This is a genomic window from Rhizobium sp. O111, assembly GCF_055616315.1.
In genome coordinates this window covers 3,017,873-3,073,189 of the sequence record NZ_JBSHXL010000001.1, presented here as the reverse complement: position 1 = coordinate 3,073,189, position 55,317 = coordinate 3,017,873, and the positions used below count along the sequence as shown (strand labels likewise).

Here is a 55,317-nt window from a genome sequence, read left to right as displayed (position 1 = left end):
CATCTTCAGCATGGCCGATGCCGTCAAGGCGCGGCATTTCCCGATGCCGCTGCCGGTTCTGGTGACATCAGCCGAAGAGCGCGAGACATTGCATGCCCAGCAGCTGGTGCGCTCGACGCTCGACATGAGCGCGCAGGCCGACGTGACCTTCGTTGGTATCGGCGAACTCGGCATCGACGGACCGCTCTGCGTCGACGGCTTCCTTGAGAAGGGCGAGATGATGGAGCTGATGGACAATGGCGCCGTCGGCGAGATCTGTGGCTGGATTTTCGACAGCGAAGGCAGGCTGCTCGACAACCCGATCAACGAGCGCGTCGCGTCCGCTCCGATTCCCTCGCGCGAGACCTCGGTGGTCATCGGAATCGGCAAGGGCAAGCGCAAGATGAAGGCGATCAAGGCGGCCGTTACCGGTCATCAGATCAACGGTTTGATCACCGATGAAGAGGTCGCCGAGTATTTGCTCACATAATGGGCAAAAATTTATTTCCTTTTAAATCAGCAGGATAGCTCATCGTTTCGCGGCTGCAGCAACGATTGGAGCTTGACATTTGTCGTCTGTCATTGAGTAATTGCCCATGAGCAAAGCGAATGCTCGCCAACATCTTCTGGGAGGAAGATCATGACATTTAAAACTTTTCTGCTCGGCGCCTGCTCCGTCCTGGCGTTCGCGGGCATGGCTTCGGCTGAAACGCTGACGATCGCGACCGTCAACAACGGCGACATGGTCCGCATGCAGAAGCTCACGGATGACTTCAAGGCAAAGAACCCCGGCATCGATCTCGAGTGGGTAACGCTCGAAGAAAACGTGCTGCGCCAGAAGGTCACGACCGATATCGCGACCAAGGGCGGCCAGTACGACGTTCTGACGATCGGCAACTACGAAGTGCCGATCTGGGCCAAGCAGGGCTGGCTTCTGCCGCTCGACAACCTCGGCGAAAAGTATGACGCCAAGGATCTGCTGCCCGCGATCAGCGCCGCGCTGACCGTCGACAACAAGCTCTACGCCGTGCCGTTCTACGGCGAAAGCGCGATGATCATGTACCGCACCGACCTCTTCGAAACGGCCGGTCTGAAGATGCCCGACGCGCCGACCTGGGACTTCATCGCCGATGCGGCGAAGAAGATCACCGACAAGAGCGGCGAAGTCTACGGCATGTGCCTTCGCGGCAAGGCCGGCTGGGGTGAGAACATGGCGTTCATCACCGCGCTCGACAACTCCTTCGGCGGCCGCTGGTTCGACGAAAACTGGAAGCCCCAGTTCGACAGCCCCGAGTGGAAGGAAGCACTTGGCTTCTACGTCAACCTGATGAAGGAAGCCGGCCCTCCCGGTGCATCCTCGAACGGCTTCAACGAAAACCTGGCGCTCTTCCAGACCGGCAAGTGCGGCATGTGGATCGACGCGACGGTCGCCGCTTCGTTCGTCTCCAACCCGAAGGAATCGAAGGTTGCCGACAAGGTCGGTTACGCTCTGTTCCCGACCAAGGGCGAGATGAAGAACCACGGCAACTGGCTGTGGTCTTGGAACCTCGCAATCCCTGCGACGTCAACCAAGGCTGAAGCCGCGCAGAAGTTCGTCGCCTGGGCGACCGACAAGGCTTACGGCGATCTGGTTGCGAGCAAGGAAGGCTGGGCAAACGTTCCTCCGGGCACGCGCACCTCGCTCTACGAAAACGCCGACTACCAGAAGGCCGCTCCGTTCGCCGCCAAGACGCTTGATGCGATGAAGGCAGCCGACACGCAGAAGCCGACCGTCAAGCCGGTGCCTTACACCGGTGGCCAGTTCGTCGCGATCCCTGAGTTCCAGGGCATCGGTACGGCCGTTGGCCAGCAGTTCTCGGCAGCTGTCGCCGGTCAGATCTCCGTCGATCAGGCCCTGCAGAGCGCTCAGCAGCTGACGACCCGCGAAATGACGAAGGCGGGTTACCCCAAGTAAGCCTCCCGAGATATGCGGCGTGCGCCTGCACGCCGCACCCCTAGGCCGCCGAATTGCCCGAACTGCATCGGCGGCCCTTTTTGTCCCTAAGGCCTTGCAGCCATCCGCTTTCAGAAAAGACGGTGAACCATGGCAACGTTACACACCCGCTCCGCGGCGCGCATGATGATGGCACCTTCGGTGCTCCTGCTCTTCGCGTGGATGATCGTCCCGCTCGTGATGACGATCTACTTCTCGTTCATCGACTACAATCTCTTGATGCCGAGCGACAATCGCTTCCTCGGCTTCCTCAATTACGAATTCTTCCTGACGGACCCGGCCTTCTTCGATGCGTTGATCAATACGCTCGTGCTGGTCTTGAGCGTCCTCGTCATCACCATCGTCGGCGGCATCGCGCTGGCGCTTCTGCTCGACCAGCCGATGTTCGGACAGGGGATCGTGCGCATTCTCGTGATCGCGCCGTTCTTCATCATGCCGACCGTTGCAGCGCTGGTGTGGAAGAACATGTTCATGAACCCGGTCAACGGGTTGTTCGCCTATATCTGGCGCCTGTTCGGCGCGCAGCCGGTCGATTGGCTCGCCAACATGCCGCTGTTTTCGATCATCCTGATCGTCGCCTGGCAGTGGCTACCCTTTGCCACGCTGATCTTGCTCACCGCGCTGCAGTCGCTGTCGGAAGAGCAGAAGGAAGCGGCCGAGATGGATGGCGCGGGCTTCTTCTCGCAGTTCGTCTACATCATCCTGCCGCACATGGCGCGCGCGATCACAGTCGTCATCCTGATCGAGACGATCTTCCTGCTCTCGGTCTTCGCCGAAATCCTCGTCACCACCAATGGCGGCCCCGGCACGAGCAGCACGAACCTGACCTATCTCGTCTACAATAGGGCCTTGCTGCAGTTCGACATCGGCGGCGCTTCGGCGGGCGGTATCATCGCGGTCATCCTCGCCAATATCGTTGCTATCTTCCTCGTCCGCATCGTCGGCAAGAACCTGGAGACTTGAGATGGCCAGACGCATCACAACCCAGCGCAAGGTGATCGTCACGGCGGTCGCCTGGACCATCGGCATCGTGCTCTTCTTCCCGATCCTGTGGACCTTTCTGACAAGCTTCAAGTCTGAAGCCGACGCCATCGCATCGCCGCCGCAGTTCCTGTTCTTCCACTGGACGACGGAGAACTATCTGGAGGTGCAGAGCCGGTCGAACTACTTCAGCCACTTCCTGAACTCGGTGATCATCTCCTTCGGCTCGACGCTGCTCGGCCTGATCATCGCGGTCCCGTCCGCCTGGGCGATGGCGTTCTCGCCGACCAAGCGCACCAAGGACGTCTTGATGTGGATGCTGTCGACGAAGATGATGCCGGCCGTCGGCGCGCTGATCCCGATCTATCTGTTGTTCCGCAACACGGGTCTGCTCGACAGCCGCATCGGCCTCGTCGTGGTGCTGATGCTGATCAACCTGCCGATCATCATCTGGATGCTCTACACCTACTTCAAGGAAATCCCCGGCGAGATCCTTGAAGCCGCGCGCATGGATGGCGCCTCGCTCAGCAAGGAAATCATCTACGTGCTGACGCCGATGGCGGTGCCGGGTATCGCCTCGACGCTTCTTCTCAACATCATCCTGTCCTGGAACGAAGCCTTCTGGACGCTCAACCTCACGGCCTCGAAGGCTGCGCCGCTGACGACGTTCATCGCTTCCTATTCCAGCCCGGAAGGACTTTTCTACGCCAAGCTTTCGGCAGCATCGACCATGGCAATCGCCCCGATCCTGATCCTCGGCTGGTTCAGCCAGAAACAACTCGTCCGCGGCCTGACGTTCGGCGCGGTGAAATAAGAAACAAGGGAGAGAAACATGGGCAGCATTACCCTTCAGAAAGTTTCGAAGGTCTTCGGCGAAGCCAAGGTCATCCCTTCGATCGATCTCGAAATCAAGGACGGCGAGTTCGTCGTCTTCGTCGGCCCGTCGGGCTGCGGCAAGTCCACGCTGTTGCGTCTGATCGCAGGCCTTGAGGATGTCAGCGGCGGCAAGATCGTCATCGACGGCAAGGACGCCACGGAGAGCGCGCCATCCGAACGCCGGCTCGCCATGGTGTTCCAGTCCTACGCGCTCTATCCGCATATGAGCGTGCGCAGCAACATCGCCTTCCCGCTGAAGATGGCGGGCATGGCAAAGCCCGAGATCGACAAGAAGGTGGCGGACGCGGCTCGCGTCCTCAACCTCACCGACTATCTCGACCGCAAGCCGCGCGCGCTTTCGGGCGGTCAGCGCCAGCGTGTCGCGATCGGCCGCGCCATCGTGCGCCAGCCCTCGGCCTTCCTGTTCGACGAGCCGCTGTCGAACCTCGATGCCGCGCTGCGCGTCAACATGCGCCTTGAGATCAGCGAACTGCACCAGCAGCTGAAGACGACGATGATCTACGTGACCCACGACCAGGTCGAGGCCATGACCATGGCCGACAAGATCGTGGTGCTGAACCGCGGCAACATCGAGCAGGTCGGCTCGCCGATGGAGCTCTATTCCAAGCCGCGCAATCTGTTCGTCGCCGGTTTCATCGGCTCGCCGAAGATGAACTTCGTGCCGCAGGGCTCGCAGACGCTGGGCGTGCGCCCCGAACATATCCAGCTTTCGATGGAGAGCGGCGAGTGGAAGGGCAAGGTCGTGGTCGCCGAACATCTCGGCTCCGACACCTTCCTGCATGTCAACGTCGAGGGCATCGGACAGATGACGGCGCGCGGCGACGGCAGCTTCCCGGCCAAGGCCGGCGACACCGTTTACCTGACCGCAGACAAGGCTCGCATTCACAGGTTCAACGAGCAGGGCCTCGCTATTTAAGCAAGGCATCCGGGGTGGGGAAGAGAGCGCGTGCCGGACGAGGTGCCCGGCGCGCCAGTACCGGGGTCACGCGACCCTGAAGACCTTCAAGAGGACTGAGACATGACGTGCAAACTATCGCTGGCAACGCTTTCCGACGCGGCTAAGACAGCCGCCGTACCGGCCTATGAGCGGGCGTCGCTGAAGGCGGGCATCGTGCACTTCGGCGTCGGCAACTTCCACCGCGCCCACCAGGCAATCTATCTCGACGACCTGTTCAACAAGGGCGAGGCTCACGACTGGGCAATCATCGGCGCCGGCATCCTGCCGTCCGATGCCGCCATGCGCGACAAGCTCGCCGCCCAGGACTTCCTGACAACGGTCGTCGAACAGGACAACAACAAGACCTCGGCGCGCGTCACCGCGCCGATGATCGACATCCTGCCGGTCGGCGATGCCAAGACCATCATCGCCAAGCTCGCCGACCCCGAAATCCGCATCGTCTCGATGACGATCACCGAGGGCGGCTACTTCATCGACGCGTCGGGCAAGTTCAATCCTGATCATTCGGCAATCGCAGCCGACGGCAAGAACCCTGCCGATCCGAAGACCGTGTTCGGCCTGATCGTCGCGGGTCTCAAGGCGCGCAAGGACAAGGGCCTGGTGCCGTTCACCGTCATGTCGTGCGATAACATTCCGCACAACGGTGTCGTCACCCGCAACGCCGTGGTCGGCACCGCGGCCCTTTCCGATCCCGCCTTCGCCGAGTGGATCAAGGCCAATGTGGCCTTCCCGAACGCCATGGTCGACCGCATCACGCCGGCGACCGGCCAGCGCGAGATCGATCTTCTGAAGGATGTCTTCGACATCGAGGACAACTGGCCTGTTTATTGCGAAGAGTTCAAGCAGTGGGTGCTGGAAGACAAGTTCACCGCCGGCCGCCCGGCGCTGGAGAATGTCGGCGTCACCTTCGTGCCCGATGTCACGCCCTACGAGCACATGAAGATCCGCATCCTCAACGGCGGCCATGCGGCGATCGCCTATCCGGCGGCGCTGATGGACATCCATTTCGTGCACGATTCGATGGAAGACCCGCTGATCCGCGCCTTCCTCGCCAAGCTCGAGAAGGACGAGATCATTCCGATCGTGCCGCCGGTGCCGAACACTTCGCTGACGGACTATTTCGCGCTGATCGAGCACCGCCTGCTCAACCCGAAGATCGCCGACACCATCCCGCGCCTGGCGCAGGACGGCTCCAACCGCCAGCCTAAGTTCATCCTGCCGTCCACGCTCGACAACCTGAATCAGGGCCGCGACGTGATCGGCCTGTCGCTGGTTTCGGCTCTCTGGTGCCGCTACTTCGCCGGCAAGACCGATACCGGCCAGGACATCGTCTTCAACGATGCCAGCGCCGACCGGCTGCATGCTGCCGCCATCAAGGCCAAGGACGACCCGATGGCGTTCCTTGCCTTCGACGACATCTTCGGCGAGGTCGCCAAGTCGGAGCTCTTCCGCAAGCGCTTTGCGCATGCGCTGAAGACGCTGTGGGAAAAGGGCACGCGCGAGACGCTGCAGCTTTACCTCGATAACAAGCTCGCGGCATAAGCATCAGGCGGCGGGCGCTCCCCGCCGCTATCCACCCAACTCTGCCTGCAATGTCTTGAACCCTGATTGGATGTGTCATGGCTGATGCTGAAACACGGCTTGTGATCTTCGACTGCGACGGCGTCCTCGTCGACAGCGAGCCGATCTCCGTCACCGTTCTCGTCAAGGCCATGAACGATCTCAACGTGCCGATCACCGAGGACGAGGTCTATGGCCGCTTTCTCGGGCGCAGCCTCGCGACCGTGATCGAGACGATGAAGACGGAATATAACGTCCATCCCGGCGAAGCCTTTCTGGAGCAGATCCGCACCGATCTCTATGCGCGCTTCCGCACCGAGCTGAAGCCGATCGCGGGGATCGCCGATACGATCGACGCGCTCGACATTCCCTGCTGCGTCGCGTCGTCCAGCCAGGTGGAGCGTATCCGTCTGTCGCTGACAGTCACCGGGCTGATCGACCGGCTGCCCAATATCTTCAGTGCCTCGATGGTGAAGAACGGCAAGCCGGCGCCGGACCTCTTTCTGCATGCGGCAAGCCAGATGCAGGTCGATCCCGCCAATTGCGTGGTGATCGAGGACAGCCCCGCCGGCATCGAGGCTGCCAAGGCCGCCGGTATGACCGTCTTCGCCTTTACCGGCGGCTCGCATGCCAATTTCGCCGGCTATCGCGACGAGCTTGACCGCCTTTCCCCCGACGCTACGTTTGACGTCATGCCGGATTTGATCCACCTTATCAAAAAACATCAGCGGGACGGGAACGACCTTTAATGCCTCAGCATGTGGTTGCTGTTGATATCGGCACGGGCAGCGCACGCGCCGGCGTCTTCGATGCGCGCGGCCAGCTGCTGGGCAAGGCCGATCATCCGATCATCATGAACCGGCCCCGCGAAAACCACGCCGAGCACGATTCCGAGGATATATGGTCGGCGGTGTGCATTGCCGTGCGCCGCGCGATGGAGCAATCGGGTGCCGCACCCGAGAGCATCGGCGCGATCGGTTTCGACGGCACCTGTTCGCTTGTGGTCCGGGATATCGATGGCGGGCAGATCAGCGTATCGACGGGCGGCGAGCGTCGGTTTGACACCATCGTCTGGCTCGATCACCGGGCGCTGAAGGAAGCGGATTTCTGCACGGCGACCGGCCACGAGGTGCTGGAGCATTCCGGGCATTTCATGTCGCCCGAGATGGAAATGCCGAAGCTGATGTGGCTGAAGAAGAAGCTGCCGGGGACATGGGCGAATACCGGCTATCTCTTCGACCTCGCCGATTTCATGACCTGGAAGTCCACCGGCTCGCTTGCGCGATCGCGCTGCACGCTGACGTCCAAGTGGAACTATCTGGCCCACCTCAAGGATGGCTGGCGCAAGGACTTTCTCGAGCAGATCGGCCTCGATGACCTGCAGGCGCGCGGGCGGCTGCCTGACGACACGGTCGCGGTCGGCGGCAGCGTCGGCACGCTGACGAAGGAGGCGGCATCGGCGCTCGGGCTCACCACGGCGTGTCACGTCTCTTCCGGCATGATCGACGCCTATGCCGGCGCGCTCGGAACGCTTGGCGGCGACGCGCATGACCCGGAACGGCTGGAACGGCAGCTGGCGCTGATCGCCGGCACGTCGAGCTGCATCGTTTCGTTCTCGCGCAAGCGACGCCCGAGCCACGGCATGTGGGGACCCTATTACGAGGCCGTGTTTCCCGGCACCTGGCTTGTCGAAGCCGGGCAGTCGGCGACGGGGGCTCTGCTCGACCATGTCGTCAGGATGCATGCGGCAGGCGGCGAGCCGACGGCGGCACTGCACCAGAAGATCGTGTCGCGTATTTCGCAGCTGCGCGCGGAAGAGGGCGATGCCTTCGGCGCCAGGATTTTTGTGCTGCCCGATTTTCACGGCAACCGATCGCCGCTTGCCGACCCGCACGCGGTCGGCACTGTCAGCGGGCTGACGCTCGACACCTCGTTTGACGGGCTCTGCGCGCTCTATTGGCGCACCGCCGTGGCGATCGCGCTCGGCATCCGCCATATCCTCGAGCGGATGAAAGAATATGGCTACGCGCCCGACACGCTGCATGTGGCGGGCGGGCATGTGAAGAACCCTGTGCTGATGGAGCTCTATTCGGATGCGACCGGCTGCAAGGTCGTCGTGCCGAAGATGAATGAGGCGGTGCTTCTGGGCACCGCGATGGCGGCCTCCGTCGCCTGCGGTCTGCATGCTGACCTCGCCACGGCGGGTGCGGCCATGTATCCCGGCGGCGACGTGCATGTTCCCGATGAGAGCAAGCGCGCGCTTTACGATCGGGATTACCGGCGGCTGCTCGCCATGTATCGCCATCGCGCCGAGCTTGAGGCGATGGAATAGATTTCGGATCGCTAGCGGTTGGGCTCTTCGCCCAGCATGACGCTGAATTCGGTCATGCGGCTGGCGCGGGCAATGGCCTCGTCACCGACGGCGCTGACAACCGCCGATGACAGACAGTCGAGCAACGCGATCACCGGCGGCAGGTTGTCCTGTTCTCCCGGCCGGGTCGGGGGGAGCGGCAGGATGAGATTGGCCTGGTCGAGCACCCAGTTGGCGCTCTTGGCGCTGATGAGCACGACCTTGTATCCGTAGCGCCGGGCGATGCGCGCCAGCAGACGGGCTTTTTTGAACCGCTGGCTGTCGATGATCACAAGCAGCGCGCCTTCGCCACTGACGCGCGCGAAGAGCTCGGCGAAGCGATTTCCGCTGCCGTCGAGCGCATGCACGCCATCGCGTGCTTGCGTCAGGCGCTGGCTGAAATGCGTGGCGAAGCTTGCCTGCGAGACATGGGTGGCGATGAACACCTCGCTTGCCGCGCGGATCATCGCCACCGCGTCGGTCCAGTGCTGCTGTCCGGTGAGATGGTAGATGTGATGTAGCGCCTGGATCTGCTCGGCGACAAGCACGGCGAGCGGCTTTCCGTCTGCGGCATCGACCTGCAGTTCCGACATCGAGGCCTGCATCTGCGTGGCCGAGACACCGGCGACGTCGCGGATCTGCACCTTGACACTGTCGAGCCCCTGATAGCCCAGCGCCCGCAGGAAGCGGCCGACGGTCATCGGGCTCAGGTCCAGCCGGTCGGCCACCGAGGCTGCCGTTTCGAACGGAAGATCACTCAAGTGTTCGGTGAAATATTTTGCGATGCGACGTTCGGCGGGCGTGCCGGATTTCGCGTATTGGCGGAGCTTCTGAACAAAGTCTTCCACGGCAGCTGTCCCGATTTTGGGTGATGTTTCCTGTCTGCTTGAAACAAATCCTTGCGTCCGCAAATATTCGGAGCGCCCTGCAAGTAATCTTAGATGCTGATTTAAATATATATTATGAAAGGCTTTTGAACAACAATTCCCTCAATCCGGCGAAATAATTTCAGCCTTGCCGTTCAAAGATCAGATTCCTACATCATCGCCACAACCGGAGACGTCACCATGATCCTCGAAGCGGCGCGCCTTTCCATCACCAATCTTTTCGCCCCGGAAACGCGGTCGGTGTTCTGGAAAGTGCTCGGGCTCACCGTGCTCGCGCTGATCGGCCTGTGGCTGGCGCTGCGCAGCGCCTTCATGGCTTTCGTCTTTCCCTGGGTCGCCAGCTTCTTTCCCGCGATGCCCGATTGGGCGGGCTGGCTGGGCTTCGTCTTTGCCATCATGGCGGGCATCGGACTGGCGTTGGGGCTGGCACTTCTGCTGTCGCCGGTCACCGCGCTGATCGCCGGATTGTTTCTCGACGACGTGGCCGACGTCGTGGAAAAGCGCGATTATCCCGACGACGTGCCCGGCACCGCCATGCCGCTCGGCCCGGCCATTCTGAGCTCGATCAAGTTCCTCGGCGTCGTCATCGTCGGCAACATCGTGGCGCTGTTCCTGCTGTTCATCCCCGGCGTCAATCTCGTCGCCTTCTTCCTGGTGAACGGCTATCTGCTCGGCCGGGAATTCTTCGAGTTCGCCGCCATGCGCTTCCGCCCGCCGGCCGAGGCGCGGCTCTTCCGCCAGAAACATGCGCCGACGGTGTTCCTCGCCGGTCTGGTGATCACCGCTTTCCTGGCCATCCCGATCGTCAACCTGCTGACGCCGCTGTTTGCCGCGGGCATGATGGTGCATCTGCACAAGCTGCTGTCGCGTAGGGAACTCGGCGTTCGGGTCTGATCCTATTACTCGACGGCCTCGCCGATCACCTGCGGCGGCAGCTCGACCAGCGGCGCCGGGATGTCGCAGCTCTTTTCGGGCGAGCGACAGAGGTCGGCGATGACGCAGTGCTCGCATTCGGCGCGGCGGGCCTTGCAGGTGTAGCGGCCGTGCAGGATCAGCCAGTGATGGGCGTGGTAGAGGTAATGCTTCGGCACCACCTTCATCAGCCGCTCCTCCACCTCGTCGGGCGTCTTGCCCGGCGCCAGCTTGATGCGGTTGGCGATGCGGAAGATATGCGTGTCGACCGCCATGGTCGCCTGGCCGAAGGCCATGGAGAGCACGACATTGGCGGTCTTGCGGCCGACACCGGGCAGCATGACCAGCTCGTCGCGCGTCTGAGGCACCACGCCGCCGAAGACATCCACCAGCATGCGCGATAGCGCGATCACGTTCTTCGCCTTGTTGCGATAGAGGCCGATCGTCTTGATGTAATCGCGCACCTTCTCCTCGCCGAGATCCAGCATCTTCTGGGGCGTATCGGCCACCTTGAAGAGCGCGCGCGTCGCCTTGTTGACGCCGGCATCGGTCGCCTGCGCCGACAGCGCCACGGCAACGACGAGCGTGAACGGGTTGGAGTGCTCCAGCTCGCCCTTCGGCTCCGGCCGCTGCACGGAGAAGCGGCGGAACATCTCCTCGCGCTCGGCCTCGCTATAGACGGAGCGGACGCTCGCCTTCTTCTTGCGGCGAACGACGGGTTTTTCGGGCTGCGACGATGTGGCGGAGGATTTGAGTTTCGGACTGGACATGGACAATCTATACTCGGCAGCCATGATGGAAAGCAACGCCGACAGCGCTGGTCAGCAGGCGGTTTTGGACCAGCCCGTGTTTTCAGCCGAGCTCTTTCCCCACCGGTCTCTCGGCCGCAAGGGGTTCAGGGTGCTCCTGCTGCTGTCGGGCGGCGTTTGCCTGCTCTACGGCCTGTTCTTCATCGCCACCGGCGCCTGGCCGATCGGCTTCTTCTTCGGCCTCGATTTCCTGCTTCTCTACGGCGCCTTCCGGCTGAACTATCGCTCGGCCAGGGCACGCGAGATGGTCACCGTGTCGCGCACCGATATAGCGGTGCGCAAGATCGCGCCTTCGGGGCGTACGGTCGAGCATCACTTCAATCCGTTCTGGACACGCTTTTCCGTGCGCCGCCACGACGAGATCGGCATCCTGTCCATGCATATCTATGGACAGGGACGGGCGACGGATATCGGCGGCTTTCTCAACCCGGATGATCGCGAAAGCTTCGCCAAGGCGTTCAAGCGGGCGCTGGCGACGGTCAAGCAGCGTATCTGATGATCATCTAAATCAGGCGCAAGAATCGGGTGGCTTCAACGATGCCGCTTGACTATCTCCTTGTGACAAGGAGAAAGATCATGAACATGGTAGCCAAGCTGAACCAAGACATCACGCCCGATGGTCCCGACTACGAGACCGTCCGCCAGGTGATCGAGCTGATCACCGAGGATTACCGTGAGCAGCCGTCGCTGGAAGCGATCGCCATGCGCCTCAACCAATCGCCGACGCAGCTGCAGAAGACCTTCACCCGCTGGGCCGGTCTTTCGCCCAAGGCCTTCCTGCAGGCGGTGACGCTCGACCATGCCAAGCGGCTGCTGCGCAAGGAGGAGCTGCCCTTGCTGGAGACCTCCTTCGAGGTTGGCCTTTCCGGCCCCGGTCGGCTGCACGATCTCTTCGTGACGCACGAGGCGATGTCTCCCGGCGAATGGAAAGCGCGCGGCGGCGGGCTGACGATCCGCTACGGCTTCCACCCGTCGCCCTTCGGCATCGCGCTGGTCATGGCGACCGACCGCGGCCTCGCCGGCCTTGCCTTCGCCGATATCGGCGGCGAGGCGGCCTGCCTCGAGGACATGACCTGCCGCTGGCCGAATGCCGACTATGTTGAGGACCGCGAGGCAACGGTCGGTTACGCCGCGCGCATCTTCGAGCCGGGACGCTGGACGTCCGAGCAGCCGCTGCGTGTGGTGCTTATCGGCACCGATTTCCAGGTTCAGGTCTGGGAGAGCCTTCTGAAGATCCCCTTCGGCAAGGCGGTCACCTATAGCGACATCGCCACCGACATCGGCCGCCCGACGGCGATGCGGGCGGTGGGGGCAGCGGTGGGCGCCAACCCGATCTCCTTCGTGGTGCCGTGTCATCGGGCGCTCGGCAAGAGCGGGGCGTTGACGGGGTATCACTGGGGGCTGACGCGCAAGCGGGCGATGCTGGGGTGGGAGTCGGCGCACGCTTGAGTGGGGCTGGGGGAGCGCGCGGCTATCGACAGGTCAGCGGGTGAGGCCCCCTCATCCGCCTGCCGGCACCTTCTCCCCGTGGGGAGCCGTTGCAAAATACGCGATCGCGGCAGCTCTATGGCGAACCGACCTGCCCTTTTCCCCGCTCAATGCCTTGAGCGGGGTTTTTGTTGGCTTCAGGCTGGCGTTTTCAGGTTTGCGGGCGCAGTTCGGCCTTGGTCACGTCGCCATCGTCACCCAGCGGCGCATGTTGAAGGCGATCGTCGCCATCAGCACCTGGGCCCGCGCCTTGACGAGCCCGCGATAACGGATCAGCCCGAGGCCCATGCGATGCTTGAGCGTGGCGAAGGTCGTCTCAACGGCCGCACGACGTTTCGATATCATCCGGTTGAGGCGGGCAAGCCTTGGCGGCAGGACGCGGTGATGCCGGTTGGGCCGGCGCATCAGCCGCGGCTTGATGCCCTGGCTCCTCAGGGCCTTCTCGCGTGCATGGGTATGATAGGCGCTGTCGGCCAGCACGCAGGATTCGTCGCCGGTAATCAGAAGGTCGGCGACGACGGTGTCGTTGACATTGGCCGGCGTGGTCACGACCCTCAGGATCAGGCCGGATCCTTCATCGACCCCGACATGAGCCTTGTAACCATAGGCCGAACCTGCCTTGCCCTTGCGCTGCGTGAACCGCGCATCCGGATCGCTCGGTGCCTGACGCGGCAACCGCTCGCCCGGCTCGTCCCCGTCCGAACCGGACGCGTCGGCATCGAGATTGGCATTGGCATCAAGGTCGCCATTGCGACCGCGAGGCGGGCGGGCCGCCGTCGTCTCGATCACCGTCGCATCCAGCATCGTGCCACGCCGCAGGATCAGACCGGCGGCATCCAACTGCCGGTCGAGCTCGGCAAACAGCTTGTCCAGCAGCGCTTCGCTGATCAAAAGGTTGCGAAATCGGCACAGCGTTGAGTGATCCGGAAAAGCTTCATCCAGAGCAAGGCCGACGAAACGCTTGAACGACAACCGGTCGCACAACGCTTCCTCAAGCTCCATGTCCGAGAGGCCGTATAGCGACTGCAGAAGCAGCGCCTTGAACATCACCAGCGGTCTATAAGCGGGCCGACCGGCGCCCTTGCCCGTGTCATCACGCAGCCGCGCAAGGTGCTTCTCGAAACGGTACCACCTCACCAGCGACGACAACTTGTCCAGCCGACCCGACCCTTTGCCCTGAGGGATCAACGCATCGGCGAAACTGAACTGGCCACCATCCCGAACCGACATCGCATCATCTCCGCTCATCGCTAAGACAGAGAATCACAACGGTGAGATTTTGCAACGGCTCCCGTGGGGGAGAAGAGACTCGTTGCGGGCCGCTCGCTCCATCTTCCCTTCTCCCCCGCGGGGAGAAGGTGGCCCGAAGGGTCGGATGAGGGGGCCTCACCCGCCCAGCGGTTCTACTCAATCAACAACAGACCCGCCGACGTTTCCAATCAATACTTCGACGGAACGTACAGCTCCGGTGGCAGAACCTTGCGTTCGTAATCCGGGTTGAACACGCGCTCGGGCAGGGCGATCTCCTCGTGCGGCACGTCCTCGTAGGGGAACTGCGACAGCAGATGGTCGATGCAGTTCAGGCGGGCGCGCTTCTTGTCGTTGCCCTCGACGATGTGCCACGGGGCTTCCGGGATGTTGGTGCGGGCGAAGGTTTCTTCCTTGGCCTTGGTGTAGGCCTCCCAGCGGATGCGCGACTGCAGGTCCATCGGCGACAGCTTCCACTGCTTCAGTGGATCGTGGATGCGCACGAGGAAGCGTAGCTGCTGTTCTTCGTCGGTGATCGAGAACCAGTATTTGACGAGGCGGATGCCAGAGCGGACCAGCATGCGCTCGAATTCGGGCACGTCGTTGAAGAACTGCTCGACCTGATCCTCGTCGGCAAAGCCCATGACGCGCTCGACGCCGGAGCGGTTGTACCAGGAGCGGTCGAAGAGCACGATCTCGCCGCCAGCAGGCAGATGCGGGACGTAGCGCTGGAAATACCACTGCGACTTCTCGCGGTCCGATGGTGCCGGAAGCGCCACGACGCGGGCGACACGCGGGTTGAGGCGCTGGGTGATGCGCTTGATGACGCCGCCCTTGCCGGCGGAATCGCGACCTTCGAAGATAACGACCACCTTTTCCTTGTGATAGGTGACCCAATCCTGCAGGCGGATCAACTCGGACTGCAGCGCGATCAGCGAACGGAAATACTCGATGCGCGGCATCGATGGCGGATGCGCCTTGCGGTAGATCTTGCGGATTTCCTCGGACAGCGCCGGCTCGGAGAGCTCGAGCTCGTAGTCTTCATCCAGCGTATCGGCCAGTTCGGCCTCGAGCCAGTCGGTTGAAGGCGTGCCTCTCATGGTGGTCATCTCGATCCCTGTTCAGATTTGTCGCTTCGGACGCTTGCGGAGCTGCCTGGCTTTGCGCCGCATGACGATATCATGAAAGCACGCACGGCAAGGCCACTCATGGCGCCAAATAAGCAGCGTGTCATGAAGGATATATGACGCTTCGGGCGGACGCGGAGATGCGTGCGGAAAGAGATCGGCAGGTGAGCGTGCTGTCGGGCCTTGGGATCAGCTCAGCGCGTCGGGGCGGTTGGCCTCTTTGACGTGGTCGTCGCTGTGCTTGCTGCGAATGCGGCGCACCGTGAGCCAGACGCCGAGGACGACGAGGGGCACGGCCGCACCGGTCAGCGTCTCCGGCGCGATCTCGACGCCGACGCCATGCAGAAGCTTGGCGAGATAGCCGACGAGGCCGATGACGTAATAGGAGATGGCGGCGACCGACAGGCCTTCGACCGTCTGCTGCAGGCGCAGCTGCAGATGCGCGCGCTTATCCATCGAGGCCAGGATCTCGGTGTTGAATTTTTCCAATTCGACATCGATCCAGCTGCGCAGGAGGGCCGTTGCGCGGGCGAGCTTGCGCGACAGGTCGGCCTGCCGTTCCTCGACCGACTGGCAGGTGCGCATGGCGGGCGCCAGCCGACGCTGCAGGAAGGCGCCGAGGGTTTCGTTGCCGGGGAGCGCCTTTTCGGCCAGCATGGCGACGCGCTCGAGCACGATGTTGTAATAGGCGCGGCTGGCGCCGAAGCGATAGAGGCTAAGGGCAGCATTGGCCTCGAGCTCGGCGGCGAGGCGGGTGATCTCCGATAGCGTAGTGTCTGCCTCGGCGCGTGCATGCTGCTTCATGCCCTGCGTGATGGCGGTGAAGCTCGTCTCGATCTGGCGGATCTCGGGCGACAATGTCTGCGCCAGCGGCAGGCCCATCATCGCCAGCGTTCTATAGGTCTCGATATCGAGCAGGCGCTGGGCGAGCATGCCGCGGGCGCCGTCCGTCATGCCATGGTCGAGCACCAGGAACTTGGTCAGGCCATCGCCGTCCTGGCGGAAATCGGTGATCACGGTCGCCTGGCTGTCGGCCACCATGCTCTGACAGAGGCTGGTCGGGTCGAAATTGGCGATGACGTCGGCGACATCCTCGCTATCGGGGCGAATCTCGATGCGAACGCCCGAGATGAAGGCGCCCGGTGCCGCGAAGCTGGCGCCGAAGGGATTGATGGGGATCTCGGCGCCGAATTCCGCCGGTGCGGGTGTGTCCCAGAAATAGGTCGAGAATTCCGTGTGGCGCTCCCAGCGCAGCGTGCCGCTGCCCCAGCTCATCGTGTGGTGGCTGGTGTCGGCGGCGGGTGCCGGAACACCCTGGGCAAGCGAGAGCGCCTTCAGGATCGCCTGATCGGCGGCGAAGTTGGCTTCGGTCAGGAAGGCGACCTGGAAGATGACGCGGGAAACGGGGATCAGCGTATAGGGGCGCGAATGGATTTCACCGAGCGCGCGGGCCCGGACATCGGCTACGGGAAACGAAAAGCTACGCTTCGACAAATCTTGCCTCCTGACTGTGCCCCCACGGCCAGTTCTTCCCTTGGCTATTATCAAATGGCCCGGCGCGTACGACGTGGCGGTTTGACGCAGAACGATCATGCGCCGGCCAATCGCGCCGTGTCGAGCCGTTTCAGCTCCGTCCGCTGGGCCGAGGTCAGTGCGAAGCCGGCAATGGCCAGCGCGTCACCTTGCCGGCAAGCAGCGCCCACCAGACGATGACCGGCTGCAGGGCGAGGCGCGGCAGATGATACCACCAACCCAAGGCGGACGTGGTCGAGCCGAGATCGTCGATGGCGTGCTTGATGTTGGCCGGGAACACGCAGACGGCATAAAGGGCCAGGCAAATGCCGGCCGAGCGGCGTAATCGCTCAGTCGTCAGGCCGATCGCGCCGGCAATTTCGCACAGGCCGGTGAGCGCGATCACCGCGGCCGGGAAGGGAACCCAATCCGGGGTGATCGACAGGAACGCGGCTGGAAAGAGCAGGTGCGCGCAGCCGGCGATCATGTAGAGGCCGGCCAGGACAAATCTGCCGGTTGGGCTTTCCGCGTGGTCGGTGGAAGCATCGTCTGCGGCTTTGGTCATGCAGCGTTTACGCAAATGACCGGCGTCTGGATGATGCGACATATGTCGCCGATGCGCCCGGTGCGTCAGGCGGCGTCGGCGAGCTCGATCAGGGCGCGGGCGGCGCTTTCGTCTGTGATCAGCGTGTTGCAGCCGATCCGCTTGATGGTGGCGCTGATGGCAACCGCCCGGTGAGCGCCGCCGGAAGAGAGCACAATGTGCTTGGCCTTCTTCAGCGTATCGAGATCGACCGACATCACCCGGCTGTTGATCGAATGATCGACCGTGTTGCCGTCCTTGTCGAGGAAATTGAACATGGTGTCGCAGACGCAGCCGGCATCGATCAGCTCCTGCAATTCGCCCTTGGAGATCCATCCCTCCGACAGCGAGGTCGAATGCGGGCCGATATCGCCGCAGCTGACGATGGCGAGATCGAGCGTTTCGGCGAGCCGATAGATGGTGTCGAGGCCGCACTTTTCGATGAGGTTGCGCTTGGTCTCGGTGGAATCGACCAGAAGCGGCGCGAGGAACATGTAGCATTCGGCGCCGAGCTGGCTTGCGAGCCGCCAGGTGTAGTCGATCGGGTTGGTCTGGTGGACGGCGACGATGCCGCCGAGCAGCGAGACGACCTTGCAATTGTCGCGGCGCGGCGGGCGGAAGCTCGACAGCGAGGCCGTCATGGTGCGGCCCCAGCCGACGCCGATCGTGTAGTTGTCAGGGATGGCTTCGGAGAGAAACTGGCCGAGCGCCAGTCCGACGCTCTTAGCGAGCGCATTCGGATCGGAGGTGACGGGGGCGGGCACCACGATCGCCTCGTCCAGGCCATAGGCGCGCTCCAGCTTCACCGACAGCTCGACGCAATCGCCGATCGAATCGTTGATCCAGATCTGCACCTCGCTGCGCTTCATCGCCTCGTCGAGCAGCCGGATGACGGTCGTGCGGCTGATGCCGAGCTGTTCGGCGACATCTTTTTGCGTCAATCCCTGGTTATAATACAGCCAGGCAGCGCGCAGTCTGAGCGAGGAGGCTTCCGAATAGGCGGTGTGCGTGCCGCGTTTTAGCTTGACCACATCTCCTCCAAAAGCAAAGGCGCCCTAGATCCTGCTTGAGACAGGGCATGGTTTGTCGCCGCGATAATGACCGGTGTGACACTTATGTCAATTGAAATGCACAAATGTCCTTGACATTATGGCCCCGGAATAGCGATAGTCTTGGTAACTGGTCGTTCCGTCCATTGTAGGAGGCACTGTGCGGGCATATGGCAAATCGCAGCGGTCTTGCGCCGGGGCTCGATTGCCCTTGGACGGTCCTGTTGCGGCAGCCCGAGACGGGAACGATGGGGTGCTCGCCGACGTTTATGATGTAGGCCAAACGCGCGGGCACGATTTCACAGACAGCGACTTCAAAGACAGTACGGGCAATCCGTAGATCACCTCATTCGCCGGGCCTCAAGTGCTCCGGCTCGCAGCTCAAGTCAAAAGGACACGCGACCATGACATCCAAGCTTGACCAACTCCGCGAGATCACCACCGTCGTCGCCGACACCGGTGACATCGAAGCCGTTGCCCGCCTGAAGCCGGTCGATTGCACGACCAACCCGAGCATCGTTTTGAAGGCACTCGGCACGCCGATGTTCGCCGACGCCATCAAGGAAGCCGTTTCCTGGGGCAAGAAGCAGGGCGGCAATTCCGAAGCCGTTGCTTCCGCCGTTGCCGACCGTCTCGCCGTTTCCGTCGGTGCAGCACTCTCTAAGCTCGTTCCCGGCCGCGTCTCGACCGAAGTCGACGCCGACCTCTCCTTCGACACCAAGGCATCGGTTGAAAAGGCTCACGGCATCATCGCCGGCTACAAGGAGCGCGGCATCGAGAAGGATCGCATCCTGATCAAGCTCGCTTCCACCTGGGAAGGCATTCGCGCCGCCGAAATCCTGCAGAAGGAAGGCATCGACTGCAACCTGACGCTCCTCTTCTCGCAGGCACAGGCGATCGCCTGCGCCGATGCCAAGGCGTTCCTCATCTCGCCCTTCGTCGGCCGTATCCTCGACTGGTACAAGAAGTCGACCGGCAAGGAATTCACGCCTGAGGAAGATCCGGGCGTACTCTCCGTTCGCGAGATCTACAACTACTACAAGGCCAACGACATCAAGACGATCGTCATGGGCGCCTCGTTCCGCAGCGCCGGCGAGATCGAAGCACTGGCCGGTTGCGACCGCCTGACGATCGCGCCGAACCTGCTCGACGAACTCTCCAACGACCAGGGCAAGCTCGAGCGCAAACTGTCGCCCGAGGCTGCCAAGCCGATCTCCAAGATCGCCGTCGACGAGAAGACCTTCCGTTGGATGATGAACGAAGACGCCATGGCGACCGAAAAGCTCGCCGAAGGCATCCGCGCCTTCGCCAAGGACCTCGGCACGCTGCGCGCCATGGTCACCAAGGAGCTGCAGCTCGCTGCCGCTTAAGGTTTTGCGGGTGGTTGATTGAAGAAGGGCGGTGCCGGTGGCGCTGCCCTTTTTGCGTTTGGGCACCTCTCCAACCTCATTCCTGTGCTTGTCACAGGAATCCAGCCACGGCGCGTCCGCGCCGTGAATGACCTCTTACGGTGGGAAAGAGAGAGGGGAGTCCCTTCGCCGCGCAGACGCGCGTCGGCTGGATTCCCGCCACAAGGGCGAGAATGAGGGAGAGTGGGGTGGCGCTTGCCGTATCAAAGCGGGCGTCGAAGGGGGCGGCGGGCGACGACGTTTCCCGACCTCCGCTACGCCACAGCCCAGATCCGCTTCGCATTCCCCTGATACAGCTTGTCGCGCTCCTCGGCGCTGCAGCCTGATGTCAGCGCGTGCGTGACCGCGACCCAGGGCGTCAGTCCGCCGCCGAGCGTGCAGACGGGCCAGTCGCTGCCCCAGACGACGCGGTCCCAGCCGAAGCTTTCGATCGTGTGCTCGACATAGGGGCGCAGGCTGTCGACGGACCAGCGTTCGAGATCGCCATAGGCGATGACGCCGGAAATCTTGGCGGTGACGTTGGGGCGGCGGGAGAATTCGGTGATGCCGCGATGCCAGACGGCGCTCATGCCCGACTTGATCGGCGGATTGGCGCAGTGGTCGAGGATGAAGCGGACATCCGGGTTGAGGTCGACGAGATCGAGAATGCGTTCGAACTGATGCGGGAGGACGCAGAGATCGAAGGTTAGCCGGGTATCAGCCAGCCGCGCGACGTTCTCGCGAAACAGCGGCCGCTCCGAAGTGTCGTCGGGGGCCACATGCAGCACGCGGCGGAAGCCCTTGATGAAGGGGTCGGCGAGGCAGCGTTCGAGATAGGCCGGAAAGCCCTCATCTTCAGGACGGCAGGCGGCGATGGCGCCGCGCACGAGGCTCTTGGGTCTTTCGGCGATCTCCTTGATGAAGGCCGTTTCCTGTTCGATCGCATCACCTGACACATCGACTTCCATGTGCAGCACATTGGTGATGCCGCAGCGAAGCGCGTCGCGCGCATAGTGCTCGTAGAGGCTGTCGCGGTTCAGATCCGGCACGTCGGGGAGCCAGGGATAGTGCAGGCGGTTACGATCGATGACGTGCAGATGTGTGTCGAAGAGCATGCGGTTCCTCCCTCTTCATGCAGGCTTTTCTGGCCGCCCTTCAGTCTCCCACCGGATTTTTCGATTGCTGACACCGGCCTCCCACCCGTGTCAGCGTCCGGCGTCGGACAATGTGATTGACGACATAATGAATATAATGTTTGCATATGAATGAATGCGCCGCAAGCGCCACGCATAACGGGAGGAATCATGAGTCACGGTCTGGAAGGCAAGAAGGTCGTCGTCACGGCGGCCGGTCAGGGGATCGGTCGCGCCAGCGCGGAGCGGTTCATTGCGCTCGGCGCCCACGTCTACGCCACCGACATCAACCAGGCGTCGCTTTCGACGCTCGCGGGCGCGACGACCACGGTTCTCGACGTGCTCGACGGGAACGCGGTTCGGGCCTTCGCGGCGGAGATCGGGCCGATCGACGTGCTCTTCAATTGCGCCGGCTTCGTGCATGCCGGATCGATCCTCGATTGCGAGGAGAAGGACTGGGACTTCTCCTTCAACCTCAACGCCAAGGCAATGTACACGACCTGCCGCACCTTCCTTCCCGGGATGCTCGACAAGGGCAAGGGCTCGATCGTCAACATGGCCTCAGTCGCCTCCAGCGTGAAGGGCGTGCCGAACCGCTTTGCCTATAGCGCGTCGAAGGCCGCCGTGATCGGGCTCACCAAGTCGATCGCGTCCGACTTCGTCGCCAAGGGCATCCGCGCCAACGCGATCTGCCCGGGCACCGTCGACAGCCCCTCGCTGCACGAGCGGCTGCGCGCCACCGGCGATTACGACAAGGCGCTCAATGACTTCATCGCCCGCCAGCCGATGGGCCGGATCGCCACCGCCGAGGAGATCGCGGCACTCGTCACCTATCTCGCTGGCGACGAGGCCGGGTTCACGACGGGCCAGATCCATGTGGTCGATGGCGGCTGGACCGGCTGAGGCCATATTGCTCTTGCCGGTATCAAGCTGATATCGTTGGTGATCTCGCAGCGGCGGAGCATTTGATGGCAGAGGTTACGTCTGGCGGCAGCGGCCGTCCCCTTCGGTTGCTGCGCAAGCACGCGATCTTCGTGATCGCGGTGCTGGTCGGCCTCGCGGTCTTCCTGCTTCTGACGACGCGCGAGGTGACGGCACGCAATCTGTTGGCCGGCTGGAACGTGGCTGCAGTGATGTTCATCGTCGCCACATGGCGGCGGATGTTGAAGGCGAGCGTGGCGACGATCCGCAAGCGCTCGGCGGATCTCGATTTCTCGGACTCGCTTCTGTTGTTCCTGTCGATCGCGGCGGCCCTTGCCAGCATCGCGGGGATCGGGCTCGAGCTCCATCAGGTCAAGGAGGCGGCACCCAGCGTCGCGCTCGGTCGGGCACTGGCGGCCGTCGTCACCATCCTGATCTCCTGGGTCTTCCTGCACACGCTGTTTACCGTGCATTACGCTCACCGCTTCTACGGCGGCGACGATGATGGCGATGGCGTCAAGGGAGACGGGCTGAAGTTTCCCGAGGGGCTGGACGAGCCTGTCTACTGGGACTTCCTCTACTACTCCTTCACGATCGGCGTCGCCTCGCAGACGGCGGATGTGGCGACGAGCTCGACTGTCATGCGCAAGCTGACGCTGCTGCATTCGGTGCTGTCGTTTCTCTTCAACACGACCATCCTGGCGCTTGCCATCAATGTCGGCGCAAGCCTCCTTTAGAGGTAGGCGCGCGCGATAGAGCCGCTTGGCAATCTGGTGTAAGAGAGGCTTCTTTCACCTGGGGTTGTCTGGGGGGCTTCATGGGGTCGTTGTCGCGCGAGAGATTGGCGGCGCTTGCCGGTTGCGATGCGGAGCAGCTGGATGCCGTGGCGCGGCTTCAGATCATCGAGGTCGGGCCGGAGGGCTATGCGGCGAGCGATGTCAGCCGGTTGCGGCTGGTGCTGGCGCTGAATGCCGCCGGCATCCCGCTGGAGACGCTCGCCACCGGTCTCAGGCAACAGATCGTCTCGCTCGATTTCGCCAGCCAGCTGATGTTCGAGCCGGTCACCATGTCGGACAAGTCGCTTGCGGACGCGCTCGTTGGTGCGTCGCTCGATCTTGGCCGCGTCAACGCGCTGCATTCCAGCGCCGGGCTTTCCCCGATGTCGCCGAAGCGGGCGTTGCGGGAGGATGACGAGGAGTTCATCCGGCTGATCACCGAATGCACCGGGCTCGGCGCTTCAGACGATGGCATGCAGCGGGTGCTGAGGGTCTTCGGCCAGTCGATGCGGCGCTGCGTGGATACGATGCGCGATCTCTTCCGCGCCGAGGTGGAAGCGCCGATGCTGGCCGCTGGCCTCAGCCACCGCGAGGTGCTCGCGGCGGGCGCGGCCACGCGGCTTTCGCTGCAGCGCATCGGCATCCGCATGCTCTTCCTGCTGCAGCGGCGGATGCTCGAGGAGGCGGTGTTCGACAATGTGGTTGGGCGGCTGCAGGATGCCCTGCGCGGGCTTGGTGCCGAGGCCGAAAGTGATCAGGCGCTGCCGGCCGTGGCTTTCGCCGATCTCACGGGTTTCACGGCGCTGACGCGCGATATTGGCGATGTCAGGGCGGCCGAGAAGGCGGCGAGCTTCGAGGCGCTGGCGCAGCGCCTCGCCAATCTCGCCGGCGGGCGGATCGTCAAGCCGCTGGGCGACGGGGTGATGATGCTGTTTCCGGATGCGGAGGCGGCGCTGAAGGCGTCATTGTCGCTCGTCGCGGAGAGTGCGGCGCATCAGCTGCCGGAGGTGAGGGTGGGGGTTGCGACCGGTCAGGTGGTGCCGCGCGATGGCGATATTTTCGGCCACACGGTCAATCTCGCGGCGCGGATCGCTTCGGTCGCCGCACCTTCGCAGGTGCTTGTCTGCGGCGGCACGCATGATGCCGCTACAGACGAGAGTTCGGAGATGGATTTCGAGGCGCTGGAACCGGTATCGCTCAAGGGCGTCGCCGATCCCGTATCGCTGTTTTCGGTCAAGACCGGGCTATAGAATAGCTTGACCAGCCATCAGCGCCAGGATCAGGAAGATCACGAAGATGATCAGCGCGATACCGAAGAGAACGCGCGCGATCGTCGCCGTCGCCGCGGAAATTCCGGAAAAGCCGAAGAAGCCCGCAATCAGCGAAATCACGAAAAAGATAAGAGCCCATTTCAGCATGGAGGCGTTCCTTCTAGTTGGTCCGATAGAAGACGCGCCAGAGCGAAAAAGGTTCCATATCCAATGAGATAGCGGTGACATTTTGAGGTGTTGCAGGTTTGGCGGCGCGTTGTGGCCATCAGTCAAAATCAATTAGTATTGACTAATTGATTAGTGATTGCTATTGAATCGATATGACAGAAGCCGAGACCATCACGACAGTCATGCGCGCACTTGCCGACCCCACCCGGCGGGCGGTGTTCGAACGCATCGCCAATGCCGACGAGATCACCGTGGCGGAGCTTACCCGGACGAGCAATGTGACCCAAGGGGCGATCTCGCAGCACGTGAAGACCTTGAAACAGGCAGGGCTCGTCAGCGAGCGGCCGGAGGGCCGCAACGTCTATTATCGGGCGCAACCGGCCGGCCTGGAGCCGCTGGCGGATTGGATGAGCCATTATGGCGTTTTCTGGCGCGAGCGCTTTGCCGATCTGAGGGACCTCTTGAAGGAAATCGACACATGACCGACCATGCCGACACGTCATCCATCGTCCTGGACGAGGTCTTCCCGCATAGACAGGAGATCGTCTGGAAGGCATTGACCTCGGGCGCACTGATGGGGCGATGGCTGATGGAGCCCAAGGGGTTCGAGGCGGTCGTCGGCAATCGCTTCACATTCCAGACCAAGCCCGCCGGCGAATGGGACGGCACCATCCGGTGCGAGGTGCTCGAGGTCGTGGAAGGGCAGCGGCTTTCCTATGCCTGGACGGGCGGCCACGAGAGCAATCAGGGCTACGGCTCGAAGCTTGAGACGATCGTCACCTTCACCCTTGCCGAAACGGAAGCGGGCACGCGGTTGCGCCTGGTGCATTCGGGCTTCGTGCTGCCGAAGAACGATGCCGCCTATCGCAACATGAGCGAGGGCTGGAAGAAGGTCGTCGAGCGACTGGACACTGTCGTCGCCGAGGAGGCGTCGCAGACGCGGCATTAAATCCAGAGGAGGAGAATGTCATGAACGCATCCTATACCGGCGGCTGCGCCTGCGGCGCCATGCGCTACGAGATCGCCGGCGAGCCCGTTGTCATGCTCGATTGCCAGTGCCGCCAATGCCAGCGCGACAGTGGTACCGGCCACCAGTCGCACCTGACCTTCGTTGCCGCCGAGGTGACGCTGGAGGGTGAGGCATCGCAATGGCAGAGCGTGGGCGATGGCGGTACGGTGAAGCGGCGCGCCTTCTGTCCGACCTGCGGCTCGCACGTCTATCTGACATTTCCCGACATGCCGGATGTGTTCATCGTCACGCCATCAAGCCTCGACGATCCCAGCCGCTACAAGCCGCAGCTGGTGGCATGGACCGCCGCCGGCCACGCCTGGGATCACATCGATCCTGCCTTGCCGACATTCGAGGCCATGCCGCCGCGCTGACAATTCACCCTGTCAACGAGAACGCCGCCGCTGTTGCCAACGGCGGCGTTCTCGGTCTGGATGGCATGCGTCAGCCGTGGTTGATCATCACGTGGCGGACGGCGGTGTAGTCTTCCAGTGCATAGACCGACATGTCCTTGCCGTAGCCCGATTGCTTCAGGCCGCCATGCGGCATTTCGTTGGTGAGCATGAAGTGGGTGTTGATCCAGGTGCAGCCATATTGCAGGCGGGCGGCGGTCTTCATGCCGCGGCTGATGTCCTTGGTCCAGACCGACGAGGCCAGGCCATAGTCGCTGTCGTTGGCCCAGGTGACGGCATCCTCGACATCGGTGAAGCGGGTGACGGAAACGACCGGGCCGAAAACTTCGCGGCGAACGATCTCGTCTTCCTGCGTGGCGCCGGCAATGACCGTCGGCGTGTAGAAGAAACCCTTGTCGCCCGAGGTCTTGCCGCCTGTCGTGATCTCCATGTGCTTGTGCTCGCCGGCGCGGGCGACGAAGCTCTCGACGCGGTCGCGCTGGCGCTTGGAGATCAGCGGACCGATCTCGTTTTCGGCGTCGTCGGCGAGGTTGAACTTGATCGAGGAGACCGCCGAGGAGAGATCGGCGACAAACTTGTCGTAGACTTTGGCGTCGGCATAGATGCGGCAGGCGGCGGTGCAGTCCTGGCCGGCATTGTAGTAGCCGAAGGTGCGGATGCCCGATACGACCGCGTCGATATCGGCGTCGTCGAAGACGATGACCGGGGCCTTGCCGCCGAGTTCCAGATGCGTGCGCTTGACCGTCTTTGCGGCCGCCTGCAGCACCTTCTTGCCGGTTGCGACATCGCCGGTGATCGACAGCATCGAGATCTTCGGATGGTTGATCAGCGCGTTGCCGACGCTTTCGCCGCGGCCGAGAATGACGTTGACCACGCCTTCGGGCAGGATGTCGGAGAGGAGCTTGGCCATCTTCAGCGCCGTCAGCGGCGTCTGCTCGGAGGGCTTGAAGACGACGGTGTTGCCGCCGGCAATCGCTGGCGCCAGCTTCCAAGCCATCATCATCAGCGGGTAGTTCCACGGCGCGATCGAGCCGACGATGCCGATGGCGTCGCGGCGGATCATCGAGGTGTGACCGGGAAGATATTCACCGGCGACCGGGCCGTGCAGGTTGCGCACCGCGCCGGCGAAGAAGCGGTAGCAATCGACGATGGCGGGGATCTCGTCGTTCAGCACCGCGTTGATCGGCTTGCCGCAGTTCAGCGCTTCCAGCGTCGCGAAGCCTTGGGCGTCCTTCTCGATCGCGTCGGCGATCTTCAGGAGATAGCCGGCGCGCTCGCCGGGTGTCGTCTGCGACCATGCCGAGAAGGCCTTCTCGGCGGCATCGACGGCGGCGTCGATCTGGCCGAGCGATGCTTCGGCAAGGCTCAGCACGGTCTCTCCGGTCTTCGGGTTCAGGATGTTTTCTTCGATCTCGGTGCCCGCTTCGAAGCGGGATCCAATCAGCATCGCGGTGTCCATGATGTTCTCCCTTGTTATCGATGGGGCGGGATGGGGGTATCCCGCGCTCCGGTTATTTTCCAGCTCCGGCGACCTGATCGCCATCGCGCGTGAGGTAGTAGGCTGCCAGGATCGGCAGGAAGGTGACGAGCACGACGACCATGGCGACCACGTTGGTGACGGGGCGCTGGCGCGGACGGATCAGCTCTTCCAGCATCCAGATTGGCAGTGTCGATTGCTGGCCGCCGGTGAAGGTGGTGACGATGACCTCGTCGAAGGAGAGCGCGAAGGCAAGCATGCCGCCGGCCAGAAGCGCCGTGCCGATATTCGGCAGGATGACATGGCGGAAGGTCTGGAAGCCATCGGCGCCGAGATCCATCGAGGCCTCGATCAGCGAGCCCTGGGTGCGGCGGAAGCGGGCGACGGCGTTGTTATAGACCACCACGACGCAGAAGGTGGCGTGGCCGAGCACGATCGTCCAGACCGAAAACGGGATATCGAACAGGCTGAAGGCCGAGCGCAGCGCGATGCCGGTGATGATCCCCGGCAGCGCGATCGGCAGGATGACGAGCAGCGAGATCGCCTCGCGGCCGAAGAACTTCGTCTGGCTGACGGCGGCGGCGCAGAGCGTGCCGAGCACCAGCGCGATCGCGGTGGCGATGCAGGCGACCTGTACGGAAAGCCCAAGGGCGGCCCAGACATCCGGCCGGTTCCAGGCGATGCCGAACCACTGCAGCGTCAGCCCCGGCGGCGGCCACTGGTAGCTCTTCTCCTCCGTCGTGAAGGCGTAGACGAAGATCAACAGGATCGGCAGGTGCAGAAAAAGCAGCCCGCCGGCGGCGGCGATCTTGAGCGCGATCGGCGCGCGTTGGCCACGGTCAGAGCGCATCGAAGGCTCCCTGTTTCTTGGCCAGCCAGAGATAGACGGCCATGATGACGATGGGGACGACGGAGAAGGCGGCGGCGAGCGGCACGTTGCCGGCCGTTCCCTGCTGCGCATAGACCGCCTGGCCGATGAAAAGGCGCGAGGAGCCGATGATCTGCGGGATGATGTAATCGCCCAGCGTCAGCGAGAAGGTGAAGATCGAGCCGGCGACGATGCCGGGCAGCGCCAGCGGAAAGAGCACGGTGCGGAAGGTCTGGCCCGGCGTGGCGCCGAGATCCGACGAGGCCTCGATCAGGTTGCCTTGCACGCGTTCGAGGGCTGCCTGCGTCGGCAGGATCATGTAGGGCAGCCAGACATAGACGAAGACGAGGAATGTGCCGATATAGCTCACCGACAGCGAGTTGCCGCCGATGACGGGCAGAGAAAGCACGCCGTCGAGCAGCCAGACCAAATGCAGCTTGGCGAAGAACCAGGTGAGGATGCCCTCTTTGGCGAGGATCAGCTTCCAGGCGTAGATCTTGACCAGATAGCTCGACCAGAGCGGCAGCATGACGCCGAGATAGAAGAGCGCCTTCCATTTGCCCCTGGCATAGCGGGCGGCATAATAGGCGATCGGGAAGGCGACGACGGCGGAGGCGAGCGTCACCAGCGCCGCCATCAGCACCGTCCTGACGATGATGTCGAAATTGGTCGGCGACAGCAGCTGCGCATAGGTTGCCAGCGTGAACTCGTAGTTCACCAGCCCGGAGAAATCGTCGATCGAAAAGAAGCTCTGCAGCAGAAGCGCCAGGAGCGAGCCGATATAGATGATGCCGAGCCAGAGCAGCGGCGGCGTCAGCATCAGGAAGAGCAGCAGCTTCGGGCGGCGCCAGAACATGTCCGAGAGTCGGCCGAAGAAACCGCCGCGGCCGGGCAGGATCGAGGTCGCCGTCTCCTCGTGGGTCAGCGCGATCGCGGTCATGCGGCGTCGTCCATATAGTGCACGTCGACGGGCTGCCACGAGAGGCGGACATCGGCGCCGACTTCGGGGACAGTGGCGCCGGCCGGCAGCATGACATGCAGGCGTGTGCCTCGGGCGGCGACAGTGAGGCGCGTGGCGGCGCCGAGGAAGCTCGCGTTCTCGACACGGGATTCGACGCCGTCGCCGGTGATGCGGATTGCTTCGGGGCGCAGGCTCGCCCAGCGCTTCTCGCCGCCGAGCGCTGTCATCAGGTCGGGGGCGATCACATTGGAGGAGCCGACGAAATCGGCGACGAAGCGGGTTTTCGGGCGGTTATAGATATCCTGAGGCGTGCCCTCCTGCACGATGCCGCCATCGTTGAAGACGGCGACGCGGTCGGCCATGGAGAGCGCCTCGCCCTGGTCGTGGGTGACGAAGACGAAGGTGATGCCGAGCGCGCGCTGCAGGCTCTTCAGCTCTTCCTGCATCTGCTCGCGCAGCTTCAGGTCCAGCGCGCCAAGCGGTTCGTCGAGCAGCAGCACGCGCGGCTTGTTGACCAGCGCCCGGGCGAGCGCCACGCGCTGCCTTTGACCGCCGGAGAGTTGTCCGGGTTTGCGTGCACCGTAGCCGGGGAGTTTTACCAGTTCCAGCGCCTGTTCGGCGGCCTTGGCGCGTTCCGTCTTGCCGACGCCCTTGACCATCAGCCCGTAGGCGACGTTGTCGAGGATGTTGAGGTGCGGGAAGAGCGCGTAGTCCTGGAAGACGGTGTTGACGTTGCGCCTGTAGGGCGGCACGCCCTCGGCGGTCTCGCCGAAAATCTCGATATGCCCCGCCGTCGGCTGCTCGAAGCCGGCGATCAGGCGCAGGCAGGTGGTCTTGCCCGAACCCGACGGCCCCAGCATGGCGAAGAACTCGCCCGGCGCGATCTCGAGATCGACGCCATCGACGGCGCGAACGGCGCCGAAATGGCGGGAGACCTTCTGGAAACGGACGGCGGGTGTCATTTTGGGGGCTCCTCGGGATTCACAGTGTTTTGGTCGGGAGGGTTGTGCCGTGTGGCTTACCCCCCTCTGTCCTGCCGGACATCTCCCCCACAAGGGGGGAGATCGGCTGGGCGCATCCACCCGCTCCACACTCACCGTTTGGCAAGGCGCCCGCTCCGGGTCGATCTCCCCCCTTGTGGGGGAGATGCCCGGCAGGGCAGAGGGGGGTAAACCCGGGCGCGGAGGCCGAGGCTAAAGCTAACGCTTACCGCCCGCCAATCACGCCAATATAATCCGACACCCAGCGGTGATAGGGCACGCACTCGCCCTGTTCGCACTTGGCGGTCGGCGTGCGCCAGAACTTGATCTTGTCGAAGTGATCATAGCCGTTGGTGGCGCAACCGGTGTCGGTCATCAGTTCATTGCCCTTGCAGGCTGCCGGAACCGAGGGGACGGCGCCGAACCAGGCGGCGGCGTCGCCCTGGACCTTGGCGGACAGCGAATGTTCCATCCACATGTAGGCGCAGTTCGGGTGTTCGCTGTCGGCGTGCAGCATCGTCGTGTCAGCCCAGCCGGTGACGCCCTCTTCGGGGAAGGTGGAGGCGATCTTCTGCTTGTCTGCCTGCATCAGGTTGACCTGGAAGGGCCAGGAGCCGGAGGCGACGACGCCTTCGTTCTTGAAGTCGTCGATCTGGATCATCGCATCGTGCCAGTAGCGCGAGACGAGCTTGCGCTGGCCGCGCAAGAGGTCGAGGGCGGCCTTGTACTGGTCTTCGTTGAGCTCGTAGGGGTTCTTGATGTTGAGTTCCGGCTTGTGAGCCATGAGATAGAGGGCGGCGTCGGCGATGTAGATCGGGCCGTCATAGGCCTGGACGCGGCCCTTGTTGGACTTGCCGTCAGGAAGCGTCTCTTCCTCGAAGACCACCTTCCAGCTCTTCGGCGCCTCGCCCTTGAAGGCGTCGGTGTTGTACATCAGGACGTTCGGTCCCCAGAGATAGGGAACGCCGTAGTGGACACCATTCACCGTGTACCACGGCGCGTCCTGCAGGCGCTTGTCGACGTTCTTGAAGCTCGGGATGAGATCGGTGTTGATCGGCTGGACGCGCTTGCCGGCCACGAGGCGGAGCGAGGCGTCGCCGGAGGCGGTGACGAGGTCGAAGCCGCCTTCGTTCATCAGCGACACCATTTCATCGGAGGTGGCGGCGGTCTTCACCGAAACCTTGCAGCCGGTCTCCTTCTCGAAGCCGGTGACCCAGTCGTAATTCTTGTCGCTTTCGCCGCGCTCGATATAGCCGGCCCAGGCGACGATGCTGACGGCGCCTTCGCCCTTGCCCAATTGCTTCAGCGGCTCGGCCGCCACGACCTGCGTCACGAAGCTCAGGGCCGCAAGCGCAGCCGTGCACGATTTCAGAAGATATTTCATCTGATGTCTCCCGGTTTTGGTGCCACTTCGTGGCGTTTTGTTCCCGGCAGAAAAGGTGACGCGAAAAAGCCGCTTTCGCAAATTCATTTATCAGAATGGCGATATCGGAATTTCCGATAGGTGGTTGCGTGCGCTCAGGTTTAGCGCGGTCGTCCTGAGCGCATGGCCTCGGCAATGCCCACGAAATCCCTTGCGGCTTGCGGCAGGCTGGAACCCTTGCGCCAGACCATGCCGACCTGCACGATTGGAAGGGAGCCCGAGACATCGCGGCTTTCGATGCGGTCGCCTTCCAGCGACCAGGGGCGGTAGACGAGATCGGGGAGCAGCGCGACACCCGCGCCGGTCGCGACCAGGCTGCGCACGGCCTCGACGGAGCGGGTGCGGAAGGCGACGTGCGGGCGGGCTCCGAGCGCCGAGAGGAGCTTGCCGGTGTTCTCCTCGATTTCGTCGACGGTCAGCATGATCAGCGGTTCGCGGGCGATGTCGGCGATCGAGATGATGTCGGCGGACACAAGCGGGTGGCCCATGGGCAGCCAGAGGCGATAGGGCGAGGTTTCCAGGATCTCGGCCTGCAATGCCATGCGGTCGCGCAGGTTGGAGATCACCATGACGGCGACATCGAGCTCGCCGCCGACAAGCAGATGTTCGAGATAGCCGCCATTGTCCTCGATCGCCGAGACCTCGACGCCGGGGCAGGCGCGGCGATAGCGGGCGAGCAGGTCGGAGAGCACGTAGCCCGCGACCAGCGAGGTGACGCCGATGTTGAGGGTGCCCGAGGGCTGGTTGCTGTTGTTAGAAAAGCTGGCGCGGGCGTCGGAGACGCTGGCCAGGATCTTGGTGGCATGGCGCAGGAACTGGTGGCCGTTATGGGTGATCGTCAGCCCGCGCGGATGGCGGTCGAAGAGCTCGACGCCGAGGTCGGTCTCCAGCTCCTTCAGCGCTTCCGTAACCGAGGATTGCGAGATCGACAGGTTCTGCGCGGCCCGCGTGATCGAGCCCTGCTCGGCCACTGCGATGAAGTATTGAATCTGGCGAAGCGTGAAGGCCATGGCATCTTAGAGCATGGCGCCCGAGGCCATTGCAAGCGTGCACCATGCTGGACCTTTTTTGGGATAAGTCTCTTTGTGGCACAAACTTCTTGCCCGCATTTAAGTATTCCGAAACGTCATTTCTCTAGCGTCCACACCAGTTTATTGCGTTGGAGTGACTTGATGGCGGAGCAGTTGGCGTGAAGGCCTTACTGCGCATCTTCCGGCCTTCCCGGAAATTGGTGCTGATCATCGGCGGAATTGCCCTTCTCGGGGGCGTTTCCGGCGGCGCAGCACTGTATATCGGCAAGGACACCCTGCTCGGTCCTCCCGCGGAGACCGTGAACGGCGCTGCGTGCACCGACGTCAATCTGGTCACCATCAAGAAGCAGAAGCGGGTCTGGATCCGCAAGTACATCAAGACCGAACCGACCGACGGCATGACCCGCGTCAAGACGGCGCTGAGGGTAGCGAAAGCCGTCTACGAGGCGCAGAAGCCGGATCTGGTGCAGGTCGTGGTTCTCGACGCCAACGGCCCGACGCTGCGCTCGGATATTCGCGGTCGGGCGATCGGCGCCGACGTCGTCTATATCCCGCATCCCGATCCGATCGTCGAAAGCATCGAGGGCAACAAGACCTACACCGCTCGCTACTACGACGGCACGGCGGCGGCCAACGGCCTGTTCTTCGGCGAACGCGTCGACTTGCCCGAGGATGAGATCACCACGCTCAACGCATCCTTCAAGGACGTGTCCGACTGTATCGACCCGATCGCGGTTGCCGCGACCGAGGGCGGCGAGGGCAAGCCGGCTGCGAAGGGCGAAGGCGCGAAGCCGGCCGAGGGAGGCCACGGCGCTGCACCGGCCGAAGGTGAGGCAGCCCCGGCGGCGGCGCCTTCAGGCGGGCATTGATTGGTTGATTGGTCAGCGGTGCCTTCCCGTCTGACAACGACGAACAACGCGTCGGCTCGACGGTATCTCGTTAGCGGAAGCACAAACAAAAAAGGCGGCCAACCCCTTCGGGCGGCCGCCTTTTCTTGTGTCGGTAACCAGCCTTAGTCAGCCTTGGCCTTGCGGGCCGGGAAGAGGATGACGTCGCGGATGGAGGGGGCGTTGGTGAGCAGCATGGTCAGGCGGTCGACGCCGATGCCCAGACCACCTGCGGGCGGCATGCCCTGGTCGATGGCGTCGAGGAATTCGTCGTCCAGCTGCTTGTCCTTCTCGCCGCGGGCATGCGCCTGCTCGAGCTGCTCGACCATGCGGCGGCGCTGCTCTTCCGGATCGTTGAGTTCCGAGAAGGCATTGCCCAGTTCCCAGGCGTTGCAATAGGTCTCGAAACGCTCGACGAGGCGCGGCTCGCCCGGCACTTCCTTGGCGAAGGGCGAGATGTCCTTCGGGAAGTGGGTGACGTGGCTCGGCTGGATCAGCGTGCCTTCGACCTTCTCCTCGAAGATGAAGGCCAGGCATTCGCCCCAGGTCCAGTCCTTCTCGACTTCGAAGCCGGCGGCCTTGGCGGCCGTGCGGGCTTCCTCGTCGGTCTTCATGGCGAGGAAGTCGATGCCGGTCGCTTCCTTGACGGCGTCAGGCATGGGGACGCGCTTGAACGGGCCCTTGAAGGAGATCTGCTTATCGCCGAAGGGGAATTCGGTCGTGCCATGCACCTGCAACGCCAGCTTCTCGAACAGGCGCTCGACGAGGTCCATGATGTCCTCGTAGTCGGCATAGGCCCAGTAGCACTCCATCATGGTGAACTCGGGATTGTGCCTTGTGGAGACGCCTTCGTTGCGGAAGTTGCGGTTGATCTCGAAGACCTTGTCGGTGAGGCCCGACACCAGCGTGCGCTTCAGGAAGAGTTCCGGCGCGATGCGCAGGTACATGTCCTGCTTCAGCGTGTTGTGGTGCGTCTTGAACGGATCGGCGGTGGCGCCGCCATAGACGGAGTGCAGCATCGGCGTCTCGACTTCCATGAAGCCGTCGTCTTCCATGAAGCGGCGGATGCCGGAGAGAATCTTCGAGCGCTGCTGGAAGCGGAGCTTGGATTCGTCGTTGCTCATGATGTCGAGGTGGCGCTTGCGGTAGCGGATCTCGATATCGGCAATGCCGTTCCACTTCTCCGGCATGGGGAGGAGCGACTTGGTGAGCATGGTGATCTCTTGCGCGTTGATCGACAGCTCGCCGCGCTTGGTGCGGCGCACGGTGCCGGTCACGCCGATGATGTCGCCGATGTCGATCATCGCGAGCATCTCGCGGGCGGCCTCGGGCGTCACGTCCTTGTGGCTGAAGATCTGGATCTTGCCGCCGGCGTCATGGATATCCATGAACATGCCGGAGTTGCGCGAGGAATAGACACGGCCGGCAACCGTGACGACATCAGTCGTCTCGATGTCGGATTCCAGATCCTTGTACTTCTCGGCCAGCTCGGCATTGGTGATGGTGCGGTGGAAATGCGCCGGATAGACGTCGCCGATCTTTTCGCGCAGCAGCTTCAGCTTCTGGGCGCGAACCTCAGTCGCGTCGGAGGAGAGGGTGGCGGTTTCGGTCTTGTCGGTCATGTCATGTGCCTTTTTCGGGCTGTGTTCGTTGCGGTTACCCCCCTCTGTCCTGCCGGACATCTCCCCCACAAGGGGGGAGATTGGCTGGGCTCACCCGATCGCCTGCGCTCATTGTTTGGCGTAGGCCGGACCGCTGGTCGATCTCCCCACTTGTGGGGGAGATGCCCGGCAGGGCAGAGGGGGGTACTTCAGAATGCCGACGTTAACGCCGGCACTTTCTTGTCAAATTACTTCGGTCCCACCAGCGAGGCCACGGCCTGGGCGGCCAGTTTCAGGCGCTGGCGGACGACCGAGCGGCCGAGGATGGCCATTGAGTCAAACAGCGGCAGCGAGCGCGACGAGCCGGAGACGGCGACGAAGAGCGGGGCAACGATGACCTTGAGCTTCTTGCCCATGCGGTCGCCGATGGCGCGCAGTTCGGCTTCGATGGATTCGACGTTCCACTCGAGAATCTTTTCGAGATCCGGCTGCACCGTGTTCAGGATCTCGAGGATCTCTTCCGGTGGCGACTTGATCTTGGCGAAGGCGGACGGATCGAGGTTGAGGTCCGACTTCAGGAGGAAGCCCATCAGCTCCGGCAGTTCGCCGAGCTTGGAGATGCGCGACTGCGACAGAGCTATGCCGGCCTTCAGGCGATCGTTTTCCATCGCCCAGGTGAGAACGCGGCTCTGGAACTCTTCTTCTGACATCTTCTCGCGGATCCACCGGCCGTTCAGCCAGTCGAGCTTCTGGATGTCGAAGATGGCGCCGGCCTTGGAGAGGTTTTCCGGGTCGAACTTGCCAGCCAGTTCCTCAATGTCGAGCAGTTCCTCGCCTTCGGCGATCTGCACGAAGAACAGGCCGAGGAAGTTCATAAGCGCTTCCGGGATATAGCCGAGCGCGGAGTAATAGCTGATCGAGGTCGGGTTCTTGCGCTTCGACAGCTTCGACTTGTCGGCATTTCTCATCAGCGAGAGATGCATGAAGACAGGCTGGTCCCACTCGAAATAGCGATAGAGCAGGATGTGCTTGGGCACCGATGCCAGCCACTCCTCGCCGCGCGCGACGTGGGTGATCTTCATCAGATGGTCGTCGATGACGTTTGCCATGTGATAGGTCGGCATGCCGTCGCCCTTGATCAGGACCTGCATGTCGACCGAATCCCACGGGATCGAGACGTCGCCATAGACGCCGTCGGTGAAGTCGCAGGAACCCTCGGTCGGGATCTTCATGCGGATAACGGAGCTTTCGCCGGATGCGAGCTTCGCGGAGACTTCCTCGGCGGAATACTTCAGGCAGAGACCGTCATACTTCGGCGGCTTGCCGGAGGCGCGCTGTGCCTCGCGCATTTCGGTCAGGCGCTCGGGCGTGCAGAAGCAGCGGAAAGCGTGGCCCTTGTCCAGCAGTTCCTGGGCGTAGGGCTGGTACATCTCCTTGCGGTCGGACTGGCGGTAGGGGCCGTAGGGGCCGCCGATATCGGGGCCTTCCGACCATTCCAGGCCGCACCACTTCAGCGCGTCGAGCACCTTGGTTTCGAATTCGGGCGTCGAGCGCGTGGCATCGGTGTCTTCGATACGCAGGATGAACTCGCCGCCGTGCTTCTTGGCGAAGAGATAGTTGAAGAGTGCGATGTATGCGGTGCCGACATGCGGCTCGCCGGTTGGCGAGGGAGCAATGCGGACGCGGACGCCGGAAGCTGTCATTTTATGTGCCCGTCAAATAAATGCCGGACGGCTTTCTGAGGGAAAGCAACGCTCGGCCTGAAGAATGCAGATAACTGGATCAGGAAACCGGCCGGAAAAGGGCATTTCGCCCGCTTGCCCGGCCAATTGTCCGTTTGGCTGGCTTTAAGGCCATATTCGGCTGCACACGTCAAGGAAAATGCCGCCCGCGTGGCGTCGGCGGCATCCCTCAGGTGCCTTCTTAAGTTACCGGCCAGACCCAGAGCAGCAGCGGCACGCTGACGAGGATGATCAGGAAGGAGAGCGGCAGGCCGAGGCGGGGGTAATCGCTGAAGCGATAGCCGCCGGGGCCGAAGACCAGCGTGTTGCACTGGTGGCCGATCGGGGTCAGGAAATCGCAACCGGCGCCGATCGCCACCGCCATCAAGAAGGCGTCGGGCTTGTAGCCAAGCGTCTGGGCGAAGCTCGCGGCAATAGGCGCCATGACGAGCACGGTGGCGGCGTTGTTGAGGAAAGGCGTGACGGCCATGGCGGTGATCAGGATCAGCGCCAGCGCGCCGTAATGCGGCATCTGCGCCGCCAGATGGCCGAGCCAGCCGGCAATCAGTTCGCTTCCTCCCGTGGTCCGGAGCGTATCGGAGACCGGGATCAGTGTCGCAAGCATGATCAGGATCGGGGCGTCGAGCGCCTTGTAGACATCGACCAGCGGAATGACGCGGAAGACGACCATGGCGAGCGCCGCGCAGAAGAAGGACGTCGCGACGGGCACGACGCCGGTGGCGGTGGCGGCCATGGCGGCGAGCAGGATCAGAAGCGGCAGATAGGCACGGCGCGAGGTGCCGAGCATGATGTCGCGCTGGGCAAGCGGCAGGCACGCGAATTCCTGCAGGAAGGCAGGCAGGTTGCGGCGGTTGCCCTGCAGCACCAGCACGTCGCCGGCGCGCAGACGGACTTCGCTCAGGCGCTCGTTCAGCCGGTGGCCCTTGCGGGAGACGGCGAGAAGATTGACGCTGCGGCGGTTCGAGAGCGAAAGCTGCCGCGCCGACCAACCGACCAGCTGTGATTCCGACGCAACGATCGCCTCGATCGAGATGAGGTCGTTGCGCTCGGCGGGATCGGCGATCGGCTTGCCGGAGAGTTTGAGCTTGGCATTGGAGACGATGCGGTCGAGCGCGTCTGGGCTTCCCTCGAGCAGCAGCGTGTCGCCGTTCTTGAGTTCCACATCGGGGAAGGGCGAGAGGCGGGTGTGGCCACGCAGGATGGCGGTCGCCACGGCGTCGCCGTCGCCGAGCTTTAGGAGATCGCTGAGCGGCTTGCCCTCGACGGTCGATTCCTCGGCCACCGTTGCTTCGGAGAAGTAGGCCTTGGCGTCGAGCGCTTCCTCGAGCGAGGGGTTCTCATTCTTTCGCTCAGGGACCAGCCAGTGGAAGAAGATCAGGAAGACGACGCCAACCAGCGCCAGCGTGGCGCCGACGGGGGTGAAGTCGAACATGGTGAAGGGCGTGCCGGTGATCTCGCCGCGCAGGCGCGAGACGACGATGTTGGGCGAGGTGCCGATCTGCGTCATCAGACCACCGAGCAGGGCCGCGAAGCTCATCGGCATCAGGTAGAGCGAGGGCGACTTGCCGCTTTTGCGGGCGAACTGGAAGGCGACCGGGATCATGATCGCCAGCGCGCCGATGTTCTTGATGAAGGCGGAGAGCACGGCGACGACGATGAGCAGCAGCGCGAGCTGGGTGTGCAGCGTGTCGAGATTGGGGAAGAAGCGCTTGATCGCGGTATCGACGATGCCCGAGCGGGCGACGCCGGCGCTGACGACGAGCGCGCTGCCTACGATGATGACGATATCGTCGCTGAAGCCGGAGAAGGCCTTGTCGAAAGGCACGAGGCCGACGGCGATCGCCAGCACCAGCGCGCAGCAGGCGACGAGATCGTAGCGAAAGCGGTCCCAGATGAAGACCGCCATCATCAGGCCAATGACGCCGAAGGCGAGAATCTGCTGTGTTGTCATGCGTTTCCGGGAACTGGATCGGATGCCGGGAGATTTCCCGACCTTCGCGGATAACTGTGCCGCGCGCGATGTACTTCAATGGCTTAGGGCGTGCAAAATTCGCGAGGACATGCAGCACCTGGGGCAGTTCGCATTGAGATTTCGGTCGCGGCCGGTATATGGACGCTGATGGGCGGACGGCGCCGCCGAGGAGTGAGCATGGGCAATGAGACGCGCAAGGGCGCAGCTAGCAGCAAGCGTCCAGATGACAAGGCACCCGATACGCTCGCGCTCCTGAAAGCGATCGCAGACAGCCCGCGACGCGATAACTCCAGCTATCACGACGCCATGGCGCAGGCGCGCCAGGCTTTCGAGGCGGCGGAGGCGGCCATCGGTGGTCCCGTCAGGGTCAAGACGAAGATCAAGACCAAGCGCAACGGCGACTATATCGTGAAGTGGACCTTCAAGCCGGCTAAGTAATCAGGCCGATCCGGGCGTGAAGCCGAAATAATAGACCACGGCCATGACCACGGCGACGGTGAAGATGATGGCGACGAACCGCGTCATGCCGCGGCGGGCTTTCTTTTCTGTGCTCTTCATACGGACCAAACCGATCAAGCGCCGATATGGTTCCGCATTTCGTTTTCGTCAGCGCTGAAGTTCGGCCAGCGCCCGGCGCAGCGGCAGGTCGGAAATCTGGATGAGGCCGTTGAAGGGAATGTCCATGTCTAGCACCAGATAGATCGAAGCGGAGATCAGGAAGGCGGCGATGACGAACATCGAGACGACGATGATGTTTTTCGGCGCGCGGTAGCCGAAGCTCGCGAAGATCAGGATCAGCCATGTCGCCAGCATGGCGATCAGCGGTCTTGGGATAACGCCTTCCGACTGCTCGACGAGAACCCAGCGCTGCTCGACGATGCGCTGGTACTGCTGGCGCGCATTGTTCAAGAGCGCGATATGGCCGGGATCATCAGGGGTGAGAAGGGCAAGGCTGTTTCCAACCTCGTTCAAGGCGAACTCGGCCGCCGGGTCGCCTTTAACTAGCGGGTCGCTGGATGGGGGCACGTTGCCGAGCGCGATTTCGACATAGGTGAAAAGCCGCGCCTTGGTCGGATTGGCCTCCAGCCCGTAGGTTCGAAGCGTCTGGTCGAAGAGGATGATCTCGGTGGCGAAGCTGTGGACGTTGCTGTCGATGCCTTCGAAGGTGTTCTTCGCCGAGTTGATCATCAGACTGAAGACCAGCGAGGTCATGACCACGAAGATGTTGGCGACCAGCCGGACGACGGCATTGGTCTCTTCCTGCCGGTGGTGGCTCGGCAGCTTGTGATAGCTGAGCATGGTGCCTATCGAAGCTGCGATCAGGCAGGCGCAGATAAAGGCTGCCAAAAACACTTCTCGAGACATCCCGATCATCCCCGCCCGATCCCCCAGCTGGCACCCGCGCCCTTCCCCTCAAAATTAGATGGTTTGGGCGATTTTGCCAGCGGGCGATTTTCCGCGCTGGACAAACCTGAGTACGGGTATAGCTTCCGCGGCGGTATTTCATATTGGAGATTGATGATGACCGATGTTTTGAGCGTGCCGGTAAAGCTTGCCGATGGGCGCGAGACCACATTGAACGAATACAAGGGCAAGGTCGTGCTTGTCGTCAACGTCGCCTCGAAATGCGGGCTGACGGCGCAGTATGAAGGGCTGGAGAAGCTCTACGAGGACAAGCGCGAACGCGGCTTGGTCATCGCCGCCTTCCCGGCCAACAACTTCAAGGGCCAGGAGCCGGGCACCGATGCGGAGATCGTCGAATTCTGCACGCTGACCTACGACGTCAAATTCCCGATCTTCTCGAAGATCTCGGTGAAGGGCGACGATCAGCATCCGCTTTACAAGCTGCTGACGGGGCTGGACCTGCCGAGCACGGGCGAAGGGCAGATGCGCGAAAAGCTGAGCGGCTTTGGTCTCGCCGTCGAGGGCGACACCGGCGTTCTCTGGAATTTCGAGAAGTTCCTGATCGGCCGCGACGGCAAGGTCGTCGCCCGCTTCGCGCCCGATGTGACCGCCGACGACCAGCGGCTGGTGCAGGCGATCGACAAGGAACTGGCAGCCGGCTGATCTGATCAGGCGCGACGGTGCCGGCGACGAAATTCGCTCGGCGAGCACCGTTCGCGATCCTGGAACAGCCGTGAGAAATAAAAGGCGTCGTCGAGGCCGATCGCGCGCGAGATCGCCTCGATCGCGAGGTCCGACGTCGTCAGCAGCTGCTTGGCATGGTCGATGCGCAGGCGCAGCTGGAAGGCCTTGGGCGAAAGCCCGGTCGCGGCCGCGAAGCGGCGCCGCAGCGTTGCCGGCGACAGGCCAAATTCCGAGGCGAGGGCGGTCATGTCGACCGGCTCGAACGACCGCTGCTCCAGCGCTTCCACTACCTTTTCGATCGTTGCATCCGTCTTGGCGCCTGCCGTCGCGCGGGATGCCTGTCGCGCGGCCTCGACGACGATCCGATAGAGCGTCGCGGCCGATGCGGCGAGGCCGAGCGGATTGTCTTCGGCGAATTCGTCCTGCAGCGTGGTGAAGAGGTGTCGCATCTCGCGCGGGTTTTCGAGCGGCACCACTGGCGCTGCCTCGTCGATCAGGCGCTGGCGGAGCCATTCGTCGGCGAGGGTGCCTGAAAACAGCGCCCAGCGCTCGTCCCAGCTTTCGCCCGGATCGGGGCCGTAGCCGTGTACCGTTCCAGCAGGAAGCCAGAAGAGCGCCGGGCCCGGTATCTCGACCGTTCCCGCCTTGTCGCTCTGCAGCCATCCATGCCCGCGTTCCACCATCACGACGGCATGCGTCGGTAGCCTGCGGTTCTTGAGCCGGCTGGTGACGCGCTGGCGGCCGAAGCCTGTGACGGCCAAGCTCGTGGCGCCTGATGGAGGCGAGCGATAGAGCGCAATCGTGGCGTCGTTCATGAGCGAAAAGTCCAGCCCGTTTTTCTGTCCATGGCCTTCCTCCTTGGTGCGGGCGATAAAGCGTCACGGTATTCGCTTGGGAGGTGATCGAAATGTCAAGTCTTGCTGTTCAATCCCGTGACGTACCCACGATCGAGCTGTTCGCCGACGGCAAGCGCCTGTCGACCGCGCCGAACCGCATGGGGAGGCTGGAGGCGACGGATCCTGGTATCGGGCTTGAAGCGATCCGCGAACGCTATGAGCGGGACGGCTATGTCTGGTTGAAGGGGTTCCTCAAACGGGATGACGTGCTAGCGTTTCGCGGATGGGTGTTTTCGCATCTGGCGCGCTCCGGGCTGATCGAGGCGGGGTCCGACCCGACGCTCGGCTTGGCGTCAAGCGCCGAGCCCGAGAAGCAGTTGGCCGATCGCATCCTGATGGCGCTGGTGCGTTCGGCGGCTTACGAGGGGTTTTGCGCGCAGCCTCGGTTGACGCGGTTCATGGACGAATTCCTTTCTGGCATCTCTTATCTGCACAAGCGCAAGATCATGCGCTTCACCCGCCCCGGCACACCGACGGCGACGCCGGCGCATTACGATCTCGTCTATCTGCGCGGCGGAACGAGCCGGATCGTCACGGCCTGGATCCCGCTCGGCGATACGCCTGTCGATATGGGAGGGCTGGTTTATCTCGAGGGCTCGCATGCGATCGGCAAGCGGATGGAGGAGGCGTTTGCGGAGAAGAGCGTTGAGTTGAGCGCGGAAGAGCGGATCAGCGCCTATAACAGGAACATGAGCGAGGGCGGCTGGGTGTCGAAGGATCTGCCAGATATGGCCGAGCGCTTCGATACGCGCTGGCTGATCGCCGATTACGAGGCGGGCGACGTGGTGCTGCACAGCCCCTACATGATCCACGCCGCGACCACCAATCGCAGCGCTGGACATCTGATCCGGCTTTCGACCGATATCCGCTACCAGAATGTCGAGGACGAGATCGATGCGCGCTGGGCGAACCATTGGACGCTCGGCGACATGCTCTGAACGATGGCTCCGATGCGAAACGGGCGCGGCCTGGTGGCCGCGCCCGTTTTGTTTTTAGTGCAAGGTTTCCTTGCTGGTGCCGCCGCGCTTTTTCTTCTTGGCGTTGCGGGCCAGCATGTTGAGCACCTCGACCAGCGCCGAGAAGGCCATGGCGGCGTAGACGTAGCCCTTGGGCACGTGGAAGCCCATGCCTTCGGCGATCAGCGTCATGCCGATCATCATCAGGAAGCCGAGCGCCAGCATGACGATGGTCGGGTTCTTCTCGATGAAGTTGGCAAGCGGGGTCGCGGCAACCAGCATGACGGTGACGGCGGCGACAACCGCGATCACCATGATCGGCAGGTGCGGCGTCATGCCGACGGCGGTGATGATGCTGTCGACGGAGAAGACCAGGTCGAGCACCAGGATCTGGCCGATGACGGCGGTGAAGCTGGCGACGACGGCAGCGGATGCTGCGTCGTTCTCGTGGTCGACCGGGTCCACCGTGTGGTGGATTTCCTTGGTGGCCTTCCAGAGCAGGAAGAGACCGCCGGCGATCAGGATCATGTCCTTCCACGAGAAGCCGTGGCCGAAGACTTCGAAGACCGGCGTCGTCAGCTTGACGATCCAGGCGACGGTGCCGAGCAGCGCCAGGCGCATGATCAGTGCCAGGCCGATGCCGAGCTTGCGGGCCTTTTCGCGGGTCTCGGGTGGAAGCTTGTTGGTGAGAATGGAAATGAAGATGAGATTGTCGATCCCGAGGACCACTTCCATCACCACCAGGGTGACGAGGGCCACCCAGGCGGCCGGGTCCTGCACGAGCATCATGATGTCTTGCATCTATGTCTATCCCTTTGCGCCACATTAGCGGTCGCTCGAATGTAATCGCGCGTCTTTGCTTGGCAAGCATGTCTTGGAAAGCGCGCAAGGGAGTATACGAAAGTCGGCGGGGTTTTATTCCGTGGCCAAGGTCGTTTAGGCGGGACCGCTCCTGTCCCGGAACGGTCCTGACCCGGGGATCTCAGGCGCAGATCAGCCCTTATTCGCGACCCCGTAGGTCGCCATGAACATGCGCACGGCGCCATTGATGACGCGCTCGGCTTCCTGTTTCGACGGCGGCTTCTCCATGCTGCCGAACAGGCGGAACTTGAAGAAGCTGCCGCTGGAGAGATCGAGGAACTGGGCGGCGGCGAGGTCGATGTCGGAAATATCGAGCTTGCCCGCCTCGACATAGCGCACGAGATAATCGCGCAAGATGGTGCGCAGGTTTTCCGGGCCGTTGAAGAAGCGCTGACAGAGCGCCGGCATGCGGTCGCGGACACCGAGCACGGTGCGCATGGCGCTGATGACCTTTTCGTCGGTCAGGTGGGCGATGAAATCCATGCCGAAATCATGCAGACCGGTTTCCACGTCCTCGCGCTCGGCAAGCGTGGTGCGCATCGCGGCAACGAAGGCGGCGCGTTCGCTCTCGATCATCGCGGCGAACAGCTCTTCCTTGTTGGCGAAGTATACGTAGAGCGTACCCTTCGAAACGCCGGCCTCGCGCGTGATGTCGTTCATGCTGGCGGCGTCGAAGCCGTACTTCATGAACGCGCGGCGGGCGCCGTCGAGAATTTGTTTGCGTTTTGCGGGATCTTCACCCGCTGCCCATCTGCCTCCTGCAGATGTCGATTCCTCCACGGACACGTCGGAAAAGTCTGTCATAGCTCCTTAACCATATTCGCACATGCGAATGTTTCGTTAACAAAATCGAACCGGGTGGTTCGATACATCTTGATATGAACGTAAAAAGGCTCTATGTCAACTAAACCGAACCGTTCAGTTCGATCAGTTTTACTCGATTTACCGGTATTCTCTCATGTCGTCTAGCCAGAACGCCAATGTCACCAGGATTGTCAGCAAGCCTGCCGAAGGTGAGGCCCAGGAAGCAGTCACCGCGGAAGCTCCGCGTACGCCGCAGACCGTGGCCGCCCCGGTCGAGACGGCACCTGAGCAGAAGAAAAAGAAGCGCAGCCCCGTGCTGCCGATCCTCGGGATCGCCCTTCTCGCGGGTGCTGCCTATTTCGGCTACCAGTGGTTCACGGTCGGCCGCTTCATGATCTCGACGGATGACGCCTATATCGAAGGCGATATCGCAACGATCTCTCCCAAGGTTACCGGCTACGTTGCCAAGGTGAACGTCGTCGCCAACCAGCAGGTCAAGGTCGGCGATACGCTGGCGACGCTCGATGACGGCGACTACAAGCTGGCGCTGGAACAGGCCCAGGCCTCGCTCGACACCGAGAAGCTGTCGCTGCAGCGCATCGACGCGCAGATCGCCGGCGGCGAGGCGAGCCTCGACCAGGCCAAGGCGCAGAAGGTTGCGCTCGATGCCACCGTTCGCGGCGCCCAGATCACCCAGACCCGCGCCAGCGAGCTGCAGGCGAAGTCGGTCGGCACCACCGCATCGCTCGACACCGCCAATATCGCGCTCGACCAGGCAAAGGCCAATCTCGTCGGCGGTGACGCCGCGATTGCATCGGCTGAAGCCAATGTGACGCTGCTGCACGCGCAGCGCCGCGAAGCCGAAGGCACGATCCGCCAGCTCGAGCTTGCCCGCGACAAGGCCGCGCGCGACCTGTCCTTCACGGTGCTGAAGGCGCCTTATGACGGCGTCGTCGGCAATCGCTCGGTTCAGGAAGGCGATCTGGTTTCGCCCGGCCAGCGCCTGATGGCGCTCGTTCCGGTCCGCCAGCTCTATATCGACGCCAACTTCAAGGAAACGCAGATCCAGCATCTGGTTCCGGGCTCCAAGGTCAATGTCCATGTCGACGCCTATGACGATCATGCGATCGTCGGCACGGTGGAATCGATTTCGCCAGCATCGGGTTCGGTGTTCTCGCTGCTGCCGCCTGAAAACGCGACGGGCAACTTCACCAAGATCATCCAGCGCGTACCGGTTCGCATCGCCCTGCCGCAGGACGCGCTCGATACGGGTCGCCTGCGCGCCGGCCTCAGCGTCGTTGTCGACGTCGACACGCGCACGGCGCCGGATGCCGCCAAGTAAGACGCCTCGGGCGTAAACTGGCCACGTAATAGACGAGGTAGGCCGATGGCCGCGAGCACAACAGCAGGATCGATGCCGGCCGCGCCGGCAGCCGCCGACACCATGGACCCCCGCAAGCTCATCGCGTTTTTCGCGATGGTGGTGGGGATGTTCATGTCCATTCTGGATATTCAGATCGTGTCGGCGTCGCTGGCCGAAATCCAGGCCGGCCTCAGCGCCGGTACGGATGAAATCGGCTGGGTGCAGACATCGTACCTGATCGCGGAAGTCATCATGATTCCGCTGTCGGGCACGCTCGCGCGCATCATCTCGACGCGCTATCTGTTCGCCTTCTCGGCGGCAGGCTTCACCGCTGCCAGCGCGCTTTGCGCCACCGCGACGAATATCGACCAGATGATCGTCTATCGTGCGATCCAGGGCTTCATCGGCGGCGGCATGATCCCGTCGGTGTTTGCCGCGGCGTTCACCATCTTCCCGCCCTCCAAGCGCAGCATCGTCTCGCCGATCATCGGCCTGATCGCGACGCTGGCGCCAACCATCGGCCCGACGGTCGGTGGTTACCTCAGCCATGCCTTCTCCTGGCACTGGCTGTTCCTCGTCAACATCATTCCCGGCATCATCGTCACGATCGTCACCTGGAACTTCATCGATTTCGACAAGCCGGAATTCTCGCTGTTCAAGAAGTTCGACTGGTGGGGCCTGGTCTCGATGGGCGTCTTCCTCGGCGCGCTGGAATATGTGCTCGAAGAGGGCAACTCGAACGACTGGTTCAACGACCGCAACATCCTTCTCGGCGCCATCGCATCTGCCATCGGCTGCGTGATCTTCTTCTACCGCGCCTTCAAGGTGGATTTCCCCGTCGTTGATCTCCGAGCCTTCAGCAACCGAAACTTCGCGGTCGGCTCGCTGTTCTCGTTCGTCATGGGTATCGGTCTTTACGGCCTGACCTATATCTACCCGCTCTATCTCGGACGCATCCGTGGCTACGATTCGCTGATGATCGGCGAGACCATGTTCGTTTCCGGTCTCGCCATGTTCTTCACCGCGCCGATCGCGGGCAAATTGTCGACGAAGATGGACCTGCGCATGATGATGGTGCTCGGCTTTGCGAGCTTCGCCGCCGGCACCTGGATCATGACCGGCGTGACCACCGATTGGGACTTCTACGAGCTCTTCATCCCGCAGATCCTGCGCGGCTTCGGCCTGATGATGTGCATGGTGCCGATCAACAATATCGCACTCGGCACGATGCCGCCGGCGCGCATGCGCGGCGCTTCGGGCCTGTTCAACCTGACGCGTAACCTCGGCGGCGCCGTCGGTCTCGCGGTCATCAACACCGTGCTGACCAATCGCCAGGACGTGCACTACCAGCGCATCCGCGAGCATCTGGACTGGGGCAACCCCGTGGCGAGCGACCAGATCAACAACATGGCGTCGAAGTTCGACACTTATGGCATGGATGGTGCGGCGGTTGCGATCAAGCAGATGGTCGGGCTGGTGACGAAGCAGGCGATGGTGATGTCGTTCAGCGATATCTTCGTCATCCTCACCGGGCTTTTCGTGGCAATGATCTTCGGCATCGTGCTGATCGACAAGCCGGCGCCGCCGCAAGGCGGTGGCGGGGGTGGTGGCGGCCACTGACGGTTCAATACAGCTTGACGAATTCTGGCGCCGGCTTGGGAAACCAAAGCCGGCGTTTTCGCGTATGTACAGCGATATCATCGGGATCGACCGCGCTTCATGTTCAAAGCTTCCGCCAGGTTCGTTGCACTCCTCACACTTATGCTGTCCGTCGCCGTGAACCATGCGTTCGCCGCCAGTCCGTCCGCCGACGAGGCACGCATCGATGTCGGCGGCTACAGGATGAACAGCCTCTATCTCAAGGCGCGGCGGCCGGATCTGCCGCCGATCGTGTTCATCCACGGCGCCAGCGCCAATCTCTACGATTCAGCCTTTTCGTTTCGCGACCTGTTGGAGGGGCGCGCCGATCTCCTGTTCGTCGATCGTCCCGGCCACGGGCGCTCGGATCGCGGCGATCAGGAAAATGCATTTCCGGACGGGCAGGCCGATGCCATCGCGGCCGTGATGACACAGCGCGGTATCAAGAAGGCGATCATCGTCAGCCATTCCTTCGGGGGCGCGGTGGCGGCGAGCTTCGCGCTCAGGCATCCCGACCGGGTGCTTGGGCTCGTCTTTCTATCGCCCGCCGTCTACCCGTGGCCGGGTGGTATTGCCTGGTATTACGATGCCGCGAAGGTGCCGGTGACAGGCGCGCTGTTCAGCGCCATTGTCGTGCCGCCGGTGGGGCTTGCGATGATCGACAGCGCCACGCGCTCGGTTTTCGCGCCCAATCCTCGGCCGCCCGGCTATATCAGGGAGACACGGGCGCTGCAGGCGCTTGGGCCGAAGGCGTTCCGCGACAATGCCATCGATGTCGCCAATCTCCTGGAATGGACGAAGCGCAATTCACAGCACTTCGGCCGCATCCATGCGCCGACGGTGATCATTTCGGGCGACACCGACAGCGTCGTCTCGCCTGATATCCACGCGCGCCATCTTGCTCGGGCCATCAAGGGCGCACGGCTGCTGATGATCCATAACATGGGCCACAAGTCGGATTACGTCGCGCGCGATGTGGCGGTGGCGGCGATCGAAAGCGTCGCGGGCAGGCCGCGTGATCTGAAGCGTGCGGCAGCCAGGCTCGAAGCAGAGATCGCGAGGGATCACGAAAAATAGCAGCCATTTCGACACGGAAAACACGTCGTCGAAAAATTTGATTTACGTACATCAAAAATGGCGCTAAAGGTCTCGTCAGGAGGAGCGATGAGACCTACGGTTCACGATATTGCCGCAGCTGCGGGCGTCAGCCTTGCGACTGTCGATCGGGTGCTGAACCAGCGCCCGGGCGTCCGGCATGTGACGCGGGAGAAGGTCGAAACCGCCATTCGCGAGATCGGTTATGTGCGCGACGTCGCCGCCGCCAATCTCGCGAAGGGGCGGACTTATTCGTTCGTGTTCATCGTTCCCGCCAGCGACAATTCCTTCATGCACGGGCTGAACGCCGAGGTGATGGCCGCGGTTGCGCGCTCGCCGGTGGAGCGCACCGATATCCGCACCGTCGAGGTTCCTGCCTTCGATCCTACGGCCCTTGCCGCGGCACTCGATACGCTGCGCAGCGAGCGTCCAGCCGGCGTGGCGCTGGTCGCGACCGATGCGCCCGAGGTCCGCGATGCGGTCGACCGGATGGTGCAGGACGGCATTCCCGTCGTCACCGTCGTGTCCGATCTCACCGGCTCGCAGCGCCATCACTATGCCGGCGTAGACAATATCGCGGCCGGGCGTACGGCGGCGCGGTTGCTCGGCCGTTTTCTCGGCGGCGCAAGCGGCGATGTTGCGGTTCTCGCCGGCTCCATGCTGGTGCGCGACCATCGCGAGCGGCTGGAGGGTTTTGTCGCCGTCATGGCCGATGAGTTTCCCGGTCTCTCCATCCTGCCCGTTATCGAGGGGCGCGACGACCCTGATATGGCGCATATGCTGGTTTCGGATGCGCTCTCCAAGCGCGATGGCATCATCGGTGTCTACAGCCTCGGCGCCGGCAATCGCGGCCTGATCCGGGCGCTGAAGGAGAAGTCCGTCGACCGGGCGCTCACCGTCATTGCGCACGAACTGACGGATCATACGCGCACGGCCCTTCTCGACGGTACGATCGACGCAATCTTGAACCAGGATGCGGGCCACGAGGTGCGCAGCGCCATCCGCGTGTTGAAGGCGAAGGCCGACGGGCTCTCGGTCATCGACGCGCAAGAGCGCATCCGTCTCGATATCTTTCTGAAAGACAATCTGCCGTAACGGCAAAGGGAGAAACACATGTATCTGGGTCTCGATCTCGGAACCTCCGGCGTCAAAGCCATGCTGATCGATGGCGATCAGAAGATCATCGGCTCGGCCAATGGTTCGCTCGACGTGTCGCGTCCGCATCACGGATGGTCGGAGCAGGAGCCGTCGCACTGGGTGCGGGCGACCGAGGAGGCGATCGCTGGGCTGAAGGCGAAGCACCCGAAGGAGCTTGCCGCCGTCAGGGGCATCGGCCTTTCCGGCCAGATGCACGGCGCAACGCTGCTCGATGCCGACGACAAGGTGCTGCGGCCCTGCATTCTCTGGAACGACACGCGCAGCTATCTCGAGGCGGCAGCACTCGATGCCGATCCGAAGTTCCGCAAGCTCACCGGCAACATCGTCTTCCCCGGCTTCACCGCGCCGAAGCTTGCCTGGGTCGCCAAGCACGAGCCGGAGATTTTCGCCAAGGTCGCCAAGGTGCTCTTGCCGAAGGATTATCTCCGCCTGTGGCTGACCGGCGAGCACATCTCCGAAATGTCGGATTCGGCCGGCACCTCCTGGCTCGACACCGGCAAGCGCAAGTGGTCGTCCGAGCTCTTGGCCGCGACCGGTCTCGATGAAAAGCATATGCCAACGCTGGTCGAAGGCACGGAAGAGGGCGGCAAGCTGCGTGGCGAGCTCGCCTCGCAATGGGGCATCACCGGTTCCGTCGTCGTTGCCGGCGGAGCGGGCGACAACGCGGCATCCGCCTGCGGCATGGGCACGGTCAGCCATGGCGCGGCCTTCGTGTCGCTCGGCACGTCGGGCGTGCTCTTCGCCGCCAACGGTTCCTATCTGCCGAAGCCGGAGAGCGCCGTTCACGCCTTCTGCCACGCGCTGCCCAACACCTGGCACCAGATGGGCGTGATCCTGTCCGCCACCGACGCGCTGAACTGGCATTCGCATGTGACGTCAAAGTCGGCGGCGGAGCTGACCGCCGAGCTCGGCGAAACGCTGAAGGCGCCGTCGGGCGTCACCTTCCTTCCCTATCTCTCCGGCGAGCGCACCCCGCACAACGACGCCGTCATCCGCGGCGCCTTCGTCGGGCTCGAGCATGAGAGCAGCCGCGTGGTGCTGACCCAGGCGGTGCTTGAAGGCGTGTCCTTTGCGATCCGCGACAATCTCGAGGCGCTGCGCTCGGCCGGCACCGATATCGCCCGCGTCACCGCCATCGGCGGCGGCTCGCGCTCGCGCTACTGGCTGGCCTCGATCGCCACAGCACTCGGCGTTCCCGTCGATCTGCCCGCCGACGGCGATTTCGGCGCCGCTTTCGGTGCCGCGCGGCTTGGTCTGATCGCGGCGACCGGGGCTGATCCGGTCGCGGTGTGCACGCCGCCGGAAACGGATGGGACGATCGAGCCGGTTGCTGCGCTGAGCGGGGCGTATGAGGAGGCTTATGGCCGGTATCGTGCGCTTTATCCGGCGATCAAGGCTTTGGCGCATTGAGGGCGATTATCGGCTTGAACTGAGTTTGTAGCCCCCTCATCCGACCCTTCGGGCCACCTTCTCCCCGCTGGGGAGAAGGGGAGGTTAGCGCAAAGGGCCGCCTCGAGTCTCTTCTCCCCAACGGGGAGAAGGTGCCGGCAGGCGGATGAGGGGGCCACGCGGAATAACGGACACTTTTTAAACCACCCAAGGAGGAAAACATGAGCACCGGATTTTTCGGCGATATCCAGAAGATCAAATACGAAGGCCCGGACAGCACCAATCCGCTGGCCTTCCGCTATTACCAGCCGGACGAGATCGTTCTCGGCAAGCGGATGGAAGACCATCTGCGTTTTGCCGTTGCCTACTGGCACACCTTCACATGGCCGGGCGGTGACCCCTTTGGTGGGCAGACGTTCCTGCGTCCTTGGTTCGAAGACACGATGAAGGCTGCGAAGCTGAAGGCTGATGTGGCTTTCGAATTCTTCTCGCTGCTCGGCGCACCCTATTATTGCTTCCACGACGCCGACGTGCGCCCCGAGGGCAAGAATTTCGCCGAAAACACCAAGAACCTCAACGAGATCGTCGACTACTTCGCCGAGAAGCAGGCCGCGACCGGCACCAAGCTGCTCTGGGGCACGGCGAACCTCTTCTCCAACCGCCGCTTCATGTCGGGTGCGGCAACCAATCCCGATCCCGATGTCTTCGCCTTCTCTGCAGCGACCGTGAAGACCTGCATGGACGCCACGATGAAGCTCGGCGGCGAGAACTACGTTCTGTGGGGCGGCCGCGAGGGCTATGAGACGCTGCTCAACACCGACCTCAAGCGCGAGCTCGACCAGATGGGCCGCTTCCTGAACCTCGTGGTCGAGTACAAGCACAAGATCGGCTTCAAGGGCCAGATCCTGATCGAGCCGAAGCCGCAGGAGCCAACCAAGCACCAGTACGACTACGACGTCGCCACCGTCTACGGCTTCCTGAAGAAGAACGGCCTCGAAAACGAAGTGAAGCTCAACATCGAGCAGGGCCACGCGATCCTCGCCGGCCATTCCTTCGAGCACGAGCTTGCGCTCGCAAACGCGCTGGGCATCTTCGGCTCTATCGACATGAACCGCAACGACTACCAGTCCGGCTGGGATACCGACCAGTTCCCGAACAACGTTCCCGAGATGGCGCTCGCCTACTACCAGGTTCTGGCAGGCGGCGGTTTCACCTCCGGCGGCACCAACTTCGACGCCAAGCTGCGCCGCCAGTCGCTCGATCCGGCCGACCTCCTGATCGGTCACATCGGCGGCATGGATTGTTGCGCCCGTGGTCTGAAGGCTGCCGCCAAGATGATCGAGGACAAGGCGCTGTCGCAGCCGCTCGCCAACCGCTATGCCGGCTGGGATTCGGCCGAAAGCCAGAAGATGCTGCGCGGCGAATATTCGCTCGAGCAGATCACAGCCCGCGTCGAGAGCCAGGACATCAACCCGCAGCCGAAGTCCGGCCAGCAGGAACTGCTCGAAAACGTCGTCAACCGCTACGTCTGATAGTCGGCGGATTGCTGAAACAAAAAAAGGCCGGGGAGCATTGGCTTCCCGGCTTTTTCAATTGCGCTTGTCAGCTCAGGCCTCAGAACACCTGGCGCAGGATAATGAAGAGCACGAAGGCGATGGCGATCGAGGCGGGCAGCGTCAGGACCCAGGCCATCAGCATGTTGCGCACCGTCGACCATTGCAGGCCGGAGCCGTTCGCCGCCATCGTGCCGGCAACGCCCGACGAGAGCACGTGCGTGGTCGAAACCGGTAGGCCGAGATGGTCGGCGGCGCCGATGGTGACCATGGCGACGACTTCGGCGGCTGCCCCCTGGCCATAGGTCAGGTGGGTCTTGCCGATCTTTTCGCCGACGGTGATGACGATGCGCTTCCAGCCGACCATGGTGCCGAGGCCGAGTGCGATGGCGACGGCGATCTTGACCCAGAGCGGGATGAACTTGGTCGCGTTGTCGACCGCCTTGTGATAGGCGCTCACCGCCTGCAGATCGGCCGGCTCCATGGCGAGCAGTTTCTGCTTGTCGATCAGCTTCAGGGCCTCGCCGATCAGGTAGATGTCGTTGCGGACGTTGCTGACCAGATGCGTCGGTACGGCTTCGAGCGTCGGGAAGGCAGCGACTTCGGCGCTCGTGGCGTGGATGAACTGCTGGAGCGCCGGCGGCGTGGCGTCGGTCCAGACCTTGTTCTTCACGGCATTGCTGACCTCGACGCGGAAATCGCCGGCGGCAGCACCCGGCTTCACATATTTGCCGAGCGCGGTTTCCACCTGGGCGGACGCGCTCTTGTAGGCTTCGAGATAGTTGACGTCAGGGGTGCGGTTCAGCGCGAAGGCGGTGGGGACGAGGCCGATCAGGATCAGCATGATCAAGCCCATGCCCTTCTGGCCGTCGTTCGATCCATGGGCGAAGCTGACGCCGGTGCAGGTGAAGATCAAAAGGCCGCGGATCCAGAGCGGCGGCGGGTTGTTGCCCTTCGGCTCCTCGTAGAGCGCCTTATTGCGCACCAGCACCTTCATGACCAGAAGCAAGACGGCCGAGAGGCCGAAGCCGATCAGCGGCGAGATCAGCAGCGACAGGCCGATATTGGTCGCCTGCGACCAGTCGACACCGCTGGTGGCGCTACCCGCCGGCGCCAAAAACTGGTTGGCGAGACCGACGCCGATGATCGAGCCGACAAGCGTGTGCGAGCTCGACGACGGCAGGCCGAGATACCAGGTGCCGAGGTTCCAGAGGATGGCGGCGATCAAGAGCGCGAAGACCATGGCGAGGCCGGAGCCGGAGCCGACCTGCAGGATGAGCTCGACCGGAAGCAGCGCCAGGATGCCGAAGGCGACCGCGCCGCTCGACATCATGACGCCGAGGAAATTGAAGAAGCCCGACCAGATGACGGCGAGTTCGGCCGGCATGGAGCGGGTGTAGATGACGGTTGCGACGGCGTTGGCGGTGTCGTGGAAGCCGTTGACGAACTCGAAGCCGAGCGCGATCAGGAGCGCCAGGCCGAGCATGATCCAGGGAACAGCGGCAACGCTGGTGAGGTCGCGCCCGAGCGCGTAACCGACATAGCCGAGACCGGCGACAAGCAGCAGGATGATCGCCGGAAGGAACCACTTTTTCGAAGCCGACCCGTGCAGCGGGTGGTTCTCGTGATCCCGGTGGATAGTCTCGTTGGTGATGTCAGCCATCTCAGTTCCTCTCTCAGAAGCCGTCCCTTCGAGTTATGCCTGCTGCGTGAACCTCTCATGACAATCGTCAATTCCATGTGCCGGCATGGCACGCGATGTCGCACTGCGGTTGACCGCGATCTCGGCTCTATTGCGAACAGAAATCAGCATGCATGATCGGGAGGATCACATGAGCTCGCCTTTCAAGCTCGCCGGCTGCGCCGAGATGTTCTGACGCGACCGACCGATCAAATGCCGGGCCGCTCGGCATGGAAGCGTTTGCCTCGGGTGATCCCGAGGCGGCGCTTGCGGCGTTCCGCGAGGCGTTTACGGTTTAACGGCCGCCTTTGCCTCTCGATCGGCGTGCGCAGCCACTTTTGCCGTCAGGCCGATGCCGAGCGCCTTCATGACGGATAGCGTCGTCTTCAGCGTCGGGTTGCCCTCGGCGCTGAAGGAGCGATAGAGCTGCTCGCGGGAGAGCCCCGTCTCACTGGCGATCTGGGTCATGCCCTTGGCGCGCGCAACGACGCCCAGAGCATGGGCGATATAGGCGGCGTCCTCGGTCTCGAACGCTTCCTCTATGAAGACGGCAATTGCTTCGTCCGATGTCAGGTCATCGGCCGGATCATAGTGGGTGAATTTCTCAGCCATTGTTCTCATTCCATTCGCTGAACAGCCGTTTTGCCTCTGCGATATCACGCTTCTGGCTGCCTTTGTCGCCACCGCAAAGCAGAATGATGAGCGTCTTGCCATCCTGCTTGAAGTAGATGCGGTAACCCGGTCCGTAATGTATCCGCAGTTCGCTGATCCCGTCGCCGACCGGAGCGGCATCGCCGGCATGTCCAAAAGCCAGCCTATCCAGCCGTGAAGCGATCAACGCCCTGGCGCGCTCGTCTTTCAAGCGCGCCCGCCATTTTCGAAAGGTCTCGGACTGCCGCAGCTCGAACATAAGGCAGTGTAGTTTTAAAACTACAATCCGTCAATGATCCGCGTTTGGCGAAGGCGGGGCTTACGGAATCAACCGGTCCGCCCGCAGTTGCTTGAACAGGTCGAAAAACGCGTCGTCGGTGGGCTGATAGTCGAGGAAGCCCATGCGGCGGCTTTTCGACATGTCGGTGACCACCTCGATCGGCCGGCCGAGGTCGGCGTCGGTGTGCCAGGGCGAGGACAGGCGGTTGAGATCAGGCTCGGCGAGGCCGTGGCGCCTGGCGATCTCGCGCCAGAGGTCGGCATCGTCGGCCATCTGTTGTTCGAGCGGACGGACCACGCCGTCGAAGGCAGCGGGTTCGATGCCGAACCACTCGGCGATCCGACCCCACATCCAGCTCCAGCGGAAGACGTCGCCGTTGACGACGTTGAAGCCGTGGTTGGCGGCGGCAGGTGTCGTCGATGCCCATTCGATGTGGCGGGCGAGTAGGCGTGCGTCGGTCATGTCGGTGAGGCTGTCCCACTGCGCTGCAACGCCGGGGAAGCGGAAGGGGCGGCCGGTTTCCTTGCAGATGCTGGCATAGACGGCGAGC

The 55,317-nt window shown here is 62.9% G+C and carries 54 protein-coding genes and 2 pseudogenes (2 of these 56 only partly in view); 29 read left to right on the top strand and 27 right to left on the bottom strand.

Going from position 1 to position 55,317, the window contains the following annotated elements; all coding sequences use genetic code 11:
• The 8 genes from ACVTFQ_RS15470 to ACVTFQ_RS15435 all read left to right on the top strand — a co-directional run.
• A protein-coding gene (locus ACVTFQ_RS15470; protein WP_111565274.1) for a sugar-binding transcriptional regulator crosses the window boundary here: on the top strand, window positions 1–469 show its 3' portion. It extends 482 nt beyond the left edge of the window; the window shows 469 of its 951 coding nt (coding positions 483–951); the start codon falls outside the window, past its left edge; the stop codon is at window positions 467–469.
• A gap of 150 nt (window positions 470–619) precedes the next feature.
• The gene (locus ACVTFQ_RS15465) at window positions 620–1,933 is read left to right on the top strand and encodes an ABC transporter substrate-binding protein (protein WP_111565275.1); all 1,314 of its coding nucleotides are present in this window, start codon (window positions 620–622) and stop codon (window positions 1,931–1,933) included.
• 129 nt (window positions 1,934–2,062) lie between these two features.
• Window positions 2,063–2,935: a carbohydrate ABC transporter permease gene (locus ACVTFQ_RS15460; RefSeq protein WP_047509793.1), complete on the top strand. Its 873-nt coding sequence runs from the start codon at window positions 2,063–2,065 to the stop codon at window positions 2,933–2,935.
• Window position 2,936: 1 nt separating this feature from the next.
• Window positions 2,937–3,767 (top strand): carbohydrate ABC transporter permease, encoded by an 831-nt coding sequence (locus tag ACVTFQ_RS15455; protein ID WP_047509791.1) that lies wholly within the window; start codon window positions 2,937–2,939, stop codon window positions 3,765–3,767.
• Window positions 3,768–3,785: 18 nt separating this feature from the next.
• Window positions 3,786–4,766 (top strand): ABC transporter ATP-binding protein, encoded by a 981-nt coding sequence (locus tag ACVTFQ_RS15450; protein ID WP_047509790.1) that lies wholly within the window; start codon window positions 3,786–3,788, stop codon window positions 4,764–4,766.
• Between the two features lie 102 nt (window positions 4,767–4,868).
• Window positions 4,869–6,350 carry a mannitol dehydrogenase family protein gene (locus ACVTFQ_RS15445; protein ID WP_111565276.1) on the top strand — a complete coding sequence of 494 codons (1,482 nt, stop codon included), beginning with the start codon at window positions 4,869–4,871 and terminating at the stop codon, window positions 6,348–6,350.
• Between the two features lie 77 nt (window positions 6,351–6,427).
• Window positions 6,428–7,117 carry an HAD family hydrolase gene (locus tag ACVTFQ_RS15440; protein WP_018902443.1) on the top strand — a complete coding sequence of 230 codons (690 nt, stop codon included), beginning with the start codon at window positions 6,428–6,430 and terminating at the stop codon, window positions 7,115–7,117.
• On the top strand, window positions 7,117–8,700 hold the full coding sequence (locus tag ACVTFQ_RS15435) for an FGGY-family carbohydrate kinase (RefSeq protein WP_111565277.1): 1,584 nt from the start codon (window positions 7,117–7,119) through the stop codon (window positions 8,698–8,700). The genes ACVTFQ_RS15440 and ACVTFQ_RS15435 overlap by 1 nt, the downstream gene beginning before the upstream one ends.
• Window positions 8,701–8,711: 11 nt before the next feature.
• On the opposite strand, the gene ACVTFQ_RS15430 is transcribed toward ACVTFQ_RS15435, so the two are convergent.
• Window positions 8,712–9,566 carry a MurR/RpiR family transcriptional regulator gene (locus ACVTFQ_RS15430; protein ID WP_112950540.1) on the bottom strand — a complete coding sequence of 285 codons (855 nt, stop codon included), beginning with the start codon at window positions 9,564–9,566 and terminating at the stop codon, window positions 8,712–8,714.
• Between the two features lie 219 nt (window positions 9,567–9,785).
• Between ACVTFQ_RS15430 and ACVTFQ_RS15425 the strand changes: the two genes are divergently transcribed.
• The gene (locus ACVTFQ_RS15425; protein ID WP_111565279.1) at window positions 9,786–10,499 is read left to right on the top strand and encodes a sulfate transporter family protein; all 714 of its coding nucleotides are present in this window, start codon (window positions 9,786–9,788) and stop codon (window positions 10,497–10,499) included.
• Window positions 10,500–10,504: 5 nt separating this feature from the next.
• Here the strand turns inward: ACVTFQ_RS15425 and nth are convergent, their stop codons facing one another.
• Window positions 10,505–11,287, bottom strand: a complete 783-nt coding sequence (gene nth / locus ACVTFQ_RS15420; RefSeq protein WP_111565280.1) for an endonuclease III — start codon at window positions 11,285–11,287, stop codon at window positions 10,505–10,507.
• 22 nt (window positions 11,288–11,309) lie between these two features.
• On the opposite strand from nth, the gene ACVTFQ_RS15415 reads away from it, so the two are divergent.
• Window positions 11,310–11,822, top strand: a complete 513-nt coding sequence (locus ACVTFQ_RS15415) for a DUF2244 domain-containing protein (protein WP_047509906.1) — start codon at window positions 11,310–11,312, stop codon at window positions 11,820–11,822.
• Window positions 11,823–11,902: 80 nt separating this feature from the next.
• Complete coding sequence (locus tag ACVTFQ_RS15410) at window positions 11,903–12,775, top strand: methylated-DNA--[protein]-cysteine S-methyltransferase (RefSeq protein ID WP_111565281.1); 873 nt, start codon at window positions 11,903–11,905, stop codon at window positions 12,773–12,775.
• 219 nt (window positions 12,776–12,994) lie between these two features.
• On the opposite strand, the gene ACVTFQ_RS15405 is transcribed toward ACVTFQ_RS15410, so the two are convergent.
• The 6 genes and pseudogenes from ACVTFQ_RS15405 to ACVTFQ_RS15380 form a co-directional block, all read right to left on the bottom strand.
• Window positions 12,995–14,062, bottom strand: a complete 1,068-nt coding sequence (locus ACVTFQ_RS15405) for an IS5 family transposase (RefSeq protein ID WP_162718251.1) — start codon at window positions 14,060–14,062, stop codon at window positions 12,995–12,997.
• Window positions 14,063–14,091: 29 nt separating this feature from the next.
• A pseudogene (locus ACVTFQ_RS15400) lies at window positions 14,092–14,199 on the bottom strand (endonuclease domain-containing protein); the annotation flags it as partial.
• 54 nt (window positions 14,200–14,253) lie between these two features.
• On the bottom strand, window positions 14,254–15,171 hold the full coding sequence (gene ppk2 / locus ACVTFQ_RS15395; protein WP_018902013.1) for a polyphosphate kinase 2: 918 nt from the start codon (window positions 15,169–15,171) through the stop codon (window positions 14,254–14,256).
• Between the two features lie 207 nt (window positions 15,172–15,378).
• Window positions 15,379–16,683: a DUF3422 family protein gene (locus ACVTFQ_RS15390; protein WP_111564956.1), complete on the bottom strand. Its 1,305-nt coding sequence runs from the start codon at window positions 16,681–16,683 to the stop codon at window positions 15,379–15,381.
• Between the two features lie 154 nt (window positions 16,684–16,837).
• Window positions 16,838–17,266: a DoxX family protein gene (locus ACVTFQ_RS15385; protein WP_111564955.1), complete on the bottom strand. Its 429-nt coding sequence runs from the start codon at window positions 17,264–17,266 to the stop codon at window positions 16,838–16,840.
• A 65-nt stretch (window positions 17,267–17,331) separates the two neighbouring features.
• The gene (locus ACVTFQ_RS15380) at window positions 17,332–18,315 is read right to left on the bottom strand and encodes a sugar-binding transcriptional regulator (RefSeq protein WP_047509771.1); all 984 of its coding nucleotides are present in this window, start codon (window positions 18,313–18,315) and stop codon (window positions 17,332–17,334) included.
• Window positions 18,316–18,737: 422 nt separating this feature from the next.
• Between ACVTFQ_RS15380 and tal the strand changes: the two genes are divergently transcribed.
• Window positions 18,738–19,703: a transaldolase gene (tal, locus tag ACVTFQ_RS15375; protein WP_111564954.1), complete on the top strand. Its 966-nt coding sequence runs from the start codon at window positions 18,738–18,740 to the stop codon at window positions 19,701–19,703.
• 293 nt (window positions 19,704–19,996) lie between these two features.
• Here the strand turns inward: tal and ACVTFQ_RS15370 are convergent, their stop codons facing one another.
• Complete coding sequence (locus tag ACVTFQ_RS15370; protein WP_111564953.1) at window positions 19,997–20,836, bottom strand: amidohydrolase family protein; 840 nt, start codon at window positions 20,834–20,836, stop codon at window positions 19,997–19,999.
• 189 nt (window positions 20,837–21,025) lie between these two features.
• Between ACVTFQ_RS15370 and ACVTFQ_RS15365 the strand changes: the two genes are divergently transcribed.
• The 3 genes from ACVTFQ_RS15365 (at window position 21,026) to ACVTFQ_RS15355 (ending at window position 23,801) form a co-directional block, all read left to right on the top strand.
• Entirely contained in the window at window positions 21,026–21,757 is a 732-nt protein-coding gene (locus tag ACVTFQ_RS15365) for an SDR family oxidoreductase (RefSeq protein ID WP_111564952.1), read from the top strand.
• Between the two features lie 65 nt (window positions 21,758–21,822).
• Window positions 21,823–22,512 (top strand): DUF1345 domain-containing protein, encoded by a 690-nt coding sequence (locus ACVTFQ_RS15360; RefSeq protein WP_111564951.1) that lies wholly within the window; start codon window positions 21,823–21,825, stop codon window positions 22,510–22,512.
• 80 nt (window positions 22,513–22,592) lie between these two features.
• Window positions 22,593–23,801 (top strand): adenylate/guanylate cyclase domain-containing protein, encoded by a 1,209-nt coding sequence (locus ACVTFQ_RS15355; RefSeq protein WP_313760556.1) that lies wholly within the window; start codon window positions 22,593–22,595, stop codon window positions 23,799–23,801.
• Here ACVTFQ_RS15355 and ACVTFQ_RS15350 read toward each other — a convergent pair.
• The gene (locus ACVTFQ_RS15350; RefSeq protein ID WP_047509759.1) at window positions 23,796–23,969 is read right to left on the bottom strand and encodes a DUF1328 domain-containing protein; all 174 of its coding nucleotides are present in this window, start codon (window positions 23,967–23,969) and stop codon (window positions 23,796–23,798) included. The two genes, ACVTFQ_RS15355 and ACVTFQ_RS15350, sit on opposite strands and share 6 nt — an antisense overlap.
• A gap of 173 nt (window positions 23,970–24,142) precedes the next feature.
• On the opposite strand from ACVTFQ_RS15350, the gene ACVTFQ_RS15345 reads away from it, so the two are divergent.
• Genes ACVTFQ_RS15345 through ACVTFQ_RS15335 form a run of 3 tightly spaced genes read left to right on the top strand, consistent with a single transcriptional unit; the run spans window position 24,143 to window position 25,373 of the window.
• Entirely contained in the window at window positions 24,143–24,472 is a 330-nt protein-coding gene (locus tag ACVTFQ_RS15345; protein ID WP_111564949.1) for an ArsR/SmtB family transcription factor, read from the top strand.
• On the top strand, window positions 24,469–24,939 hold the full coding sequence (locus tag ACVTFQ_RS15340; protein ID WP_111564948.1) for an SRPBCC family protein: 471 nt from the start codon (window positions 24,469–24,471) through the stop codon (window positions 24,937–24,939). Before ACVTFQ_RS15345 ends, ACVTFQ_RS15340 begins: the two co-directional genes overlap by 4 nt.
• A gap of 20 nt (window positions 24,940–24,959) precedes the next feature.
• Complete coding sequence (locus tag ACVTFQ_RS15335) at window positions 24,960–25,373, top strand: GFA family protein (RefSeq protein WP_111564947.1); 414 nt, start codon at window positions 24,960–24,962, stop codon at window positions 25,371–25,373.
• Between the two features lie 70 nt (window positions 25,374–25,443).
• Here the strand turns inward: ACVTFQ_RS15335 and ACVTFQ_RS15330 are convergent, their stop codons facing one another.
• From ACVTFQ_RS15330 to ACVTFQ_RS15305, 6 genes are all read right to left on the bottom strand, one after another.
• Window positions 25,444–26,871 (bottom strand): gamma-aminobutyraldehyde dehydrogenase, encoded by a 1,428-nt coding sequence (locus ACVTFQ_RS15330; RefSeq protein WP_111564946.1) that lies wholly within the window; start codon window positions 26,869–26,871, stop codon window positions 25,444–25,446.
• Between the two features lie 52 nt (window positions 26,872–26,923).
• Window positions 26,924–27,739 (bottom strand): ABC transporter permease, encoded by an 816-nt coding sequence (locus ACVTFQ_RS15325; protein WP_037179553.1) that lies wholly within the window; start codon window positions 27,737–27,739, stop codon window positions 26,924–26,926.
• Window positions 27,729–28,697 carry an ABC transporter permease gene (locus ACVTFQ_RS15320; protein ID WP_111564945.1) on the bottom strand — a complete coding sequence of 323 codons (969 nt, stop codon included), beginning with the start codon at window positions 28,695–28,697 and terminating at the stop codon, window positions 27,729–27,731. The genes ACVTFQ_RS15325 and ACVTFQ_RS15320 overlap by 11 nt, the downstream gene beginning before the upstream one ends.
• Window positions 28,694–29,680 (bottom strand): ABC transporter ATP-binding protein, encoded by a 987-nt coding sequence (locus ACVTFQ_RS15315; RefSeq protein ID WP_112436639.1) that lies wholly within the window; start codon window positions 29,678–29,680, stop codon window positions 28,694–28,696. The genes ACVTFQ_RS15320 and ACVTFQ_RS15315 overlap by 4 nt, the downstream gene beginning before the upstream one ends.
• Before the next feature lie 244 nt (window positions 29,681–29,924).
• Window positions 29,925–31,082: an ABC transporter substrate-binding protein gene (locus ACVTFQ_RS15310; RefSeq protein WP_111564942.1), complete on the bottom strand. Its 1,158-nt coding sequence runs from the start codon at window positions 31,080–31,082 to the stop codon at window positions 29,925–29,927.
• A 140-nt stretch (window positions 31,083–31,222) separates the two neighbouring features.
• The gene (locus ACVTFQ_RS15305) at window positions 31,223–32,131 is read right to left on the bottom strand and encodes a LysR family transcriptional regulator (protein ID WP_470423909.1); all 909 of its coding nucleotides are present in this window, start codon (window positions 32,129–32,131) and stop codon (window positions 31,223–31,225) included.
• 179 nt (window positions 32,132–32,310) lie between these two features.
• Between ACVTFQ_RS15305 and ACVTFQ_RS15300 the strand changes: the two genes are divergently transcribed.
• Window positions 32,311–33,021 (top strand): hypothetical protein, encoded by a 711-nt coding sequence (locus ACVTFQ_RS15300; RefSeq protein ID WP_111564941.1) that lies wholly within the window; start codon window positions 32,311–32,313, stop codon window positions 33,019–33,021.
• Between the two features lie 143 nt (window positions 33,022–33,164).
• Here ACVTFQ_RS15300 and lysS read toward each other — a convergent pair whose 3' ends face one another.
• The 3 genes from lysS to ACVTFQ_RS15285 form a co-directional block, all read right to left on the bottom strand.
• Complete coding sequence (lysS, locus tag ACVTFQ_RS15295) at window positions 33,165–34,661, bottom strand: lysine--tRNA ligase (RefSeq protein ID WP_111564940.1); 1,497 nt, start codon at window positions 34,659–34,661, stop codon at window positions 33,165–33,167.
• A 227-nt stretch (window positions 34,662–34,888) separates the two neighbouring features.
• Window positions 34,889–36,343: a glutamate--tRNA ligase gene (gene gltX, locus ACVTFQ_RS15290; RefSeq protein WP_111564938.1), complete on the bottom strand. Its 1,455-nt coding sequence runs from the start codon at window positions 36,341–36,343 to the stop codon at window positions 34,889–34,891.
• A gap of 220 nt (window positions 36,344–36,563) precedes the next feature.
• Entirely contained in the window at window positions 36,564–38,333 is a 1,770-nt protein-coding gene (locus tag ACVTFQ_RS15285) for an SLC13 family permease (RefSeq protein WP_111564937.1), read from the bottom strand.
• A 198-nt stretch (window positions 38,334–38,531) separates the two neighbouring features.
• Between ACVTFQ_RS15285 and ACVTFQ_RS15280 the strand changes: the two genes are divergently transcribed.
• Entirely contained in the window at window positions 38,532–38,792 is a 261-nt protein-coding gene (locus ACVTFQ_RS15280; protein ID WP_181459349.1) for a hypothetical protein, read from the top strand.
• Window positions 38,793–38,960: 168 nt separating this feature from the next.
• On the opposite strand, the gene ACVTFQ_RS15275 is transcribed toward ACVTFQ_RS15280, so the two are convergent.
• Window positions 38,961–39,719, bottom strand: a complete 759-nt coding sequence (locus ACVTFQ_RS15275; RefSeq protein WP_111564960.1) for a bestrophin-like domain — start codon at window positions 39,717–39,719, stop codon at window positions 38,961–38,963.
• Window positions 39,720–39,872: 153 nt separating this feature from the next.
• On the opposite strand from ACVTFQ_RS15275, the gene ACVTFQ_RS15270 reads away from it, so the two are divergent.
• Entirely contained in the window at window positions 39,873–40,421 is a 549-nt protein-coding gene (locus ACVTFQ_RS15270; RefSeq protein ID WP_111564936.1) for a glutathione peroxidase, read from the top strand.
• 5 nt (window positions 40,422–40,426) lie between these two features.
• Here the strand turns inward: ACVTFQ_RS15270 and ACVTFQ_RS15265 are convergent, their stop codons facing one another.
• A complete protein-coding gene (locus ACVTFQ_RS15265) occupies window positions 40,427–41,257 on the bottom strand; it encodes a helix-turn-helix domain-containing protein (RefSeq protein ID WP_111564935.1) in 831 nt (276 codons plus the stop codon).
• Window positions 41,258–41,349: 92 nt separating this feature from the next.
• On the opposite strand from ACVTFQ_RS15265, the gene ACVTFQ_RS15260 reads away from it, so the two are divergent.
• Window positions 41,350–42,276 carry a phytanoyl-CoA dioxygenase family protein gene (locus tag ACVTFQ_RS15260; RefSeq protein WP_111564934.1) on the top strand — a complete coding sequence of 309 codons (927 nt, stop codon included), beginning with the start codon at window positions 41,350–41,352 and terminating at the stop codon, window positions 42,274–42,276.
• Window positions 42,277–42,330: 54 nt separating this feature from the next.
• Here ACVTFQ_RS15260 and ACVTFQ_RS15255 read toward each other — a convergent pair whose 3' ends face one another.
• Together ACVTFQ_RS15255 and ACVTFQ_RS15250 are read right to left on the bottom strand one after the other, a co-directional pair.
• A complete protein-coding gene (locus tag ACVTFQ_RS15255) occupies window positions 42,331–43,095 on the bottom strand; it encodes a TerC family protein (protein ID WP_111564933.1) in 765 nt (254 codons plus the stop codon).
• Window positions 43,096–43,287: 192 nt separating this feature from the next.
• A complete protein-coding gene (locus tag ACVTFQ_RS15250; protein WP_111564932.1) occupies window positions 43,288–43,959 on the bottom strand; it encodes a TetR/AcrR family transcriptional regulator in 672 nt (223 codons plus the stop codon).
• A 154-nt stretch (window positions 43,960–44,113) separates the two neighbouring features.
• Here ACVTFQ_RS15250 and ACVTFQ_RS15245 point away from each other — a divergent pair, with 154 nt between their 5' ends.
• From ACVTFQ_RS15245 to xylA, 7 genes and pseudogenes are all read left to right on the top strand, one after another.
• Window positions 44,114–45,301, top strand: a complete 1,188-nt coding sequence (locus tag ACVTFQ_RS15245; RefSeq protein ID WP_111564931.1) for an HlyD family secretion protein — start codon at window positions 44,114–44,116, stop codon at window positions 45,299–45,301.
• Between the two features lie 45 nt (window positions 45,302–45,346).
• Entirely contained in the window at window positions 45,347–46,942 is a 1,596-nt protein-coding gene (locus ACVTFQ_RS15240; protein WP_111564930.1) for a DHA2 family efflux MFS transporter permease subunit, read from the top strand.
• 99 nt (window positions 46,943–47,041) lie between these two features.
• Complete coding sequence (locus ACVTFQ_RS15235) at window positions 47,042–48,037, top strand: alpha/beta fold hydrolase (protein WP_111564929.1); 996 nt, start codon at window positions 47,042–47,044, stop codon at window positions 48,035–48,037.
• Window positions 48,038–48,124: 87 nt separating this feature from the next.
• Window positions 48,125–49,150: a LacI family DNA-binding transcriptional regulator gene (locus tag ACVTFQ_RS15230; RefSeq protein WP_111564928.1), complete on the top strand. Its 1,026-nt coding sequence runs from the start codon at window positions 48,125–48,127 to the stop codon at window positions 49,148–49,150.
• Window positions 49,151–49,168: 18 nt separating this feature from the next.
• The gene (gene xylB / locus ACVTFQ_RS15225; protein ID WP_111564927.1) at window positions 49,169–50,623 is read left to right on the top strand and encodes a xylulokinase; all 1,455 of its coding nucleotides are present in this window, start codon (window positions 49,169–49,171) and stop codon (window positions 50,621–50,623) included.
• A 30-nt stretch (window positions 50,624–50,653) separates the two neighbouring features.
• Window positions 50,654–50,779: pseudogene (locus ACVTFQ_RS15220) on the top strand (endonuclease domain-containing protein); the annotation flags it as partial.
• 44 nt (window positions 50,780–50,823) lie between these two features.
• Window positions 50,824–52,134, top strand: coding sequence for a xylose isomerase (xylA, locus tag ACVTFQ_RS15215; RefSeq protein WP_047509719.1), 1,311 nt, complete (start codon window positions 50,824–50,826; stop codon window positions 52,132–52,134).
• Window positions 52,135–52,216: 82 nt separating this feature from the next.
• On the opposite strand, the gene ACVTFQ_RS15210 is transcribed toward xylA, so the two are convergent.
• The 4 genes from ACVTFQ_RS15210 to ACVTFQ_RS15195 form a co-directional block, all read right to left on the bottom strand.
• Window positions 52,217–53,818, bottom strand: coding sequence for an inorganic phosphate transporter (locus tag ACVTFQ_RS15210; RefSeq protein ID WP_470423908.1), 1,602 nt, complete (start codon window positions 53,816–53,818; stop codon window positions 52,217–52,219).
• A 306-nt stretch (window positions 53,819–54,124) separates the two neighbouring features.
• The gene (locus tag ACVTFQ_RS15205) at window positions 54,125–54,448 is read right to left on the bottom strand and encodes an addiction module antidote protein (RefSeq protein WP_047509714.1); all 324 of its coding nucleotides are present in this window, start codon (window positions 54,446–54,448) and stop codon (window positions 54,125–54,127) included.
• Window positions 54,441–54,746 carry a type II toxin-antitoxin system RelE/ParE family toxin gene (locus tag ACVTFQ_RS15200; RefSeq protein ID WP_111564926.1) on the bottom strand — a complete coding sequence of 102 codons (306 nt, stop codon included), beginning with the start codon at window positions 54,744–54,746 and terminating at the stop codon, window positions 54,441–54,443. Before ACVTFQ_RS15200 ends, ACVTFQ_RS15205 begins: the two co-directional genes overlap by 8 nt.
• 60 nt (window positions 54,747–54,806) lie before the next feature.
• Window positions 54,807–55,317, bottom strand: partial view of an SDR family oxidoreductase gene (locus tag ACVTFQ_RS15195; RefSeq protein ID WP_111564925.1) — the 3' portion only. 548 nt of this gene lie beyond the right edge of the window; the window shows 511 of its 1,059 coding nt (coding positions 549–1,059); its start codon lies off the right edge, out of view — the gene reads right to left on this strand; its stop codon occupies window positions 54,807–54,809.

Excerpts from the sequence above, each read along its gene's own strand:
- ACVTFQ_RS15425 (WP_111565279.1), top strand. The coding sequence starts at position 9,786 with ATGATCCTCGAAGCGGCGCGCCTTTCCATCACCAATCTTTTCGCCCCG.
- ACVTFQ_RS15235 (WP_111564929.1), top strand. The coding sequence starts at position 47,042 with ATGTTCAAAGCTTCCGCCAGGTTCGTTGCACTCCTCACACTTATGCTG.
- ACVTFQ_RS15320 (WP_111564945.1), bottom strand. The coding sequence starts at position 28,697 with ATGACCGCGATCGCGCTGACCCACGAGGAGACGGCGACCTCGATCCTG.
- ACVTFQ_RS15460 (WP_047509793.1), top strand. The coding sequence starts at position 2,063 with ATGGCAACGTTACACACCCGCTCCGCGGCGCGCATGATGATGGCACCT.
- xylB (WP_111564927.1), top strand. The coding sequence starts at position 49,169 with ATGTATCTGGGTCTCGATCTCGGAACCTCCGGCGTCAAAGCCATGCTG.
- ACVTFQ_RS15270 (WP_111564936.1), top strand. The coding sequence starts at position 39,873 with ATGATGACCGATGTTTTGAGCGTGCCGGTAAAGCTTGCCGATGGGCGC.
- ACVTFQ_RS15450 (WP_047509790.1), top strand. The coding sequence starts at position 3,786 with ATGGGCAGCATTACCCTTCAGAAAGTTTCGAAGGTCTTCGGCGAAGCC.
- ACVTFQ_RS15330 (WP_111564946.1), bottom strand. The coding sequence starts at position 26,871 with ATGGACACCGCGATGCTGATTGGATCCCGCTTCGAAGCGGGCACCGAG.
- ACVTFQ_RS15250 (WP_111564932.1), bottom strand. The coding sequence starts at position 43,959 with ATGACAGACTTTTCCGACGTGTCCGTGGAGGAATCGACATCTGCAGGA.
- ACVTFQ_RS15265 (WP_111564935.1), bottom strand. The coding sequence starts at position 41,257 with ATGAACGACGCCACGATTGCGCTCTATCGCTCGCCTCCATCAGGCGCC.
- ACVTFQ_RS15445 (WP_111565276.1), top strand. The coding sequence starts at position 4,869 with ATGACGTGCAAACTATCGCTGGCAACGCTTTCCGACGCGGCTAAGACA.
- ACVTFQ_RS15365 (WP_111564952.1), top strand. The coding sequence starts at position 21,026 with ATGAGTCACGGTCTGGAAGGCAAGAAGGTCGTCGTCACGGCGGCCGGT.
- ACVTFQ_RS15200 (WP_111564926.1), bottom strand. The coding sequence starts at position 54,746 with ATGTTCGAGCTGCGGCAGTCCGAGACCTTTCGAAAATGGCGGGCGCGC.
- ACVTFQ_RS15205 (WP_047509714.1), bottom strand. The coding sequence starts at position 54,448 with ATGGCTGAGAAATTCACCCACTATGATCCGGCCGATGACCTGACATCG.
- ACVTFQ_RS15275 (WP_111564960.1), bottom strand. The coding sequence starts at position 39,719 with ATGTCTCGAGAAGTGTTTTTGGCAGCCTTTATCTGCGCCTGCCTGATC.
- ACVTFQ_RS15230 (WP_111564928.1), top strand. The coding sequence starts at position 48,125 with ATGAGACCTACGGTTCACGATATTGCCGCAGCTGCGGGCGTCAGCCTT.
- ACVTFQ_RS15255 (WP_111564933.1), bottom strand. The coding sequence starts at position 43,095 with ATGCAAGACATCATGATGCTCGTGCAGGACCCGGCCGCCTGGGTGGCC.
- ACVTFQ_RS15280 (WP_181459349.1), top strand. The coding sequence starts at position 38,532 with ATGGGCAATGAGACGCGCAAGGGCGCAGCTAGCAGCAAGCGTCCAGAT.
- ACVTFQ_RS15310 (WP_111564942.1), bottom strand. The coding sequence starts at position 31,082 with ATGAAATATCTTCTGAAATCGTGCACGGCTGCGCTTGCGGCCCTGAGC.
- ACVTFQ_RS15335 (WP_111564947.1), top strand. The coding sequence starts at position 24,960 with ATGAACGCATCCTATACCGGCGGCTGCGCCTGCGGCGCCATGCGCTAC.
- ACVTFQ_RS15405 (WP_162718251.1), bottom strand. The coding sequence starts at position 14,062 with ATGAGCGGAGATGATGCGATGTCGGTTCGGGATGGTGGCCAGTTCAGT.
- ACVTFQ_RS15385 (WP_111564955.1), bottom strand. The coding sequence starts at position 17,266 with ATGACCAAAGCCGCAGACGATGCTTCCACCGACCACGCGGAAAGCCCA.
- ACVTFQ_RS15210 (WP_470423908.1), bottom strand. The coding sequence starts at position 53,818 with ATGGCTGACATCACCAACGAGACTATCCACCGGGATCACGAGAACCAC.
- ACVTFQ_RS15285 (WP_111564937.1), bottom strand. The coding sequence starts at position 38,333 with ATGACAACACAGCAGATTCTCGCCTTCGGCGTCATTGGCCTGATGATG.
- tal (WP_111564954.1), top strand. The coding sequence starts at position 18,738 with ATGACATCCAAGCTTGACCAACTCCGCGAGATCACCACCGTCGTCGCC.
- ACVTFQ_RS15260 (WP_111564934.1), top strand. The coding sequence starts at position 41,350 with ATGTCAAGTCTTGCTGTTCAATCCCGTGACGTACCCACGATCGAGCTG.
- ACVTFQ_RS15350 (WP_047509759.1), bottom strand. The coding sequence starts at position 23,969 with ATGCTGAAATGGGCTCTTATCTTTTTCGTGATTTCGCTGATTGCGGGC.
- ACVTFQ_RS15465 (WP_111565275.1), top strand. The coding sequence starts at position 620 with ATGACATTTAAAACTTTTCTGCTCGGCGCCTGCTCCGTCCTGGCGTTC.
- ACVTFQ_RS15340 (WP_111564948.1), top strand. The coding sequence starts at position 24,469 with ATGACCGACCATGCCGACACGTCATCCATCGTCCTGGACGAGGTCTTC.
- ACVTFQ_RS15360 (WP_111564951.1), top strand. The coding sequence starts at position 21,823 with ATGGCAGAGGTTACGTCTGGCGGCAGCGGCCGTCCCCTTCGGTTGCTG.
- ACVTFQ_RS15355 (WP_313760556.1), top strand. The coding sequence starts at position 22,593 with ATGGGGTCGTTGTCGCGCGAGAGATTGGCGGCGCTTGCCGGTTGCGAT.
- gltX (WP_111564938.1), bottom strand. The coding sequence starts at position 36,343 with ATGACAGCTTCCGGCGTCCGCGTCCGCATTGCTCCCTCGCCAACCGGC.
- ACVTFQ_RS15325 (WP_037179553.1), bottom strand. The coding sequence starts at position 27,739 with ATGCGCTCTGACCGTGGCCAACGCGCGCCGATCGCGCTCAAGATCGCC.
- ACVTFQ_RS15415 (WP_047509906.1), top strand. The coding sequence starts at position 11,310 with ATGATGGAAAGCAACGCCGACAGCGCTGGTCAGCAGGCGGTTTTGGAC.
- xylA (WP_047509719.1), top strand. The coding sequence starts at position 50,824 with ATGAGCACCGGATTTTTCGGCGATATCCAGAAGATCAAATACGAAGGC.
- ACVTFQ_RS15410 (WP_111565281.1), top strand. The coding sequence starts at position 11,903 with ATGAACATGGTAGCCAAGCTGAACCAAGACATCACGCCCGATGGTCCC.
- nth (WP_111565280.1), bottom strand. The coding sequence starts at position 11,287 with ATGTCCAGTCCGAAACTCAAATCCTCCGCCACATCGTCGCAGCCCGAA.
- ACVTFQ_RS15435 (WP_111565277.1), top strand. The coding sequence starts at position 7,117 with ATGCCTCAGCATGTGGTTGCTGTTGATATCGGCACGGGCAGCGCACGC.
- ppk2 (WP_018902013.1), bottom strand. The coding sequence starts at position 15,171 with ATGACCACCATGAGAGGCACGCCTTCAACCGACTGGCTCGAGGCCGAA.
- ACVTFQ_RS15305 (WP_470423909.1), bottom strand. The coding sequence starts at position 32,131 with ATGGCCTTCACGCTTCGCCAGATTCAATACTTCATCGCAGTGGCCGAG.
- ACVTFQ_RS15240 (WP_111564930.1), top strand. The coding sequence starts at position 45,347 with ATGGCCGCGAGCACAACAGCAGGATCGATGCCGGCCGCGCCGGCAGCC.
- ACVTFQ_RS15455 (WP_047509791.1), top strand. The coding sequence starts at position 2,937 with ATGGCCAGACGCATCACAACCCAGCGCAAGGTGATCGTCACGGCGGTC.
- ACVTFQ_RS15345 (WP_111564949.1), top strand. The coding sequence starts at position 24,143 with ATGACAGAAGCCGAGACCATCACGACAGTCATGCGCGCACTTGCCGAC.
- ACVTFQ_RS15245 (WP_111564931.1), top strand. The coding sequence starts at position 44,114 with ATGTCGTCTAGCCAGAACGCCAATGTCACCAGGATTGTCAGCAAGCCT.
- ACVTFQ_RS15315 (WP_112436639.1), bottom strand. The coding sequence starts at position 29,680 with ATGACACCCGCCGTCCGTTTCCAGAAGGTCTCCCGCCATTTCGGCGCC.
- ACVTFQ_RS15370 (WP_111564953.1), bottom strand. The coding sequence starts at position 20,836 with ATGCTCTTCGACACACATCTGCACGTCATCGATCGTAACCGCCTGCAC.
- ACVTFQ_RS15440 (WP_018902443.1), top strand. The coding sequence starts at position 6,428 with ATGGCTGATGCTGAAACACGGCTTGTGATCTTCGACTGCGACGGCGTC.
- lysS (WP_111564940.1), bottom strand. The coding sequence starts at position 34,661 with ATGACCGACAAGACCGAAACCGCCACCCTCTCCTCCGACGCGACTGAG.